The following is a 56,440-nucleotide window of genomic DNA, read 5'->3' on the forward strand; positions in this document are numbered from 1 at the left end:
TAACGGGCTTCTCCCCTGCGGCCTGGTGTATCTGGCGCTGGCGGGTGCCTTGGCCATGCCGGGTGTTGGGGGCGCCGCAGCCTACATGGCCCTCTTCGGGTTGGGTACGCTGCCGCTCATGCTAGGCCTCTCGCTCACGGGTCGGCTGGTGCCACTGGCCTGGCGCCGCCGCCTTACCCTGGCCGTGCCCTACCTGGCTACGGCCCTCGCGCTGCTCTTTATTGTACGCGGGCTGGGCCTGGGCATTCCTTATATGAGTCCGCGCCTGAGTCCGCCGGCCGCCTCGCAGAGTGGCCTAGCCCAGCCCCGTAGCGTGCATTACTGTCATTGATTTTCTTCCACATTCGGCCATAGCCCCTACTCCTCTGTTCAGATGAAAACTATCCTTGTTCCCGTCGACCTCACTGCTGCGGCCGAACCAGCCCTGGCCTACGCCAACAAGCTAGCAGTGCGCTGGCCCGCCGAAGTGGTCCTACTCTACAGCCACCCCGGCCCGGCCCTCACGCCCGAAGAAGTGGCGGAGTTTGAGTACCGGCTCGAAACGCTGGCCGAGCGCCTGCGCTACCAGCAGTTGGTGCGCCAAGATGCCCGCCGCATCCGCTACCACTACCAGGTAGTAGCCGGCTGCCTCCACGACCACGTGCAGTCCATCGTGGCCCGCTACGGCGCCGACCTGGTAGTGATGGGCCTGGAGCACACCGATTGCGGCAAGCCCGCCAACAACGGCGACCATGCCGCCCGCATCACGGAGCTGGTATCGTGCCCGGTGCTGGTGGTGCCGCCCGGCCGCCGGCCCCTGCCTTCCCGCTTGGTATACGCCACCGATTTTGGCCGGCTGCCCCTGGCTACCCTCCCGCGCTTGTCGGCGCTGGCTGGTGCGTTTCCGGGCATGCTGGAGCTAGTGCAGGTGTACTCGCCCCAGCAGCGCGGCAACCTCACGTACCTGAAACGAGCCGTAGCCGCCAGCAAATCACAGCTGTCCTGGCCTACCATCACCACGAAACTGGTGGAAGATGACGACCCTATCGAGGGCATCAGCGACTATTGCGCCCGCACCCAGGCCCAACTGCTCGTCCTAACACCCTCGCGCGAAGGGGAGCTTATGCGCTTTTTCGATAAGTGCTACGCCCTCACCCAAGCCTATCACCTGCAGATTCCAGTCTTGGTACTAGGCCACCCAGCCCAAGTGGTAGCCGCCGTTTGCTGCGAGCGTTGCGCCAAGGAGCTGCAGCTACAAACCATAGCTGACTCTCTGAAAGTAACTAGCTTGGTTTAAAGCTAAAGCTCCCCTCCTCATCTGAGGAGGGGTTGGGAGTAGTTGAGGTGGCCTAGAACGTCTATTAAAATTTGAGCTAGTTATCGTTCAACGGCTGTTCAACCACCCCCAGCCCCTCCTTATCTGATGAGGGGAGTACTGTTCTAATACTAGTTTCCAAACTCCCTAAAAGCGGGTAGCGTGTACCTTTAGACCAAATCAGGTCTGAAAGCACACGTTGCCCGCTTTTGATGCGTATAGGCCACTTTACTTTCCTCACTCCCGCCCTCATGAAGAAAATCGGCCTGCTTTCTGACACGCACAGCTACCTCGACGACCGTATTCTGCACCACCTGCAGGGTTGCGACGAAATCTGGCACGCCGGTGACTTCGGCACGGCAGCGGTGGCGGAAGAGCTGGCCACGGTGGCCCCACTGCGGGGCGTCTACGGCAACATCGACGGCCGCGACGTGCGCCTCACGCAGCCCTTGGTGCAGCATTTCGAGATAGAAGGCTTATGGGTACTCATGACCCACATTGGCGGCTACCCAGGCCACTACAGCCCCGCCGGCCGCGCGCTGGTGCAGGAGCACTGCCCTGGCCTGTTTATCAGCGGCCACTCCCACATCCTTAAAGTAATGCCCGACCCGCGCCTCGGCCTTTTGCACCTGAACCCCGGTGCCGCGGGCCGCCACGGCTTTCACAAAGTGCGTACTATGCTGCGATTTGAAGTAGCCGATGGCAAAGTGCAGCAGTTGCAAGCCATTGAATTAGGGCCGCGGGTTGGTTAAGCAAAACGACAACATCTGCCGAGTTGACGATGTAGAGACACATACTTCGCTCTCCTCGTTTAACGACTGGCCTAGAACGACGCGGGATAAATAACATCAGCAACGAGGAGACACAAACATGTGTCTCTACAGCCGGATGGGCTTAAAATCAGCATTGATTACAAGAAAAAAGCGTCTTCCCTTTGCAGGAAAGACGCTTGAAATTTCTGACGGAAACCCACCGACACCGGGGTAGGTGTGCCAGACGCGAAAAACGCGACTAGGCGTTGGCTTCGGTCTTGGCGGCGCTCGTGGTGAAGCGAGCCTTCAGCTCCTCGATGTCTACGTTCTTCAGAACGGGGGTCAGGAGTAGTTGCTTGATGACGCGCTGCTTGTTGTTAGCGCGGGCAATGTTCTTGCGGTGCTTCCGCTTCAGACGGGTAACGCTCATTTTTCCGGGTCGGTTAAAGTCTTTCTGTAAATGAGGGGCAAAAGTAAGTACTAAATTTGACACCGGGAAACCTTTCCCGTAATTCCATTGAACATCTTATGAGCCTCCCCTTGATTGACCTGCGCTCCGACACCGTCACGCGCCCCACTCCTGCCATGCTGGACGCCATGTTCCGCGCCAGCGTCGGCGACGATGTATACGACGAAGACCCCACCGTGCGCGCCCTGGAGCAGGAAGCTGCCGACCGCTTCGGCCTCGAAGCCGGCCTGTTCTGCCCCTCCGGCACCATGACCAACCAAATTGCCATCAAAGCCCACACCGAGCCCCTTTCGGAAGTGGTGTGTGAGCAGACCTCGCACATCTACCTCTGGGAAGTAGGTGGTATTGCCTTCCACTCGGGGGCATCGGTGGCGCTGCTGCCCGGCAACCGCGGCCGCCTCACGGCGGAGCAGGTAGAGGCTGCCATTCGGCCCGTGAACATCCATTACCCCACCACTAGCCTCATCTCCCTCGAAAACACCCACAACCGCGGCGGCGGCAGCTGCTACGAGCTGTCGGAAATTGAGAGCATTGCCGAAGTAGCCCAGCGCCACAACATTCCGCTCCACCTCGATGGGGCCCGCGTGTTCAACGCCTTGGTCGCCACGGGGCAGTCGGCTAAGGAATACGGCCGCCTGTTTGACACCATCTCCGTGTGCCTCTCTAAGGGCCTGGGCGCGCCGGTAGGTTCCGTTCTGCTGGGCAGCAAGCAGTTCATCCAGAAAACCAAGCGCATCCGGAAGGTGATGGGCGGCGGCATGCGACAGGCCGGCTACATCGCGGCAGCAGGCCTATACGCCCTAGAAAACAACGTGGAGCGCCTCGCCGACGACCACGCCCGGGCCCAGCGTCTCGGTGCCACGCTGGCCGCTCAGCCTTACGTAGCTACCGTGCTACCCGTTGAGACCAACCTGGTTATCTTCAAGCTAGCCGACTCCATGCCAGCGGAGCAGTTCCTGGCGAAGCTGGAAGAGCAGGGTATCAAAGCATCCTCCTTCGGCCCCCAGATGATCCGCTTCGTGACCCACCTGGATGTGGACGACGCCATGATTGAGCGGATTGAAACGGCTCTTACTGGCCTACAGGGGTAGGAATACCACTTGCTTTAGTGCCCCGGGTGTAGTCTTTCTTTTGCAATGAGGAGGGGCTGCAGCCGGGGCATTTGCATGCGTTGGCCGCAACGCTGAAGCTTGATTTCGGCTTATAGTAGTGTTTGTTCGTACAGTTTTAGCAACGTTCTTTCTCCGCTCACCAACTCGTTGCCGATGCAGCTATACAATACATTCGCCATTCTGCTTGTCCTGGCCGCCGCCTTTGGCTATATCAATCACCGTTTTCTGCGGTTACCTAGTACCATAGGGCTAATGATATTGGCCCTGGTCTCCTCGCTAATTACAGTAGGGCTAGGCCACATGGGGGTAGAATGGGTGCTTGCGGCCAGCCAGCTGGTGCGCAGTATTGATTTCCACACCGTGCTTATGCAGGTGATGCTAAGCTTTCTGTTGTTTGCGGGTGCTATCCACGTTGATGTTCGCGCTCTGGGAGCCCAGCGCTTACCCGTTGCGGCCCTGGCTTCCGTTGGTACGCTCCTCTCTACGGTGATAGTAGCCAGCATCATGTACTTCATTCTGCCGCTGTTTGGGCTGCCCATTGACTATATCTATTGTCTGCTGTTTGGGGCACTTATCTCTCCCACCGATCCCATTGCCGTGCTCGGCATTCTGAAAGAAGCCCGCATCGATAAGTCATTAGAAATCAATATTGTTGGAGAGTCCCTGTTCAATGATGGCATTGCGGTAGTAGTGTTCGTGAGCTTATTCCAGATTGCTCGTTTTGGTGCCGGCGAGGCTACTGCCAGCGTGGTAGGCGAGCTATTTCTGCGCGAAGCTGTAGGCGGCATTCTGCTGGGTGTGGCCATGGGCTACGCCACATTCTGGGCCCTGCGCACCATAGATCATTATCAGGTGGAGGTACTGATTACGTTGGCGCTGGTAATGGGTGGCACGGCCCTGGCTACGGCTCTGCATACCTCAGGCCCCTTGGCCATTGTAGTAGCCGGCCTAATTGTCGGCGACAAGGGCCGCAGCCTAGGCATGTCCGACGTTACTCGCGAGTATCTCGATAAGTTCTGGGAGATTCTGGATGAGATATTGAATGCCGTGTTATTTGTGCTGATTGGCCTAGAAATGCTGATTCTAGATATCAACCGCACTATTCTGGTAGTGGGAGCCGTGGCTATTATAGTAGTACTGTTGGCCCGGGTGGTTTCCGTTTCGCTGCCCTTAAGCATGCTGCGAAGTCGTTTTGCCTTTAACCGCCCAAACCTTCGGGTGCTGACGTGGGGTGGCCTACGCGGTGGTATTTCCGTTGCACTTGCCCTTTCCCTTCCCGAAACCATGCCCCGCGACCTGATTGTGGGCATTACGTATGTGGTGGTGATTTTCAGCATTATTGTGCAAGGCCTTACCATTGGGCCACTAGTGAAAAGGCTCGGCCTCAGCACACCTGCTCCCGAAGGAGAATCTGTTGCCGCCCACCATTAAGCTGCGTTTCTACTGGCCTAGCCGCCTGCTCGTCCACTATGTCTCTTCGCCCTGATTCCGACCAAGCCCTAAGCCACCTCGCACAAGCCGACCCCGTACTGGCCCGCCTGATAGCCCAGGGCCGGCCCATTCAGCCATCTGCCCACGAAGACTTGTATCTGGCGCTGCTGCGTGCCATTGTCAGTCAGCAGATTTCCACTAAGGCCGCGGCTGCCATCTGGCGCAAGGTGCAGGCCCTGTTCCCGCCCGATGGCTACCCCGAACCGGCGGCCCTGCTCCTGCTCACGGATGAAGATCTGCGCGCCGCTGGCATCTCGCGCCAAAAAGCGGGCTACCTACGTGCTATTGCCGATTTTGCTCAGCGCGACCAACTCGACCACGCCCATCTCAGCCTGCTTGATGCTGATGCATTTACGGCCCATCTCACCCAAATAAAAGGGGTTGGCCGTTGGACTGCTCAAATGTTGCAGATGTTTGCCCTCGATCAACCCGACGTATTTCCGGAAGGAGACTTGGGCATTCAGAATGCCATGAAGCGCCACTATGGCCTAGAGGAAACCGGCCGTGCCCTACTCAAGCGCATGACGACTATTGCCGAAGCTTGGCGCCCATATCGCACAGTAGCCAGCAAGTACCTCTGGCAGTCCTTGGATAATACACCCGCCGAATAACTGCTAAGCGCTAGGCCTGTCTGAGCCGGCCTGGTCTGCCTCTTGGGTGGCTCGCCGCTTCTGATCCAGGTAGGTCACGAACATGGCCACAAAAATGGCCAAGAAGGGCACGCAAAACCCAAATAGCATCCAGCGCCACAGCGAACGGTCGTTCATATGGGCAATGTAGGCCGTGATCAAAGCAGAAAGCAGGCACGGAAACAGCATCCACGCCGCGATGTCGAGAAAATACATGAGTAGTATTTGTGAGATGATTCGGCAGCTATTGGTAGGCCAGTGGTACCTGGTGTAACTGAGCGGCCAACTGCCAGCCACGGGGTTTAAGGTTGGCATAAAACCACTGCGCTCCTTCAACCAGCCAGGTCGTCCGGAAAAGATGAGCCGTCACCACACTGTAGTCGTCAATTCCGAATTGGGCGCCACAGCAGGCGCAGCAAGTATAGTCGGGCGAGTGTCCATCCTCCCCCCAAGGCGAGACGTCATAGTCTAGCCCACATACTCGGCAATACCATATCTCCATCCTCCAGACTAGTCTTAAACTGTTTTGCTAGGCCTCTTACCGTACTTTGCCCCGCTTTACCAGGTAAGCATACAACACCTTATCAAAAGGCTCCCGAATATCTACGGGTACGAAGTCAATCTTGTACTGCCCGCACCGCAAGGCCAGTTCCTGCTCGTAGGCCTGCATGGCAGTGCGGTACTGCTCGCGCACTTGGCCGGGCTGCAGCTTAACGGTCTGGCCGGTTTCCACATCCTCAAATATGTAGGGCCGGTCCTGAAAACCGAAATCTGACTCCGTAGCCCGATCCATGACGTGGAATAGCAATACCTCGTGGTGCTGATGGCGCAGGTGCTGCAGGGCGGCCAGAGCTTCCGTCTGTTCCTCGGGTGCCCGGCCCAGCATATCCGAAAACAGCACAACCAAGGAGCGCTTCGGGATTTGCTGGGCAATTTGATGAATTACGGCAGCTACATCCGTTTGGGTGCGGCGGGTAGGAGCGGGCCGCTCCAGCAGCTGTTGCAGCGTGAGCAGCAGCGTGTGGCGGTGAGTGCTAGTAGAGCGCACCGGCGTCTGCAGCTCCACCTGCTCAGCAAAGGTGACGAGGCCTACCGCATCGCGCTGTTTCTGCAGCAGCGTGGTAATGGCGGCGGCGCACAGCACCGAGAACCGGAGCTTGTCGTGGCTGGGCGCAGGGTAATACATACTGGGGCTCACATCGAGCAGCAGGTGGCAGCGCAGGTTAGTTTCTTCCTCGTAGCGCTTCACAAACAGCTTGTCGGTGCGGGCCAGCACTTTCCAGTCAAGGTGGCGGGTACTTTCGCCGGGATTGTAGAGGCGGTGCTCCGAGAATTCTACCGAAAACCCGTGGTACGGCGACTGATGCAAGCCCGTGATAAACCCTTCTACCAGCTGTCGGGCCAGAAATTCAAGGTTCTCGAAGGAGCGTACTGCGGCAAGGTCGAGCGGTTGGGCCATAAGCGGACGAAAGCAGGATGAAGAAGGCAAGGTACAACGCCTGCCGTACTCCCTTTAATAAGCCGAAAAGTAATCGGAGAGTTCTATTATTTGATATAGACAAAACTTAATGCGTTTAGTCAAATTCCTTTTATTATTGCCAAAACTGGTTTGTTTTGTTTTTTTGGCTCTCCTTATATTGTAAAAGGCCTTATCTGCATATTTCCAGCCGGTTGTCGTAAAAAGCTGGTCTTTAAATTTTTATATATGACACTAAGCCACTATTTTGCGCTGTACTTTGAAAATCTTGGAATAACAAAAATTTACTGAAGGCCCTGTGGAAGATCGTCACGACCAGGAAGAAATTTACTCCCAACGCATTAAAGCCGGTAAGCGCACGTATTTTTTCGATGTGAAAGCTACCCGCGGTCAGGATTACTACCTGACCATTACCGAAAGCAAGCGTCGTCTGCGCGACGACGATACCTTCTCATACGAGAAGCACAAAATTTTCCTCTACAAGGAAGATTTCCTAAAGTTTGTTGATGCCCTACAGGATGCCGTTGACTTCGTACGCGAAGAGCTGCTGACCCCCGAGGAAGTTGCCGAGCTTGACCGCCCACGCCCCGCATACGACGGCGAAGGCTTTTCAGCAAACCGTACTGAAGACACCTATTAATCACTTTAACTGGAAGCCTACAGAAACACTCTCTACTAGAACGATTTTTACGCTTCCCATCTACGGCGCGTCTGACTCAGCTCAGGCGCGCCGTTTTGGCTTTTAGCTACTGCTAGGCCTATTCAGGCTGTCAGTATTGTGGTAGTAAATATAGGCCAGTTACTGCGCTTATACTGATGCGTTGGGGTACGGGTATGCCCCTCGCAACGTACTTGCTAGGCCAGCACCAGTAAAACGTAGCCCTCCCGGCTATGGCCCTGTTCAGTAAGCTAAGGAGTAGCTCTTATGTGCTAGGCCAGTTCAGGCCGTGCTTTCCCCAAAAAAGCCCCGTACCTTTGCGGCACGAATGGCGGCCTTAGACCTCATTCACTCATTCTCTTAGTCACTCAATCACCTCCTATATGGGTCTCCGCTGCGGTATCGTCGGCCTGCCTAACGTCGGCAAATCCACGCTGTTCAACGCTCTTTCTAATGCCAAGGCCGAGTCGGCCAACTACCCGTTCTGCACCATTGAGCCGAACGTGGGCGTAATTACCGTGCCCGATGAGCGCCTTCAGATTCTGGAGCAGCTGGTGAACCCCAAGCGGGTGCTGCCCACCATTATTGAGTTCGTGGACATTGCTGGCCTGGTGAAAGGTGCGAGCAAGGGCGAAGGCCTTGGCAATAAATTCCTGGCCAACATCCGTGAGGTAGATGCCATCATCCACGTGACCCGTTGCTTCGACGACCCCAACATCGTGCACGTAGCTGGCGGCGTTGACCCCGTCTTCGACAAAGACGTAATCGACACGGAACTGCAAATCAAAGACCTGGAGAGCATCGATAAGAAGCTGGCCAAGTCGGAGCGCTCGGCTAAGGGCGGCGATGCCCAGGCTAAGAAGGAAGTTGCAGCCCTGCAAAAGTTCAAAGCTGCCCTCGAAGGCGGCCAGAACGCCCGTGCCGTGGAAGCCACCCCTGAGGAGCTGGAAGCCGTGGCTGATCTGCAGCTGCTCACCATCAAGCCGGTTATTTACGTGGCTAACGTAGATGAGGCCAGCGCCACCACCGGCAACGCCCACACCCAGGCCCTACAGGCCCACGTGGCTCAGGAAGGCGCCGAGGTAGTGCTGGTATCGGCCGCCATTGAGTCGCAGATTGCCGAGATGGAAGACCCCGAGGAAAAAGAGATGTTCCTGGCTGAATATGGCCTCAAGGAGTCGGGCCTGAACCGCCTGATCCGCGCCTCTTACTCCCTGCTCAACCTGATTACCTACTTCACGGCGGGCGTACAGGAAGTACGCGCCTGGACCATCCACAAGGGCGACAAAGCCCCCGCTGCCGCTGGTGTTATCCACTCCGACTTCGAGAAGGGCTTCATCCGGGCTGAGGTAATTAAGCTGGCCGACTACCAGGAGTACAAGACCGAGGTAAAGATCAAGGAAGCCGGTAAAATGGCCGTGGAAGGCAAAGACTACGTGGTGCAGGACGGCGACATCATGCACTTCCGCTTCAACGTCTAGTCAGGGAATTTTCGAATTAAGCTGATTGGTTCTGAAACCTGCTTACAGCATACGCACCCATGGACGTAAAAGACAGCAACGGTAACCTGCTCAACGAGGGCGACTCGGTTACCATCAACAAAGATCTGAAGGTGAAAGGCATGGCGCAGGCGCTCAAGCGCGGTACTGTGGTCAAGAACATCCGCCTCACCAACAGCCCTGCCGAGATTGAAGGCAAGGCTGGAGGTAGCGTGCTGGTTATCAAAACCGAGTTCATAAAGAAGGCCTAGGCCACTTCCATAGCAGTCTTTAACTTAAAACGCCCCGGCCGAATCATGCGGCCGGGGCGTTTTTGGTATTGCTCAAACACAAGTACTCTACTTCTCGCGGAACATATTCACAAAAAAGCTAGACCTCACAAGAACTGAGGTCTAGCTTTCGATTATTCGCAGATACCTACGGGCTACTTCCCTACCACCTTGAATAGCTGACCAGCGGTCAGTCTATCGGTGGTTTTCATACCGTTGAGGATGGCCATTTCTTCATAACGTTTCGAGGAAACACCATTGGCAGCAAGCGCCGAGGCAAGCGTTTGTCCGCCTTTAGCTGTTTTGATGCGGACGCGCTCCGGCTGACGGTTGATCTTGCTGGCATCAGTGAGGCGGCGGAAGCCTTGGGCTACATTCTGGAAGGTGCCACCGTAGGTATTCAGGGTGCCGGGGCCGCAGAGGCCTACGAGAGCGTAAAGCGTCTGGCCATCCTGAATAACATAGGAAAGCGTGCTGGCCGTCACGCCCTGCTGACCAGTTTGCTGATCTTGGCCTACTTGGTCGCCCTGAATGACTACAGCCGGAAAGCTGTTCACGGTAGTTTTCTGGGCCTGGGCGTTCTGCAGCTTTAGCTGTTGCGCCAAGGCCTGGGCCGTTTCATCCAGCGACTTATTGCCGGCGGGCAACAGGATCATCACGGCTTTGCCGTTGGGCTCCGCCATCTGGAACTGGCTGGGCGAGTTCTGCGACTTCCAGCCCTGAGGTATTGGAAATTGGAATTTTAAATCAGGGTGATAGAACACGCTGTTTTCCACGTAGCCTTCCCGGGGGTTGTCGCCGTAGGGCAAGCCTTCAATCATGCGCAGGTATTGGTCGCGGTTGACGGCCAGTTGACGGCCAGCCTGCTGCTCGGCCGTAACGGCCAGCTTCTTCACCCGGGTGTAGCGGTCGGCGGAGTTGGGGTGAGTAGACAAGAACGTAGGCACGGGGTCGGCCCCGCTGCTTTGCTCAGTGCGCTGCAGAGTGAGAAAGAAATCGGCCATGGAGGCCGGGTCGTAGCCAATTTTGCTGGAGTACTTCACGCCCAGGTTGTCCGCCTCGTTTTCGGCGTCGCGGCCGTACTTGAGCAGGCCTAGGCCTACCCCTTGCTGCACCGCGCCCCCCACCGACTGCATCACGCGCGGGGCAATAACGGAGCCCAGAATCAGCCCGATGCCCGCAATAGTGGAGCGCGTCTGCTGCTTCTGTCCGTGGCGGGCCGTAATGTGTCCGATTTCGTGCCCCAGTACGCCGCTGAACTGCGCTTCATTATTGAAGTGAGCCATAATGCCACGCGTGAAGTACACGTGCCCGTCGGGGGTGGCGAAGGCATTGATAATGGGCGAGTCAACAATAGTGAAGCCCTTCACGTCGGCTGGCCGGTCTGAGATTCGGCCCATCTGCATGCCCTTGCTATCAATATAGCTTTGAAGCTTGGCGTTGTCGAGTAGGCCAAATTGCGCAATAACGGAAGGGTCGGGCTGCGCTCCTTGGACGGGCAGAGCCGGCCGGGATGCAGGAGTAGGCCCCGCGGGCACAGAGCCGCCAAGGGGCAACAGTAGCACCAGCATGGCGCCAGCACGCGCAGAAGCGGAAAGGGAGAGAGTGGGTTTCATGGGAGAGAGCTAGGAGTTTTACTATAGGTGCAATAAGCCTGCAACGCAGCTCATCAGCCTGAAGGTTACGGCGGAATACAATTCTTAAGGCGAAAGGCGTGCCATAATAGCTTCCTACACCTAACAAGTACCACTCGCTCGCGACCTTTAGGCCATGTTTCCTATTCTTTTTCGGCCTTACTCTGCGCTTCCTGTTCCTGTTCTTCTACTGGCGTGAGCCGACCATGGTAGCGGTCTACCCAGTTCATGACTGGGGTAGCCAGGGTGCCGTGCAGCACAATAGAAAAAAGCACGGTGAAGCCTGTTATTGCCCATAACTCCCGGCCATCTGTAAAGTGATGCTCGTTGAGGGCGTAGGCCAGGTAAAAGAACGAGCCAATCCCCCGGATGCCAAACAAGGAAATAGCTAGTCGCTCGGGCCAACTGGTACGGCTGCCCGACAACGTGAGCAGGGCTGCGAAGGGCCGGAGCACGAGCACCAAGAATAGGCCTAGCGCTACCCCCGTCCAGGTCAGAGGCTCTAGCAACCCGCGCACCAGCGCACCACCAAACAGAATCAGAATTATCACAATCAGCAGGCGCTCCAGCTGATCGGTAAACTCGTGCATCTCGGTGTGGTACTCGTGGCTGCGCTCGTGGCGGCGCAGCGTAACGGCAGCTACAAAAACTGCCAAGAAGCCATAGCCGTGCAACAATTCCGTTACGCCGTACGCCGTGAGCGTGACGGCCAGGGCCACAAACCCGTAGGCCTCTGGGTTGATGCTCACCCGGTGAGGCAAATCAAAAATCAGAAACGAGAGGCTGCGCCCGGCAAGCCAACCCGCCGCAATGCCCATGGCTATGCGATAGAGCACGTCCATCCAGGCCCAGTCCAGCAGGCGGTCGGCGAGCGGCAGCGCCACGACGGGCACCAATACGAGCGCCAAGTGCACGAAAGGAAAGGCTAGGCCATCGTTGAGGCCCGCTTCACCGGTGAGGGCAAAGCGCACGTTGTCTTCGCGGCCCTCGCCGGGGTTGCCCACTTGCACATCGCCGGCCAGTACGGGGTCGGTGGGGGCCAGTACCGCCGCCAGTAGCAACGCCGATGCCGGCAGCATTCCGGCCACGCGCCACGACACGGCCGCAAACACGGCAATGACGATAATCATAAGCACCAGCACTAACAGCAGCGGAATCCGCCAGCGCACGAGTGAGAACTTGCGGTCAATCTTCAGACCGGTACCCGTCAGGGCCACCGTGACGCACAGCTCCGTAAGGTGCATCACGAAGCCCGTGTGCTCAACTGGGTCGGGGCTAGGTAGCTCCAAGGGGAGCCAGTACACCAGTGCCCCAAGACCAACGAACAGAATAGGGTATGATAGCGGAAACTTCTTCAACAAGGATGGCAGCCAGGCGACGCCCAGAATGGCGATGCCCAGCACGACCAAGGCTAGATTATAATGCGGCATTGGGGGAAAGCAGAGGCGTGCGTGTTCTCGGGCTTACGCAACCTCTAGGCTATTGACTGAGCTGAGCGCAAATTCTGACCAGCAGCCTTCATTCAACTCACACCTGCTAGGCCAGTCTATTGCGCCTGAATTTCTCCTCAGCTTATTCTTTTCAGTATGTCAGTTCGCCGTGTGTGGCTCAGTTTCGGGTCTTTGCTTGTGCTAGGAGCCGCCTGCAGCCGGCAGCCTACCGCCGATAACCCCAGCCGCTTTGTGGCCTCGCCACCCACTATTGACGGCCGCGCCTCGGAGTGGACCGACTCCCTGCAGTATACCTCCGCTAGCAAGCTGCAATACCAAGTGCTGAATGATGCCCGCGCCGTGTACGTGCGCCTGCGGGTAGCCGACCCAGCTACCCAGGCCAAGATTATCCTGCAGGGGCTTACAGTATGGCTCGACACTACTGGACGCAATCAGCAGCAGTTTGGCGTGCACTATCCCCTGGGTGGTGGCATGGGCAGAATGATGGCCATGCCGGGCACCCGCCCCGCAGCCGCGCCTACTCCCTCCGACCGCCAAGCTCGCCTAGGCCAGGCACTGGCCAGTATGACGGAGATGGAGCTGCTCAATTACAAAGGCAACCGGGAGCCCACCCTTACCGATGCGCAGTCGCAGTTGGGGGTACACGTAGCCGCCGCGTTCAACCCAGAGGGTACGCTAGTCTACGAGCTTATGGTACCCATGCGCCTGCTCTACCGTAAGCTACCCAACCTTGCCAGCGGCCAAAAAGCCGTGGTAGGCCTGACTCTGGCGGGCACCAAATGGACCGCCCCAGGTGGCAGTAGCGGCGGTATGAACGGAGGGGGCATGCGTGGTGGCGGCATGCGCAGCGGCGGCATGGGCGGAAATAGCAGCGGTATGCGCGGCGGAGGTGGTATGCGAGGGGGCAGCGGGGGCCGGACCGGAGGCGGGTCGCAGACGGGCGCCCCTATCTCGCTTAAAACTGCCGTGCAGCTCGCTAAGCCTTAGTCTTCGGCCCAAAACACTAGTTCATAAACAAAGCGGCTGCCTGAGTAGGCAGCCGCTTTGTATGAATAGGCCTAGGGCTGGCGGCTATTTACGTCTACCATCTGGTAGCCAATAAGCAAATCGGTGCGGGTGCCGGGTGGGCGATAGTACACCAGCAGGTCGTAGCGGTTTTCCGTTTCTTGGTGGCTTCCCTCCCAGTACACGCTGTTGGGCCCTTGGGCAGTTTGCACGGCGTAGATGTAGTTGTAGTAGCCCTGTTTAAGCAGCGCGTGGCCCGTGTATTCCTGCGCTTCGGCATCATACGTGAGTTTGAACTCATCCTTGTACTGCCAATCGGTGAGGGCCCCTAGCACGTACACCGGGCCCGGCGCAGGTTGCTCAGCCCGTAGGTGAAATCCTACGTTAAGGTAGTCGCCGTTGGTGGCGCCGTTGCCGAACTCGCGGCTCTCAATTACGCGCTGGCCGTTAATGTCGTCGTACTGAGAGTAGCGCTGGCCGTTGCGGGTGGTTTCGGGCAGCAGCTCCGCCGTGCGCGGGGTCGTGTTCGGATCTATATGCGCCACGCCCACACCTTGCGAGCGGAACGTTCGTAGGTCGAAGAAGCGGAACTCGCTCAGGCCGGGGAAAGTATTTTCGAAGTTGAAATACTGGTAGTCGAGTTGGCGCTCTGCCTCCCGCACAAACGTGGGGCGCAGGTTGTACTTGGCATTGTCCCAGCGGTAGTTCTGGCGCAGCACCACCTTCACTTCCTGCGAGGGATTGATGATCTGCATGTTGTAGCGAATCCCGAAATCAAGCTGCTGCAAGGTGTAGCGCTCCTGCCCCGCCACCGGAATGCCCTGCTTCAGGAATACCTGCACGCCGCCCTCATCATACACTAAGATCCGGCGCGAGATGAGTGGCGTACCCCCGGGGCTGGTAACCACCCAGAGGTAATTGCCAGACAGCTTCACCCGCGGCATTTGCAGCCGGTAGTGATAGTAGGGCACTTTAGTGGTGTTAGAAACGCGGTAGTCGGTGATATTCTGCTCGTTGATTTCGCTGAGGAATTGCGTATCAGTGAGCACCGAGGGCTGCCAGTTTATATCGCAGTGCACCAGCTTGGCCGTGAGGCGGCCGCCCTGACTGCCCAGCACGTCGAACTCCAATGTCACCGGCTGCCCCTGGCCTAGCGAAATCACCGGCGGATTAAACACCTCATTCACCTGCCCCGTGGGCACGTAGCACAGCACCGTCCGCACGTTAGGGTCGTAGATGGCATCCTCGTAGCGCAGGGTCTTGTCGGCGTAGTACTCGGTATTTGCCTTCTGCCCTGGCGTAGCTGGCCTACGGGCGGCGTTGGGGTCGGTGATGGGCGTACCCAGAGGCACGCAGGCAGCAGCGAGAAGCAGGAGTGGGAAGAAAGGAAGTAGGCGCATACTGCGAATGTACGCCGCGATGGTTACCTAGGCTACACTTACCACACTACTACCCTTGCGTAACCCAGCGCGTATAGTCAAACACTAAGGCAGCCCTAGGCCAGTATTGGCCCTTAGGCGGCTAACTCTGTTACCGTAAACCTAAACAGGCCTCCCTACCGGTTTAAACTGTGTTCTGCTTCTGCTTGCCTTTTCCCTAGTGATGTAATGGACGCAGAAGTTGACTTATCTGGCTTACACATCAACGAATTGCATTCATAGAAATGGCTGAAACCAACAAAGCAATTTTAGAGAAGGCAAATGCGGCTATTATGTCCGGCAACAATGAGGGTTTCCTGTCTCACTGCACCGAAGATACCAAATGGGTATTTGTGGGCGATATAACTCTAGACGGGAAGGAAGCTGTTCGACAATGGATGGCAACCGCTTACGTGGAGCCCCCCAAGTTCATGGTGGAGCACTTGATTGCGGAAGATGACTTCGTTACCGCTATCGGCAAAATCGACTTGAAGGACGACAACGGGGAGACGGCCAGCCATCTGTACTGCGACGTATGGCGATTTCGCGACGGTAAAATGGCCGAGTTGAAAGCCTTCGTCATCAAAGCCTAGCCTACTAGGCTATGGCCGGTTTACACAAAAACAAAACTCCCCGCCCGAAGCAAATTGCCTCTGAGCGGGGAGTTTTGTGTAACCAGAAACTGAGGTTTACATCTCAGCTAGCATTTCCCAACGGTCGTTGAGCTGGGCTAACTCCTTCTTCACTTGCTCAAATTTGATAGTGGCGTCTTTCAGTTGAGCGGTATTGTTGTAAGTGGCTGGGTCGGCAAGTTGCGCCTCGTACTGGGCTAGCTCCTTTTCCAGGGTCCCAATACGAGCTTCTACCTCCTCCAGCTCCTTCTTTTGCTTGGAGCTGCTCGGGCCGCTGGTAGTCTTAACCGGCTCGGTTTTGGGCAGCGGCTTAGGGGCCGACGGCGATGGGAGGCCTGCTTTCTTGGCGTTTTTCTCGCGGTCTTCCTGCCACTGCTCGTACTCGGCGTAGGTGCCGGGGTACTCCTTCAGCTGGTAGTCCTCGATATACCAGATCTTGTTGGCCACATTCTCCACGAAAAAACGGTCGTGGCTAATCACGATGTAGGTTCCCTGATACTGATCCAAGGCCTGAATCAGAATGTTCACCGACTGCATGTCCAAGTGGTTGGTCGGTTCGTCGAGGAGCAGGAAGTTGGCTTCCGAAATCAGGGTTTTGGCCAGGGCCACGCGGCTTTTCTCGCCCCCAGAAAGCACCTTGATCTTCTTATACACCTCGTCGCCGGTGAACAGGAAGGAGCCTAGCACCGTGCGTAATTCCATTTCGGTGCGCTTTGAGCCGGCCTCTACCATTTCCTGCAGAATCTCGTTCTCAATGCGCAGGCTTTCCAGCTGGTGCTGGGCGTAGAACGACATGATGACGTTGTGGCCTAGCTGGTGATTTCCCGAAGTAGGCGCTTCGGTACCCGCCACCAAACGCATTAGCGTAGACTTACCCTTACCGTTGGCACCAATGAGGGCGATTTTGTCGCCGCGCTCAATGTGCACGTGAGTATCGCGGAAGATAAGTTTCTCGCCGTACTTCTTGCCCACGTGTTCCATGCGCAGAATGTGGCGGCCCGGCGTCACGGTGAAGTTAAACTTGATGTTCACCTTGGCGTCGTCGGCGGCTACGTCTTCAATGCGCTCCAGCTTATCCAGGGCCTTTACGCGGCTTTGGGCCTGCTTGGCTTTAGAAGCCTTGGCCTTAAAGCGCTCAATGAAACGCTCAGCCTGCCGAATCTGGGCCTGCTGGTTTTCGAAAGCACCTTTCTGAATGGCGTTGCGCTCCTCTTTCTCTTCGAGGTAGAAGCTGTAGTTACCGGCGTAGGGCACCAGCTTACCGCCCGTTACCTCCACGGTGGTGTTGGTGGTGCGGTCCAGGAACTCCCGGTCGTGCGATACAATAATTACGGCACCTTCGTAGCCGGCCAGGTAGTTTTCAATCCACTTAATGGAGGGCAAGTCCAAGTGGTTGGTTGGTTCGTCGAGGAGGAGGAGCGAGGGTTGCTGAAGCAGAATCTTAGCCAGCATCACGCGCATGCGCCAGCCACCCGAGAACAGCTTCAGGGGGCGCTGCAGCTCCTCAGTGGTAAAGCCTAGGCCTTCCAGAATTTCTTCGGTACGGGCCTGCATGGTGTAGCCGCCCAGCGCCTCAAAGCGCTCCTGCAGATCGGCCAGCTTCTCCACCAGGTCGTCGGTGTAGTTGGTCTCGAACTCCAGCAACACCTCGTCAATCTTCTTCTGAATCTCTAGCGCCTCTCCGAAAGCCTGCATGGCCACCACCAGAATGGGCTCGTGAGAATCATAAGAAAGCAAATCCTGGTTCAGGAAACCCAGGCTCACATCTTTGCTCATGGAGATGCTGCCGCCGTCGGGCTTGTACTCCCCCACCAGAATGCGCAGCAGCGTAGATTTGCCCCGGCCATTCAGCCCAATGAGGCCAATCTTATCCTTGGGCTTAATATGCAGGTTGGCCTTGTCGTAGAGCGTACGGGAGCCGAAATGAAAGTCGAGGTCAGTAATGGAAATCATCCTACTTTGCGAGCTATGAAGCCGCAAAGGTACGATCTATCTTGTTGAAGCTGGATCAGAAGTTAACACAACTGTTGTATATGTATAGTATAGACAAAAAAGATAAGCTGCTTCTTATACTTGATTTAGATGAGACGCTAATTCACGCATCGAGCACGGAGCTTGACCGACCAGCTGATTTTCGCCTATTCGACTATCATATCTACAAACGGCCGCATTTAAAAGAATTTCTGACTAGTTGCAGTAGGCATTTCAGGCTCGCAATATGGTCGTCCGCCTCCGACGATTATGTAGCTGAAGTGACCAAACAGATTGTTCCCGCGTCTATACCCCTCGATTTTGTTTGGGGCAGGAGCCGCTGTACCTATTGCTTCCACAACGCTGCTTTCGAGGAGTCAGGGCACACCAATTATCACAGTCATTACGACTACGTTAAGGTGCTAAAGAAGCTACGACGGCACGGTTATGATTTGAATAAGGTGCTGATAGTTGATGATACTCCGGCCAAATCCAAACGGAATTTTGGCAATGCCATTTATCCTAAAGAGTACAAAGGGCAATCATACGACTCTGAGTTAGCGCTGCTTTCTGACTATCTGATTCAGCTTAAAGACGCTGAAAATGTCCGATCAATTGAGAAAAGAGGCTGGAGGAACCATATGAACTGTAGTAGTGAGACAGACTTGTAGTATAGCCCTCTATACCCCCTCAAACACCTCCGTCCACTCAATTTGCAGTTCCGGCAGGGTAGCCACCGGAATCAAGCCGGGCGTATAAAATTCGCCGCGCAGTTGGTAGCTGCCCGCTTCATCCAATAGATATACTACCACGTTTTTCTGCTCGGGCGTTACCATCCAATATTCCTGCACACCCACTTCTTCGTAAAGGTCGAATTTCTCCTTAGTGTCGCGGGAGACATTACCGGGCGAGAGAATTTCAATGATCCAATCGGGGGCGCCGAGACAGCCTCGCTCATCGAGCTTCTGTGGGTCGCAGATGACACAGATATCGGGCTGTACTACGGTTTCGATGCTGGCGTCACCGTTAGGTGTAGCCCGGCTCAAGCGGACATCAAAGGGCGCTATATAGGTGCGACATTGTTTGCCACGTAGGTAGGAAGCTATTGGGGTACTAATATTCCGCGAAATGTCCTGATGAGCACGTTTGGGCGCGGGGCTCATCAGTCGCACTTTACCTCGGATGAGTTCTACCCAATCCGTTAACTGCCAGGTTAGATAGTCGGCGTAGGTATAGCGGCGGGTCAAGTCAAGCTGGGAAAGTTGCGTTACAGAGGCCATAATCGAAACGTTGCTGATGAATCGTAAAGATATACGTTGCATGGCGTTACCTGACAGGTGAATAGTCGACAAAGGCTGCTTTCCCAAAGCAAGAGAGCCCGCACACTATGTGCGGGCTCTCTTGCTTTCGTAGGCTTATGAATCCCTCCTACCCCACAAAGGGCGCTTTAAACTGCGGGGCCACGCGCTTCTTTGAGGCTTGCTCGTAAGCGTAGGCCACCGTCAGCAGTTCGGCCTCTTTGTAGGCGCCTCCCACGAAGGACAGGCCTACGGGCAAACCGTACACTTGGCCCATGGGCACCGTAATGTGGGGGTAGCCGGCCATGGCCGCGGGTGAAGAGAAACCGGGGCCGCCGCCCGAGTCGCCGTTAATGAGGTCGATGCAGCGGGCCGGGGCGTTGGTGATGGCCACGATGGCATCGAGCTTGTTGTCGCTGATAACTTTGTCGATGGCTTGGCGGGCCCCCGTCTGCGACTTGCGTTTGGCCGCTTGGTACTTCGCGCTTTCTAGGCCTTCTAGCTTGTTGGAGTCTTCCAGAATTTCCTGCTGGAAGAACGGCATGGCCTTGGCCTTGTTCTGGGTGTTGAAGCTGATAACGTCGGAGAGAGTTTTCACCTGCGCGTTGGCCGTAGAGAGGTACTTGTTTACCCCATCCTTGAACTCGTAGAGCAGCACATCGTACTCAGCCTGGCCTAGGGGGTCGGTGTTCTTCTCCACTTCTACTTCTACCACGTTGGCACCCTGGGCTTTTAGCAGTTCTACGGCAGCTTGCAGCAGCGGAATGGCATCGGAAGAACCCTTCAGGTGGCCTTTTTCTACGCCCAGGCGCTTGCCTTTAAGGCCGTTGGGGTCCAGAAATTTGGTGTAGTCGGGTTGGGTTTTGCCGTTGCTTTCCTTGGTTACGGCATCGGCGGCATCTACACCAGTCAAGGCTCCTAGCAGAATGGCCGCATCGTGGACGGTGCGGGTCATGGGGCCGGCGGTGTCCTGGGTGGCGGAAATAGGGATGATGCCCGCGCGGCTCCAGAGGCCTACGGTAGGCTTAATGCCCACTAGGCCACTGCACGAGGCCGGCGACACAATAGAGCCATCCGTTTCGGTGCCAATGGCCAGGGCGCAGAGGTTGGCAGAAGCAGCAGCTCCCGAGCCGGCGCTGGAGCCGCTGGGCGTGCGGTCCAGAATGAAGGGGTTTTTGGTTTGACCGCCTCTGCTGCTCCAGCCGCTGGTGCTGCGCGTAGAGCGGAAGTTGGCCCACTCGCTGAGGTTGGTTTTGCCCAGCACTACGGCGCCGGCCTCGCGTAGTTTCTTCACAATAAACGCATCCTGCGCGGCTTTGTGCCCGGCCAAGGCCAGGGAGCCCGCGGTGGTTTGCTGCTTATCGGCGGTATCAATATTGTCTTTGATGAGCACGGGGATGCCATGCAGGGGGCCGCGCACTTTACCATCTTTACGCTCCTTGTCCAGCGCATCGGCAATGGTGAGGGCATCGGGGTTTACCTCAATGACGGAGTTGAGCTTGGGGCCAGCTTTGTCGATGGCGTCAATACGCTTGAGGTAGAGTTCCGCGATAGAGCGAGCCGTGAGGGTGCCGCTGCTCATTTTCTGTTGCAGGTCCTGGACGGTGGCCTCATTCAGCTCAAAAGTATCGGAGGAGGTGCCTTCCGGGGTGCCATCAGCCGTGGCGGCCTGGCCTTCATCAGGGGCAGTGGAGCAGGCGCTAAAGGAAAAGGTAGAGAGAGCCAGGCCCGCGAGGGAGCCATTACGCAGGAAAATTCGGCGGTTCATAGGGGAGTAAAGTTTACGCCTTCAAGATAGCGCCCAGCAGCACGCTGTCGTGCCACCTCCCCCGAAAATCTTGGTACTGCGTGGCGGCCTTCTCATCAGAGTAGAAGCAGCCTATTGAATACCAGCCCAATAGACGTATAAAATCTGGGGCATTGCTGCACTTGCTGCCGAGCTAAGCGTATGAGTAACTGCCTATTTAGCTACACCCTTCCTTACCTATGCGCGTTCCTTTCCACCCTGCATTCCGCCCCCACCGCACGCGGGCGCTGTTGCTGCTGGCCTTGAGTGGCAGCCTTTTGTTTTCCGCCACTAGCTGCTCCGACGATAACGACAACGATTCTAGCCCGAGTCTGCCCGAAACGGTGGCTTTCACCCAGGCCAACCTTTACCCCGAGGGGGTGCAGTACGACGCCAAAAACAGCCGCTACCTGGTGAGCTCCCAAACTGCCGGCACGGTAGGCCAGGTCAAGGACGATGGCACCTACACAGCCTTTGCGGAGAATGCAGTCTTGGTTTCAACCATCGGAATGAACCTCGACGAGAGCCGCAACCGGCTGCTGGTAGCCGTATCTGACCCTGGCTATAACAAGGAGCGAACTTCAGCAGCCACGCTACGGAAGCTGGCCCGGCTGGCTATCTTCAACCGCGACAACGGCCAACTCCAAAGCACTGTTGATTTAGGAAGCCTCCGCCCGACCCTCAATCATTTCGCCAATGATATTGCCGTAGATGGCCAGGGCAACGCCTACGTTACCGACAGCTTCTCCCCTATTATTTACAAGGTTGATGCCCAGGGTACGGCCGGCGTGTTTCTGGAGAATGCGCAACTAGCCGCACCCGCGGGCATGTTTGGGCTCAACGGCATTGTATTTCACCCCGATGGCTACTTGCTGGTAGCCAAGTCTGATGAGGGAGCTATTTTTAAAGTGCCCCTTAATAACCCGGCTGCCTTCACTAAAGTGGCCATTAGCCAAGACCTGAAAGGAGCCGACGGCATGCTACTCCAGGACAATAATACCTTGCAGGTGGTAACGAATGCGCAAGCCAAAGTGTACCGCCTAACCACTACAAACGCCTGGGGAGCAGCCACGGTGACCGGCACGTTTTCTACGCCGCCGCAGTACCCCACCACGCTGGCCCGCCGCGAAGGCGCCGACAGTTACGTACTCTACTCGAACTTAAATGCCCTGCAAGCCAGCCAAAACCCACCCGTATCGGTGTTTACCATTGCGCGGGTGCGCTTCTAGGTGGCCTAGCCCGAAAGCAACAAGCCCCTCCTCCTGCCACAGGCAAGAGGAGGGGCTTGTTGCTTTTTGAATAGTGGCCTAGACGGCGCCCTGTTTGCTGGCCAGCTGCTGGCGGAGGGCTTGCACTTCGCGCTCCAGCTCCAGGTTGCGGAAGGTTACTTTCACTTCCAGGTCGGCGTAGGCCTGTTCCAGATCCTGCTCGCGCTTGCGGAGGGCCAGCTCCGTCATTTTTTGCTCGTGAATGTCGGTGCAGGTGCCGTACCACTGCGAGATCTGGCCGTTATCGTCGTACTGGGGCTGCGCCTGGCCTAGAAACCAACGGTAGTCGTCATTCTTCGATTTGAAGCGGTACTCAATCTCGTAGAACTCACCGGTAGCCAAGGAACGGCCCCACACCTCCCGGGCCCGAGCGCGGTCGTCGGGGTGGAGCAGGTTGTTCCACATGTCGGGGCCCACACTATCGGCAAGGGCATAGCCCGTGTAATCCGTCCAGCGCTGGTTGAAGTAGGTGTGCGAGCCGGTGGGGTCGGTGAACCACACCAGTTGAGGAATCATGTCGGCTAGAAAGCGGAAATCGTTGTTGGTCGTTTCGACGGCTTGCTCCATTGAAAGAAGGCAACAATTAGTAGGATGGCTGCGAAAGCAGCAGCTCCATCCCCGATTGGAAGTACAGATTTAGCTGGCTGCGCTGCCCATCAACGGAGCGGCGCAGGCGCGTAACGAGTGCCCGGGTTTTCTCGGCGGCCAGTTGCAGTTCCAAGTAAGGCCGGTTCAGAAGCGCGTCGCGCTCCACCGTCCAGCTACCCTGGTCCTGCAGCTCCGGCGTCTGGATCTCCATGAGACCCGGCTGGAGCCGAAAGAGCGTAGCCTGCGCTAAGGCCGTGGAAGGATCGGTGTGGTTCAGCACCCGATCAGCCACAGTCCACTCGCCCGTCAGATACTCATCGGGGAGCTGTTGCAGATTGACGTCGAAAAGTAGTTCGGACATATAAAGGAGAATGTTCCAGCAGCAGCAAACAACCGGCAGAAGTAGCCAAAGTTTCGTGCTGAGGTACCTACGCCGGTTGATGCTTAACCAGAGCAGGCAACCTTGGAAGGTATAATAATACGAAATAGTTCAGCTTGCTCTGCGCTGAATCTGCATGCGTCTGATACAAAGGCCTTCACACAAGAGAGTCTCTTGGCTTGCCTCCTCTCTAGAGCCCACCGGTGCAGAATGACGCAGGCGAGCTAGCTGGTGAAACGCCGACCCGTGTGTTAGCCGCGAGAACGGGCACTTAGGTCGCGGCACTGGAGCTCGGCATCAAGCAAGGATGGCGCTACCAGCAAGCTTACATCCGAACGGCCAACCTTTAGGGAGTCCGGCGGGTGGCAAACTACCAGGGTAATGTTTTGCTGCTGCAGCCAGGAGGCATAGTGCCGCAGCACGGCCAGCACGGTGGCACTGAGTTGCTGCACCTGGCTGCAATCCACCCAGATGCTAGACTTCCCACTGGCGCAGGCCTGCTGCAAGGCTTCAGTAAGCAGTAGCACTGTCAGGGAATGATCATCCGAGTCAGTGAGGATAAGTAAACAGCTGTTTGGTAGATTTTCTCGATATACCCGCATAGTTGGCAACTCAACCGCCCAATAATCTCTTCCAACATTTTTGCCCAAGCACACTACTCAGACTCCCCTACTCAAGCGGTTAGATGCCCGCCCTCACTAAGCTTATTCTTCGCTTTCCTGACCCGGCGCCCCGGGCCAAAAGACCGCGCCTCACTCAACAATGCATCGGGGCAAATGAGGCCTACCACCTGGCATTCCTCTCTCCACCCCATCTATCTTACTGTACTCCCATCCATTCCTGCTATAGTACAGTCAATGAATAAGGCAAAGCTACAACCTCTACCTTATATATCAGCTTTTTAAAATACGTATTCTGCCGTAAAAAGCCACATATTTCTTACGTAGTAACCGCAGCTGCTACGCCCGAGCTGCTAGGCCACTGGCAACTGAATATTGACAATTGTGCCATGCCCCGGCCGCGACTCCAGCCGGAACTCCCCATTGAAGAGCTCTACCCGGTTGCGAATGCTGCTCAGGCCAATGCCTTTTACTTCGGATAAGAGGGCGCTGTCAAAGCCCACGCCATCGTCTTCCACACTCAGGTATAGGTGGTTATCCTCCTTCTCCAGGTAGATGAATACCTCGCCCGCCTTCGCGTGCTTCATGATGTTGTTGAGCAGCTCCTGCACAATTCGGTACACGGCAATCTGCAGGTTTTTGGGCAGGTTGCGAGGCACCCGGGACTGCAGGCGAATGGGCGGCCGCGGAATGCGCTTAACCAGCTCTTTCACGGCTGTTTCCAGCCCAAAGTCTTCTATCACGCCGGGTGTGAGCTCAAAAGATATACCCCGGGTGGCCCGGATGGCTTCTTCCAGCAGGCCAAAGCTGGGGCTGGTGCGGGGCAGGTCGGCGGTGTGCTCCAGATGCAGCTTTATGGCGTACAGCAACTGGCCTACGCCATTGTGCAGAGACTCGGCAATGCGGCGGCGCTCATCTTCCTGGGCCGTTAGAATGGCCTCTAGTACGGCTTTTTGCTGGCGCAGCTTCAGGCGGGTGGTTTCAGCTAATAGCTCTTCCCGCTCCGTTACATCGCGCATAATGAGCAGAGCGCCAATATTTTCCTCGCGCCGGGTGAGAGGCACCAGGTACAAGTCGAAGTAACCACCCATGGGCGTCATGTCCTTCATGGCCAGGCGCGTAACGGACTCTCCGGTCAGGGCTTGCGCAATGAGCTCCCGGAACTCGGTGTGAGCGTAGCCAAGGGGTGTCTCCCAAATGTAGTGGCCTAGCGCCTGAAGCGGAGCCACCCCGGTTTGCAAAGTGGCGGTGCGGTTCCAGGCCGTTACGGTGCCGCTCTGGTCGAGGGCGGCAATGGCATCTACGCTACTATCGAGCAGGCGCTCCGTAAACTCTTTCTCCGAGCGCAGCTGAACCTTGATCTGCTCTGAGCCCGTCACGTCGAGCGCGAAAAGGATGGCCTGCTGCCTCTGCTCATCAAAGAAGCCGTAGTTCTGGTAGTACAGGCTTTCCCCGTGAAAAATGCCGGTTGTGATAAAGCTCACGCTTTGCCCACTCAGCAAGGGCCTAACCTGCACCATGGCATCGGGGTACACATCGGCTATGTTTTGGCCCACTAGCTCATTATCTCCCACATCCATGCGGCGCAGGCCGTGGCCTACCATTTCCAGAATCTCGCCTTGGGAGGTGAGGCGCCCCAGAACCACGGGCGTGTTGCTGAGAATGTGCTCCAGCAACCGGTTTTTGTAGTTGAGCTCTTCCTGCTCCAGGCGTTGCGTGGTTACGTCGCGGATGAGGCCGGTGAGGCGGCGCGGCTCACCAGGCAGCACTTGCCCGCTGGCTGCCACGTACCGGATGCTGCCATCGGGCCATACTACCCGGTGCTCCAGCTCAAAGGGCTGGTGCTCTTGCACGGCCCGTTGCAAAATGGCCGTAGCCCGGGCCAGGTCTTCGGGATGAATGGCATTGGCCATTCTACTGAAGGGTACCGGGTTGGCATCAAACGAGTGCCCAATAATTTGCTGGGCGCGCTGGTCCCAGTACAGCTCATTAGAGCCTAGCTGCCACACCCACACGCCCATGCCCGAGCCCACCAGCGCTAAGCGCAGCCGCTCCTCACTAGCCATGAGGCGCTGCTCGTCGCGCTTGCGCTCCGTAATGTCGCGCCAGGTTACGTGCATTACCGTGGTGCCATCTACTACCAGCGGCGTGGTCATAATCTCCAGCCACATGCCTTCGCCATTCAGCCGGAGCCGCCACCACTCAAAGCGGTGGTTCCCTTTCTGCCTGGCCTGGGCCATGTGCTGCTGAATAAGGTCGGAGGAGCGTTGCCCATTAGGCTGAAACTCGGGCGTCAGTTCCTGAATTTTTTTGCCCAGCAACTGGCTTTTGTCAACGGCCCCAATCATGCGCATGGCGGCATCGTTGCAGTCAATGTACTTGCCGTTCTCCACCAGCAGCATGGCATCGGAGCTTTGCTCAAACAGTGTCCGGAAGCGCAGTTCACTGGCCCGTAAGGCTTCATTGGCATTGTACTGGGGGGTTATATCAATGACCACCAAGCGGCAGAGCGTCTCGCCTAGGCCATTCTGAAAAGCCAGGCCTTCCAGGCGCGCGTTAAACTGGCTGCCATCGTCGCGGCGCATTTCCAGGGAGCACGACTGGCGCTGGTCCAGCGTCAGTACCTTGTCCAGAAAATCACCGAACTGGTTGCGCTGCTCCAGGTTCACAAACAAGCCAAGGCGCCGGCCTAGCAGCTGGCTCCGGGTAAGCCCCAGGAGCTGGCTGAGGTGCAGGTTGAGCTGCTTGATTTCGCCGCTGCTCGTGATGGTGCAGTAGCCCACCGGCGCAAAGTCGTAGAGGTCAACGTACTGGCTGCGCAGCATTTCGCTCTCGGCCTGGGCCTGCAGCAGCTCTTCGTACTGCATGCCCAGCTCAATCTGATGGATCTGCAGCTCCTGCACCAGCCGCCTCACCTCATCCGGCGACTTATCGTCCATGCTCTGCGAAACCAGGCGGGCGCGCTCTGCATGGGCCCGCAGTCTTAGCATCGCGGCACCTGCTGCGTCGTGGTCTGGAGAAGGAGAATTAGCATCCATACGATCTTTCCTATCTAAACTAGAGGGTCCGCCCGTGGCAGCTTAGTACACGTATGCTACGCACTGGCACTAGGGGAGTTGCTGCTCCCCTACAGCACTTCCACGCTCAGTAGGATGCGGTCGGTTTTGCTGCCCTGGCTGGATATGCGCCGCCCGTAGAGCCGGACGCGCTGGTGGCCTATCTCCGGAAAATCAGCTTCCATTTCTAAGTTATCGAACTCGCGGGCCTCGTTGTTGAGGAGCTTTAGCAAGCGGCGGTGCAGGTCGGGCTGGCTCCAGGCCCCTCCGCCAAACGTATTTATCGACTCTCCTTTTATCGTCTCCCCATCTACCCGGAACAGGGTGGAAAACGCCTTGCTCACGGTGAGCACCCGCAGGTCACGGTCGAGGGCCAGCAGGGGCTCGCGCACGGTTTCAATAATGCTTTCGGCAAAGCGGGCACTCTCCTGCAGCTCCTGCTCCAGGCGCTTCATGCCGGTTACCTCGGTAAAGGTGATAACGGCCCCGCTGATGTAGTTATCGAGGGTGCGGTAGGGCAATATGCGCATCACGTACCATTCCCCGTTTTTGGTCTGAATGCTAGATTCCAGCGTCAGGAGGCGGTTGAGCACCAGCTGCACATCATCGGCCAGGGTAGTGTGCTGCAGGTTGTTGGCGAAGTGCATGATGGGGCGCCCTACATCAGTAGGTAGCAGGTTGATGATGCGCGCCACGGGGGGCGTGAAGCGCTTAATCACCATTTCATTGTCCAGGAAGATGATGGCCAGCTCCGTAGAGTCCAGCAGGTTCTTCATGTCGTTGGCGGCCTGCGAGAGCTCATCGGTTTTGCTGAGGTACTGCATGTTCAAGGTCATCAGCTCCTCGTTGAGGCTCTGCATTTCTTCCTTGTTGGTCATGGCCTCCTCGTTGGTGCTTTGCAGCTCCTCGTTGGCGCTTTGCAGCTCCTCGTTGGTGCTCTTGAGCTCCTCCACGCTGCTCTCCATTTCCTCAATGGTGGTTTGCAGGCGGTACTTGGTATACTTAAGCTCTTTTTCCAGGGCCACCACCACGGCATCGCGGCCATCGGGCTCCTGGTCACTCATCTTTTTGCGGCGTGGGTTGCGCTTGGGCTGAGACAGGTCTTCAAACACCACCATCAGCAGCCCGGCCAGCGTATCGGGCTCCGCGAGGTACTTCACCGTGAGGCGGAGCATCTCGTAGCCGGTTTCGGTTTTCAGGCGCACCTCTTCCAGCACCGCATCCTGCCGAGACTGGGTGGCGCGGTGCACGGCCCCGCTAATCTCAAAGTTGAGCTCCTCGCGGGCCATGTCGAAGAGGTTCATGCCGCTCAGGCCGGGGGCGGGCTCCAAGTATTTGCCCGTGCGCCCGTTCACAAACAGAATGTCGCCTTTGCCATTAATTACCACGGCCGGCGGGGCATAGTAGCGCAATAATACTTTCTGTACCAGGGTAGCAAAGGCTCCACTTTCGCGGCGGGGAGTAGAGGCGTTCATAATTCCTACGGGATGGGCCGGCGCGGCCGGGTGGCGAGTAAGAGAAAAGGGGAAATTTGCCAGCCGGGTAAGGGAAGCAACCGACTCAGAGCGCCGGGAAATTTTCCACTTAATATCAAGGGGAATAAACAGATCCTGGAAGCCCGTCACGTTCTCAGAAGGGCCCAGGAACAACAGCCCACCAGGATTGAGCGAGTAATGGAAGATGGGCAGCAGGTTGCGCTGCAAATCACTAGACAGGTAAATAAGCAGGTTGCGGCAGCAGAGCAGATCCAGCTTGGTGAAGGGGGCATCCTTGCTCAGGTTGTGCAGGGCAACCACCACTACATCGCGCACCTCTTTCCGGATCTGGTACCCGCCATCTACCTTATGAAAGAAGCGCCGCAGCCGCTCGGGGCTCACGTCGCCGGCAATGTTCTCGGGATAGAGGCCTAGCCGGGCATAGTCAATGCCTTCGGGGTTGATGTCGGTGGCGAAAATCTGGATTTTGAGGTACTTGTGCGGGTCTACGTGGTCGAGGCACTCCTGGAGCAGCATGGCCAGGGAGTAGGCCTCTTCGCCGGTAGAGGCGCCTGGGGCCCATACTCGCACGGTGCTATCGGCGGGCTTCTTGATGAGCACCGGAATCAGCTGGCTGCGCAGGCTCTCGTAGGCCTCTTGGTCGCGGAAGAACTTCGTAACGCCAATCAGCAACTCCTTAAACAGCAGATCTACCTCCTGGGGGTGCTCTTGCAGGTAGCGCACGTAGTGGGTGAACTCCTTGATTTGGTGGGAGTTCATGCGGCGCTCAATGCGCCGAAACAGCGTATTGCGCTTGTAGTAGGTAAAGTCGTGGCCGGTTTGGCCCCGAATGAGCATAAATATTTTCTGGAGGGCATGCGCCGGCTTCGACTTCGACTCGGGGGACAGCTCGCGCGGGGGGCGCGTAACCAGGGGGCGCTCAATATACTCCAGCAGCTTGGTGGGCATGTCTTCGGGAGGCAGCACAAAGTCTACGAACTCGGTGGCTATGGCCGAGCGGGGCATGGAGTCGAAGAGGGCCGTATCGGGCTGCTGCACCATCACCATCCCAAAGTTTTCCATCACCATCTTCAGGCCAATGGTGCCATCGGAGCCCAGGCCCGAGAGGATAATGCACACGGCCCGGTCTTGGGCATCTTTGGCCAGGCTCTGGAAGAAAAAGTCGATGGGCAGGCGGCTGCTTTGGGGCTGCGTGGGCGCTAAGAGCAGCAGATTGCCGTGCAGCAGGCTCAGCTCGTGGCTCGGCGGAATCACGTACACGTGGTCGGGGCGCACGCGCATGCCATCGGTGGCCTCTTGCACCAGCAGGGGCGTAAAGCTTTGCAGCACCTTAGCCAGCTCACTCTGCTGGGGCCCCAGGTGCGTAACTACCACAAAGGCCGCCCCCGTGCGGGAGGGCAGGTTAACAAAAAACAATTCTAGTGCCTCCAACGAGCCGGCCGACCCGCCAAGCCCCACAATGGGGAATCTTTCAGTGGGCGCTTTGTGAGTTGACACGGCAGTTTCTTCAATTAAAACAGGGCCAACGACGGCGGGAGTGTCCGCAGCTGACGTGGGTTGCTCTTCTAGCACAGGCAAAAGGAGATAAAAGCGAGGGGCAGCCATGCCCCTGAGAGCATGGGCAATAGCGAAAACAAGAATAGAAGGAATTTAACAGCAAATCTGCTACTGTTGAGCTCCAGGGCACATTTCTGTGCTAAATTTACATAAAACAATCGGCGCTTGCGGGGCAGGTATGGTGAGACCGGACAGTAACCTCCCTCACCCATGCCTCGTTTGCCAAGGTAGCCGTAGAACCTAGTTGTTCTGCGGATAAAAATCAGCCTGAGCACAGGCTGCGCTAATGTTGCGGCCGGCAGGTCTGATCTGCTCTTTTACTCCACAACCTGTGAATCCTCCCCCTTACTTAATCGTTATTGGCACCTCCGCGGGAGGTATGCCTGCTCTCAGTGAATTAGTCAGTCAATTGCCGGCGTCTATTCCGGCCGCGGTTCTGGTAGTACAGCACCTAGCCCCCGAGTCGTCGGGGGAGGCACTGATTAATCGGCTCTCTCGTAATTCTCAGATGAAATGCCAGCTAGCCGTTGATCAAACGGTTATTGAAGCGGGCAACCTGTACCTGGCCCCCCCCGACCGCCACTTGCTGTTGCGTGTGAACCGCCTGCTGGTGACCAAAGGCCCGCGGGAAAACGGGTTCCGCCCCGCCGCCGACACGTTATTTCGCTCGGCTGCGGTCAGCTTTGGGTCCAGCGTAATTGGCATAGTACTTACCGGCATGCTGCACGATGGTACCGCCGGCCTCGACTTTATTAAGCGCTGCGGTGGCCTAGCCGTGGTGCAGGACCCGCACGATGCTGAATACTCCAGCATGCCCGAAAGCGCTCTGCGCAACGTGGACATCGATTACACAGTGCCCCTAGCTCGCATGGGAGCGTTGTTAATTGAGCTTACTCATCATCCGCTTCCACCTCAAAACCTGGCGGACATTCCACTTGATCTTAAAACGGAAGCTGCTATAGCGGAACGCGTCGTGGGAACAACAGACGAAGTACAGGATATTGGGCACCAGGTGCCCTTAACGTGCCCAGATTGTGGCGGTGCCTTGTGGCAGCTCGACCAAGGTAACGTGTTGCGCTTCCGGTGCCACACCGGCCACGCTTTCACGGCAGAGGCGCTGCTGGATAAGGAGCAGAACTCGCTGGAGGAAACCCTGTGGGTTGCCATCCGGATGATGGAGGAGCGCAAGATTCTGCTGACCAGCATGGCGTCGCGCGGCAGTGGCCTCTGGAGCGTGCAGCAGGAAGAGCGCATTGAAGAACTCAAGAGCCACATCAACCGCTTGCGTGAATTCCTGCTCAATGGTTCGTCAAACACGAAGGGAAAGATAGCAAATACGGACCGGTTGGAAGGTCAGGCATAAGTACGCAGAAGCTGATCCGTATAAGCCCCCTGAGGTCATCCGTAAAAGGTACCAAATACTCGATAAACAAGGGTTTTTGCCAGACAAAGAGCAACTCAAAGCAGGCTAAGCACCGTTGAAGAGGCTGAGTATCATTCACCATCTCAACCTGCTTATCATGGCTCAGTCCCAGAAAAACCAGAACGCCTCCAACAACGGTCAGACCAGCAACACCAGCAAGCGCGGCTTCGCCAGCATGGATCCCGAGCTGCAGCGCCGCATCGCTAGCGAAGGCGGCCGCGCCTCGCACCAGAGTGGCCGTGGGCACCGCTTCACGTCGGAAGAAGCCCGCGCTGCCGGCCGCAAAGGCGGACAGGCTAGCCGTAACAACAGCAACAACAACGCGCAGGCCCGCTAAGCGCAGCCCTCGGCTGTGCTGAATGTGGCCAAGGCAGAAGAACAGCCCTTCGTTTGGCCATCAGGCATACATAAAGGCCTCGGGATTCCCGGGGCCTTTGTTGGCTGTTCCTTCCCCTTACTGCCTTCGTCATGTCAAGCATTCGTTTTTCCCTGCACAAGAGCCCGAATGACTCTTTGCAACACTTACTCCTGCTGGTGCGGCAGCGCCCGGTTATGCATTGGGTGCTCCCGGCTACGGCCGGCCGCAGCATGAGTGGCCTACTAGAGCGCGGCTTACTGCTGGAAGCTTCTGAGGTAATTGCCTTACCCGAGCTGATAGCCCAGGGCCGCTGCCAACTGGCCTACGATACCACCCCCTCTACCTGCGGTAGCTTGCGGGCCGCACTGGCCAAAGGACGCCTGCTGGTCACGCTTTCGGGCCCCGAGGTACAAGGCACCTATTCCCTCATTCGCCTCCACGAAACCAGCCCGGCCTGGCTGCTGAGCCCGGCCACCTACGTGCCCGGCCAACGCCCGCAGGCTGGTGCTGCCAGCTCTAGCTTCTCGGCGGCCTCGCTCCGCTCTCAAACTGCCGGCCTGGCCTAGGCCACCTGCTGGCCACGCGCCCCTTGCCCAAGGCCGCCCGGTTTGTTGCAGCTTGCTCAGCTTCTACCTAGCGGCAGCTTACCGTACTCAGCCCGCCGTGGGCACTCCCCTTTTTCCAACCAATTCATTCTAAGCCCTGCTAGCTTGCCCCTACACGAAGCAGTTTGCGGCCTGTTGGCGTAAGCTGTGCGAGCACAAAGCCCCGCACCTCTGTTGCACCGCCCGGCACAGGCACGCTGCTTATTGGGTCACTTGCTGGAGGTAAAAAGGCCCCGCCCGAAACCAAGTTTCGGGCGGGGCCTTTTCTATACCTGCCGCTGGCGAGGGAAGTGGCCTAGGCCACTCGGCTACGTGAGCAGCCCTTGCCGCACGGCGTAGCTGATGAGGGCCGCCGTGTTTTTCGCCTGGGTTTTCTCAATGATATTCTGGCGGTGGGTTTCAATGGTACGCTTGCTGGTAAACAGCTTCTCGGCTATTTCAGCATTGGTCAGGCCCTCCGCAATTAGCTGCAGCACCTCCGTTTCGCGCTTCGATAGGCCGTCGGTTTTCTTCGCGGTGGCCGTTACATCGGGGGCGGGGGCCTGCATGAGTTTCTGCAGAAACTTCACTCCTAGCTCTGAGCACAGGAACTGCCGCCCGCGCGCTACCGTCCGGATGGCGTACACAATTTCTAGCTTACCGGCATTTTTTAGCACATAGCCCAAGGCTCCGGCTTCAAACATGCGGTTGATATATTCTTCATGGTCGAGCATGGATAGGGCTAGCACGTGCACCTGCGGATACTCCTCGCGTATCCGGCGGGTGGCTTCCATACCATCCATTACGGGCATGTTCATATCCATCAGCACCACGTCGGCGGAAGAGCTTTCGAGTAGCTTTAGCAACTCTTCACCATTGCTCGCTTCTCCAACCACCGTAATGTCCTCTTGGCCGGAGAGCAGGGCGCGGATACCATCCCGAATGATGGTGTGGTCGTCTACTAGAATAATCCGAATCATGGAGAGAGCAAAATAGAGTCTAGACCTTCTTACGCAAAAGACAGGCCTTAACTAGCAAATGTTCGTTAATCGCATTAAAACCGGTATTTTCCAGCAACGGTTTCCGTATATATACTTATGGCTGGCACCTGAAAATACGGATTAACCCGGTCATTGACTTTCGCTCAATTTTTTAGCTAGTGGGCGGGGCACCCCGGCGCTGTTAAGCATGCCACTTACCAGGCCCTGCCGCCAGAGCGTAAACACCGAGAAGCGTAGCTCTCGGCTAGAAGTCATCTGACCGGTTTTCACGGCCTCGCCCGGCTTGCGGGGGTTGTTGTCGCGCAGGAACACGCCATTGACCACCGATGTCTCCAGGCGCTTGAGCAGGCCGGGGCGCTCCTTTTGGTTCAGGAGCTGTAGCTTCAGATCGGAGTAGCGGGCCCACATGGTACCCTGGGCGCCGGCCTTGTTCAGCTGCATGGCAAACCTGATTTGCTCCACGTTGCCGCTCTTAATGGCAATGCCGCGCGTGGGTACAATCATGGGATTGAGAATGGCCAAGGGTGCCTGCTGAAACGTGCCCCGCAAGGTGTGGGCCCCGGTGCGGTCTAACACATTGGCCCGGAGCGCCAGCGTGGCGTAGCAGCGGTTTTCTACCCAGCCGCTGGCCTCACCAGTAAGCGGCGAGGCGGGCCCCATACGCCGTGGGTTGTTGGAAACGTTGCGCAGGGTGATGGCCAGCCGGTTGATGGACATGGTACCCGGCACTGGGTCGCGCGGGGCCCGGTAGGCCATCTGAATGGTAGCCTGCTGGAAGCGCACCAGCCGCACATCAAACTTGAAGGGCACCTGGCCTAGGGCCTCCGGCGTCACCACGGACAACTCGGGGTTGCTGGGAAACCGGCCGTCGCTGTTGGTGTAGAGCTGTACCCGCGGCACCGTAAGGCTGGTGGCCTGCACCACCCGGTCTTGCTCAGCCGCTAAGTAGTTCACTCCCGCCATCCGCAACTCGGGCATCCGCAGCATCAGGTGGGCGGCCTGGTGCCCCTTGCTCCGGGCCAGCGCAACCACCGACAGTGTAGGTAGCAGCCTCAGGCCCGCAATGCGCAGCGTGCCGGGGCGCGTATCGGCCTGCAGCTGCTGCCAGGAAAGGTTGAAGTAGGGAGCATCCAGCAGAAGCGTGGCGCGCCCCGTCCGGACTGACTAGGCCTCGGCGTAGTAGATGGCAGTACGGGCAGCCTCGCGGGGCAGCACCTGAATATTGGTAGCCACGGCCCGCATACCCCCTGCCGCCGGCGCCTGCTTAATACCGGCTATGCGCAACGTGCCACCCGATACTTCCAGGCGTTTGAGGCGGCACTCCTGCAGGTAGGGAGCCAGCAGCACATGCAAGGAAGGGGGTTTTACAGTTGGCACCGTGAGGGCCAGCCGGGACGCGGTGAGCCGCAGGGTATCGGCGCGCAGATGCTTACGGGCCAGCTGCGCCGCGTTTAGCCCCGTCAGGAGTAGCCGGGGCAACACCAGACTGATGCGGGTGGTTTTCTCACGCTGGTTGTTGATGGGCCGGTTGGGATGCACCACAAGTGAGTCTATCGTCAGCCGCTGTTGCGATGAGGCAAACGCTCCGCGCAGCAGCTTCACGTGGTGGCCCGGCACTTGCACCGCCAGCCCCTGCAGCATTCCGGCTACGGCAGCCGCATACCCAATGCGTTGCGCATCGGCGGCGCCAGCTGCGCTCAGCAGCACATCTTGGGCCGAGAGCCGCCCCTGCCCCAGCCGGATGATGGGTTGCTTGGCCGGACCATACGTAGCGCGCACGTGGCGCAGCTGCACCTGGCCTAGGCGCACGCCCTCAACGGGTAGTTGCTCATGCAGGGCCTTTCCCCCACCCGTCTTGGGCAGGGCCGCCAGCTGCAGAGCTACCGAATCGAGCACGAGGCTATCCAGAGGTACCACGCCACGCCGGAGCAACGCCAGCAGGCCTACGCCCGCCACATCGAGCCGGCCTACCGCCAGGCGCACCCGCGGCAGTTGGGCCGAGTCGGGGCTGGGCGTAACGGCGGTGCGCATCCTAATATGGCGCAGGGTTAGTGTGCGGCTCCTGAGGCTCGTGTGCAGCTCCCCAATGCGCAGTTGGTAGCGGCCATGGCTAGCGGTGGTCACCTGCTGCTCCAGCTTGCGCCGCAGCCAAGGATCGAGGAACTGAAGCGCAATAGTTACTCCTACGGCCAGCAGCCCTAGCACAGCCAGCACCCACCACCCCCAGTGCGTTTTGTGAGGTGACGAGGAGGGCAAGACGGGTTCGGAGGAGAGAGTGGTTGGAAACACGGGCGAGAATTAGCTACCTCATACGTAAAGTCTCTTCCTCCGATTATCCATTGGGGCCAGGTCCCACGTTTAGGATAAAAAAAGCGGCCAGCAGGCAGCAGACCAGAAAAACTCATTTATTTGTCGGCCCTAAGGTGGGCCTCTCTCTCCCATTCTACGCTCCGAAAGCGGTACTTGCCAACCCAGTAGGTCCGTTTCCAGTTAACCAGCTATGCTTGCTATAACTTCCCTGCTTAACCCGCAAAGTGCGGCCCGCATCAACCGGATTATCAAGAGCCTGGAAACGGAGTTTGGGTTGGATGACGTACAGGCAACCCCCGATCCGCACCTCACCTACCAGCTGGCCGGCGTGCGGAAGCTGTCGTCGCTGAAGCAGGTACTGCGCGACGTGGCCCGCCATACCAAGCCGTTTACGGCCCACACCACTGGCCTAGGCCTGTTTCCGGGGCCCAACCCAGTTATCTACATTCCGGTGCTGCGCTCCGATGCCCTCAACCGCCTGCACCATCGCATCCGGACCGTTACTGCCCCCTTGTGCCTACGCACCGATAAATTCAGCGGGCCCGATTGCTGGCTGCCTCACATTTCGCTGGCCCTGCACGATACCACGCCCGAGCTGCTGGGCCCGGTACTGCAGTACCTCAACCAGCAAACGTTTAACATGGAGCTGCTCATCAACAACATCACTATCCTGCGCCAGCAAGACGAGCTGTTTGTGCAGGAGAAGTGCTTTTTCTTTGAGGGGCACAAGCACGAAACCTCGCCCGATTTGTTTGAGCAGACGGCCTAGGCCACTCCTGAGCGGGCCGCGCTACACAGGAAATTTGCCGCACCTTGTGTCACTTTTCCGCCCGCGCCCCCGACCTTTACCGCCTCCAACACATCCCTTTCTTGTATGAACGCATACTCTATTGTTCTGGCTCTGCACTCCTGGACGCGCTGGCTGGTGCTAATTTTCGGACTCATTGCTCTATTCCGGGCGTTTTCGGGCTGGCAAGGCCGCCGGCAGTGGGCGGGCGCTGATAATGGTATGGGAGCTGCCTTCGTGGGCTCCATGCACTTGCAACTGCTGCTAGGCCTCATCCTGTACTTCGGCCTGAGCCCCTATGGGGTGAAAGCCTTTGAAACCGCTGGTGGTGCCGTTATGAAAGATGCCGGCAGCCGGTTTTTCGCCGTTGAGCACTTGGTGGGCATGATTCTGGCCGTGGTAGCCGCTCAAGTAGGCCGCACCCTGTCCAAGAAAGCCACCGACCCCGTGCTGAAGCACAAGAAAGCCTTTACCTGGTTTCTGATTGCGTTGGTGCTGGTGCTGCTAATGATTCCGTGGGGCATCTGGAACCCCGCTCGCCCGGCATTTCGCCTCTAGTTTCTACAACATAAAAAAAGCCGCCTCCAGGCATCTGGAGGCGGCTTTTTTGTTGCTATAGCTTTACAGTTAGTAAAAGCGCTACCTTAAGTGGCGTATTGCGTATATCCGCGTACTCAAGCTCAACTGCTTTAGGCTTGCCTATGCAATTCTTCACTAACTCCACACCCAGGGCTCGGATCTCCTGCCCGGAGTTTGCCTCTCTGATTGACTCGCATTTGCGGGAGCTGGAGAATCGCCCCGAAACCAGTCATAACCATCGGGCGCTACTGGCAGTGCTACGCCAGCAGCTTCTGGAGCAGCAAACCGTGCCTGGCATTGCCCCCACAAGTGGCCTAGCGCACTAGAGCGAGTACCCACCCGAGGCTTCTAGACGCTGCGCATTTACCCAACGCGCGGCCTCTGAGCAAAGAAAGGCTACTACGCCCCCAATATCCTCGGGCTCGCCAATGCGGCCCAGCGCCGTTTGCCCCGACATGTAGGCCTCTAGCTGCGGGTGCTGCTCCCGGACGGCCTTAGTGAAGTCGGTTTTGATGATGCCCGGAGCTACCAGGTTGGCCCGAATGCCGCGGCTGCCCAACTCCTTGGCCAAGTACTTGGTGAATACCTCAACGGCCCCCTTCATGGAGGCATACGCCGCGTAGCCGGGAGTAGTAAAGCGGGTGAGCCCCGTAGACAAATTCACGATTCCGCCGCCATCAGCCAGCAGGGGCAGCAGCGTTTGGGTCAGGAAGAATACACCTTTGAAATGCACGTTCAGCAGACGGTCGAAGCTTTCTTCAGTGGTTTGGGCAAACGGAGCGGCCGCGTCAATACCGGCGTTGTTGATCAGAAAATCGAAGTTGCTGCGGCCCCACTGCCCCTGCAGCTGCTGGCCCAGCGCTTCGGCAAACCCGGCGAAGGTGGCCGCCTGGCTGGCATCTAGCTGCAACGCCGCGGCCTTGCGCCCCAGCGCCTCTACCTGGCCTACTACGGCTTGAGCTTCTTCTTGACGGCTGTGGTAGGTCAGGACGATATCATGGCCGGCCTGGGCCAGCTGCAGGGCCATGTCTTTACCCAAGCCGCGGCTGCCGCCAGTTATCAGGGCTATCTTATTTGTGCTCATCTTCTATGGGGTTAATGTGAAACTACAAAGATCGAGCACCTGCCCTAGGCCACTCTGGTGACTGTTACAGATTAAATGGTGAGCATTTCCGATTTCACCTCCCGCAGCTTAGCCCAGGTCAGCTCGCGGTACTGCTTTGGCGTTTGGCCCGAGAAGCGCTTGAAAAACTTCGTGAAGTTGGAAGGGTCGTAGGTAAGGCGGGCGGCTATTTCGGCAACGGGCTCGTTGGTATCACGCAGCAGGCGCTGAGATATGGCCAGTATGCGGGCTTCGAACAGAGCACAGGGTGAGTGGCCCGTGGTAAGCTTTATGGTGTTGCTAAGGTGAGTAGGATGCACGTGCAGCCGATCTGCTAACTCCCTAATTTCCAGCATTTCCGTGACTAGGCCAGCTTCCACCTCGGCCAAGTGGTTATCCAGCTCGCGCAGATAATCAGCCGTAATTTCGTGCTGTCGGGCAAGTATCTTTTTAGGAATGGGGGTAGCCATAGGTAGTGCGTTTTAGCAATAGACGAATACCCAAGCAGCGTACTTTAGGTATGCAGGAAACCCGTGCCTAGGCACAAGTTAGTACCCGTACCAAAAGTTACCACGCTAACATACCATTGCCCTGCTAGAGCATACCAGCAGGGTAATGTGAGAGGCTACTACTAAGCGGCTGAAGCTATCTGGGTTCTGATTCCGCCGCAGGGCTGCGCACGGCGCTCAGGCGGTAATCAATTTTAGGCAGCTTGGTGGTGGCCCGCTTGCTACTGTGGGCGGGGCGGGTGAAGTAATAGGAACCGCCGAAGCAGCAAATAACCAGTAGGCTCGTGCGGGCCCAAGCGAGTAACGTGTTGATATACATAGTAACCTCTTTCTGGGTGGGCTTAGTGCTTACGCCGGCCGTCTAAGGCCTGCAGAGTAAAGAATACATCCTGCTGCTGGCTTGGCGCCTGCAGGAACATTGACTGTTGCTTGTAGCCCCCGTAGCCGCAGCTAAGCCCAATAGGGCCGGCGTCGGGGAGCACAATGTTGAAGTTGCCGGCTGCATTGGTAACGGTTACCTGTTTTGTGGTGCCACTAATCCAGATGGTAGCTCCGGCCAGAGGCATACCATTTCTGCCCTTCACGCCGCCCCGGAGGGTTACGGGGTAGTCAACGGGCGTAGCCTCACTGGTTGGCATTACTACCGCGGGCCGCACGGGCGCCAAGCTGCGGGTTACTTTGTGCGAGGCGGCCACCTTCCGGGAGCTTGGCTTACTTGTGCCAGTTGGCCGCTTAACGGGGTCGGGAGCCGCTACCGCCGCCACCGTAGAAACTATAACCAACGCACAAACGCGCAAAAAACGAAAAACTAAAGACATATCGGGAAGCAAAAGCCAGAGGCAAGGGGAGAAAACAGATGGTACAAAGCGGCTACTTTTCGCTACCGGCCAAGAGGTGGGCTACGGGCTGGCGCTCCTCTAGCCAGCGAAAAGTGCTGTACTGTCCAGGAGTCAGGATGCGAAACATGGCGGCATCGTACTGCTGCATTACCTGTGCCACTGGTAGTAGGGTGCCTTGCATCCCCTGCTCGGGAGCAGCAGGGTCAAGCTGTTGCAGCTTTTGGTAGGTTACCACCCGTACTTCAGCGGCTTGCTTCTTGGTAAGCCGCAGCACATCCGTGAAATAGCACGTCAGCTGTAAGGCCCGGTCTTTTACCTGTTGCTCATGCGCTGGCACTGTAGTCTGCTGCTCAGCAGTAGCAACCGAAGGCTGTTGCGGAGCTGCCTGAGCAGCGGTTGCAAGCAGAACAAGCGCAACGAAAGTGAGACGTACTTTTTTCATGAGAACAGGTGTGTTTGAGGTGAGGGGAAGAGCGAGATTCTGTTTCAAACCTATCCTGTGCTCCTGAACCATGCTGGATTACTAGCCCAATAGCCGCTTAATAGCTGTGAGCAGTACAGTTTTCTCTGTGAAAGTCCACATCATGCCTCTCCGATAAGCGCAACCTTTGTATGAGATTAATCATATATCAACCAAACCCCATTTTCCCATTTTGAGTCTTTTTTATCTAATCAGCTGATTTGTAGCAAATACCTACTTCTCGCAAAGAAACTTACACTGCATACCTACTATCTTAGCTCAACAATACGCTACCTACCTATTGCATGCCGCTCTCCCCGCTCACTTGTGTCATAGTTGATGACAACGAGATTAACCGCTTAACTCTCGAACACCTCGTTGATCTTACGCCCGATTTGCAGTTAGCCGCCTCTCTAGCAGGAGGTATTGAAGCCCTGAACTATTTCCGGCAGGGCGGCCAGGCTGATATCCTGTTCCTGGATATTGAAATGCCACTGCTCTCAGGGCTTGATTTGCCGCGCCTGTTGCCAACACCGGCGCCGGCCATCATCATGGTTACCACGCACCGCGACTTTGCGGTGGATGCTTTTGCGCTTCATGCCCTAGATTACTTGGTGAAGCCCGTGGTACTAGACCGCTTTAACCAAGCCGTAGCGCGCGTACGGGAACAGCGCCAGCCCCCTCTCCCCCAAGTCAGCAGCCCGCCTCCCGCAGTACCCGCCCCAGAGCCTGATACCAACTTATTCGTGAAAGTGGGTACCCGCATGTTACGGGTAGATTTCAGTGAAGTGCTGTACATCGAGGCCTTGTCTACCTATTCAGTACTGGTAACCAAAGCCCAGAAGCATATTGTGTATCTAACCCTGAAGGCCTTACAAGAGCGTTTGCCGTTTGCTCATTTTGTGCGGGTACACCGCAGCTACATTGTAAATACTGCGCTCATTGATGCCGTGCAGGATAACACGCTGAAGCTTGGCACCCATGAAGTGCCCGTAGGCAAATCGTATCAGGAAGAGTTTTTCCGTGGTCTGCGCGGCTTATAAAGCGGGCTGGCAAACCTCCTGATAAGCCAACGGCGGCGCGACGATAGTACGTCTCGCCGCCGTTGTTTACCGGAATGGCTCTTTGCCTTGCAGAACTCTGCCTGAGTTTACCGCTGCGGTTCCTCCTTGGGCAATTCTGCGGGCAGCTCCTCCAAGGCGCGTTGCACTTGGCGCACTACTAGGGCTACCGCTTGCTGAATGGCCGGTAACTCGTTGGCGGAGCTGACGTGTGCACGCTCTAGCTGCTGTACGGCCTCAGCAACGTCTACTATGCCAAGGGCATCGAGGCTGGGTTTGATGTGGTGCGCCACTCCGGCCACCTGCTTCCAGTCGGCGGCGGCGGCGGCAGTTTCTAGCTTGAGCACGCTTTGGGGCATGTTGGTCAGGAAGGAGCGGATAATTTTGCTCACGAACGAGGCGTGCCCCTGCGCCATGTCGTGCAATTTGGCCAGGTTGTAACTCTTGATGGAAGCAGGCGTGCTAACGGGGCGCAACAGCCACTCCAGTTCCCGATACAAGGCTGCTTCTTCAAAAGGTTTGGTGAGGCAGGCATCCATGCCAGCGGCCAAGTACCGCTCATTATCGGCCCGGAAGGCGTTGGCCGTGAGAGCCAGAATGGGCACGTTGGCCTTTGCCGCATCAGGCAGCTTCCGAATGATGGCGGTAGCCTCTAGGCCACTCATGCCGGGCATTTGAATATCCATCAGCACCACATCGTAGGTGTGCGCGCTGTAGAGGGCCAGCCCATCGGGGCCGTTTTCGGCTTCATCCACCATCATGCCCCACTCCTCCAGCAGCAGCCGGGCCACGTGGCGGTTAATCTCGTTGTCTTCTACCAGCAGCACACGGCGCCCCTGCAAGGCTCCCGCATCAAAGGGGGTGGGAGTGGCAGCGGCGGCAACAGCCGTCGTGCGGGGCAGGGTAAGCTCGAAGGAGAACCGACTGCCCTGGCCTACCACGCTTTCTAGCCGGAGCTTGCCCCCGAGCTGTTCTACCAGTGCCTTGGAAATGCTCAGGCCTAGGCCAGTGCCGCCAAAGCGCCGGGTGGTATCGGCGTAGGCCTGGGTGAAGCCCTCAAAAATGCGGGCCTGCAGTGCGGGCGCAATACCAATGCCGGTATCCGTGATGCTTATCTCCACGGTAAGCGTCTCCTCTGTTTCAGCCACCTGCCGGCTAATGACCACGATGCGCCCACCGGCTGGCGTGAATTTCACGGCGTTGCCTAACAGGTTGATCAGGATCTGATTGATACGGTACGGGTCGCCGAGTACCCACGGGTGGGGGCAAGAGTTACGCAGCGGGGTTCCCTCCACCTGTATTCCTTTATCGATGGCCTGCAGCACCAGCGGCTGCAGCGCCTGCCCCATAGAATCGCAGAGGTTAAAGGGTGTCTGCTCAAACTCCAGCTTGCCGGACGTGATTTTGGCCATGTCCAGCACATCGTTAATGATGCTGAGCAGGTGCTGGCCGGAGCTACGAATAATGCGCAGAAACTCTTGCTGACGAGCATCCAGCGGGGTTTTGCTGAGCTGCGTGGCCATACCCATCACGCCGTTCATGGGCGTTCTGATTTCGTGGCTCATGTTGGCCAGGAAGTTTTCCCGGGCCCGCACAGCGGCTTCTGCCTCCTCCTTGGCCCGCTTCAGCTCCTGCTCGGCCTGAATGCGGTCAGTAATATCCTGGCCAAACCCGATGACGTAGGCGGCCCTAGCTCCTTCTTCCTTTACCAGATAGTTCTGGTAGAGAATGTAGCGCAGCTCATTGTTGCCGATCTGCATTTCCACCACGCCCCTATTTTCGCCGTTGCGGGCAATAGCGGCGAGGTAGTGGCCTAGATTTTCTTGCTGAGAAGGCATTAGGGCCTCCTGAAGGTTGCGCCCCGGCAATGAGTCGGCCGGCAGGCCCATGAACTGCGCTACGGCCGGGTTTACCGAGAGCACCTTCCCGCTCAGATCGTGGGTGCAAATAAGGGCCTGCGAGTACTGCATCAGGTCGCGGTACTGCTTGGTACTGCGTTCCAGTGTCTGCTGCGCGTTTTTGAGGGCGGTAATATCGGTGCTCACCACCAGCACGTGCAGGCTGCCATCGGGCAGGCGCAGAGGGCGTTTCATGGTCTGATACCAGAGTACCTCGCCGCTGTAGAGCGAAACCGATGACTCGTAGCTGTACTGCTCGCCGGTAGCCAGCACGTGAGCATCTGTTTCGGCGTAACGTGCCATTTCCCGCGCCTGCACACTATTGGGGTCAAGCTGGAAGCCATCCTGCAGGTGAGCCGATAAGCTCCGTAGCACTTGGGTGGCCCGGTTTTGAAACAGCACATTGCCTTCCGCGTCGCGCACCAGAATAACGCTGGGGCTGGTGTCGAGCACTAGCTGGATAAACTGCTGTTGCTCCTGCAGCTCGCGGCGGGTAGTTTCTTCGCGGGTGGTGTTGGTTAAAATCAGTAGGCGGCTCTCGTCGCGGAGTGCTACTAAGCGGGCGTTATGGTAAGTAACGGTTCCATCGGGGTGAGAAAGCTCAAACGTCTGCTCCTGCACGTCTGGTTGGGGTGGGCTGCTTACCAGCTGCATCAGCCGGTGAGCCACCGCTGTTGGCAGCAGGTCGGTTAGGGCCGCGCCCTCCAGCACTTGGCCTGGACGGCCCAGGGGTGTGCTACCAGACTTCGCCTCCAGCACGCGCCCCGCTGAGTTGAGCACCACAATGGTATCGGGCAAGGCGGAAAACAGGGCCCGCATTTTGGCTTCATTGGCACTTGTACGGATTTCTGCCTCCCGGCGCAGCGTGATGTCGGAGCCATACCCAATCACTAACTCCAGCGCCCCGGCCTCGTCAAAAACGGGCTGATAGTGCCGGAGGGCATAATGCTTGTTGCCATTCGGGAGCTCTACTTCTTCCTCCCACACCGTCATGCGACACTCCTGCACGGTCTGGGCAAACTGCTTCTGCCGGTTTTCGGCAATGGCAGCCGGCAGCCCTTGAGTGGCCGCAAATGCTGCTACGCCCTGGCCTAGAAGCTGCTCCCGAGCGGCCGGACTAGGCAGCGCGTAGGCATTGAGGTAGCGGTAGCGCTGTTCCAGATCAAAGACGGCAATCTGGCTGGGCATCCGGTCGAGGATGGTTTCGTAGAAGGCCCGTTGCTCCGCGAGCTGCTGCTCTACCTGCACCCGCGCCGTGATGTTGACCAGGTACAGGTTCACGTATCCTTCGGCGGGGAAGGGCACAACAAACGCGGTGTGCTGTTGCCGGGCGGCCGAAATATCTACCTCGGCCACCGTTCCGGCGGCCAACGCATCGGCAGCCATCTGATGAATTTGGGCAAACATCTGCTGCCGTTCGGCTTCGGGCAGCGGCTCGTAGAGCTGGCGGGCGGCAGGGTTGGCGAAAAACAGTTCACCATCTAGCCCCAGCCGGAAAATGGGGTTGATATTTTCACTCGGGATGCTAGCCACGCGCCGTAGCTCCTGCATTGCATGGTGCTGCTCGGTAATATCACGCAGGCAAATGTGCAGGTTAGCCAGCGCAGGCCCCTGCTGTGCTCCCGGAATAACATCCTGCGACAGCACCGCGCCACTCCGCAACATAACCGTTTCATTGTACTGGGGCAGCCCCTGTATCATGCGCTGCTCAAACCCTTCTGGCTGGCTTACACGCACCACCAGCTCAGCTAGGAGCTCAGTTGCCGGGTGGCCTAGCCACTGGTGCGCAGGCAAAGGCAGCCCATAAAGTGCGCAAAACTGCTCATTGAGCACTGCCACGGTACCATCGGCGGCGGTCAGTAACCAGCCCGTTTGCCCTTGGCTGGTTAGCTGGCCTAGCTGCCTGGTGAGGGTATCATTGGTGGCCGTAGCGGACTGTAACGCCCGCTCTAACTCCGCAATCCGCTGGTGAGCTTGCTGGGTATCCAAGGGCATTTGGGGCGGTAAGGCCATGTGAGTGACTGAGTGGAACCCGAAAATACGACGCAATCAGCGAAGTGGCAGCAGGAAAGGCGATAAAGTCGAGCTTGCCCTGAATTGTATTCGCCCAAACTCATACTTAGAAGCTGCATGGGCATACTTACTCACTGAATAGCCCTAGGCCACTCTGGGCTTAACGGGCAGGGTGGGCAGGTCTGCAACAGGCCGCGCCCTTAAGAGGACGAGTGGCCTAGGGCGTACCCGCCGTCGTTTGAATTACGTAACTTAGCCCCATGAGCAAGCTGCAAACCCTCGAAGACTTCTACCGGAATAAAATCAACTGGATGCCCGAAAACCTGAAGCAGGACATTGGGCATTTCAACGTATTCCGGCTCGATGATTTTGTGGGCCCAAAGGCATGCCACTTGCCCTACAGCCGCAAGGACTTCTATAAAATCACGCTGGTTTCGGGAAACAGCAATTACCACTACGCTGACAAAACCCTGGAAATACGGGGGCACGCGCTGCTTTTCGCCAACCCCATGGTGCCTTACGACTGGGAGCCTCTTGATGACCATATTACGGGCTACTTCTGCATTTTCACGGAGGCCTTTCTGCAGCGACACCTGGCCGGCGCCCTGGAGCTGCCCATGTTCAAACCTGGCGGGCAGCCCCTCTATACCCTTAGCGATGAACAGCTTCCGGCCATCAGGCAGCTGTTTGAGAAGATGTTTGCGGAGATAGAGTCAGACTATGCTTTCAAGTATGACCTGCTGCGCAACTACGTTTTTGAGTTGGTACACAGTGCTTTGAAGCTGCAGCCGGCTACCTCCCTGTATCAGGAAGCCAACGCAGCCACCCGCATTGCTTCGCTTTTTACGGAGCTACTAGAACGTCAATTCCCAATTGAAACGCCCGGCCAGCAGGTGCGGCTGCGCAATGCCAATGCCTTTGCCGCCCAGCTGGCCGTGCACGTAAATCACCTAAACCGTGCTCTGAAGGAGGTAACCGGCAAAACCACCACTCAGCTCATTGCCGAGCGGCTGGTGCAGGAGGCACACGCCCTACTCAAGCACACGGCCTGGAACGTATCGGAAATCAGCTACTGCTTGGGCTTCGAGGAGCCCGCTCACTTCAATAACTTCTTTAAGAAACGGGCGGGCGCCACGCCTACTTCCGTGCGCGTTGTTTGATTTTCGCAAGCATCGGTTTGATTACGGCAAGCGCATAGGCCTAGTGCTGCTCTAGTTTTGCACTGTACAAACAGAGCAAGCAATGAGCAACTCCCCCATTTGGTTTGTTACCGGTGCCTCGCAGGGCCTAGGCCTCTCGCTGGTTCGGCAACTTCTGCAGGCGGGCCACCGCGTGGCCGCCACTTCCCGCCACCTTGCCAGCCTCACGCAGGCGCTCGGCGAAGCTTCCGCTGCTTTCATGCCCCTGCAAACCGACCTAACCAATGAGGCCAGTGTGCAACAGGCCGTTGCCCAAGCCTTAGCTACGTTCGGCAGCCTTGATGTGGTGGTGAACAACGCCGGTTATGGCATTGGTGGCAGCATTGAGGAACTGACGGACGCGGAAACCCGGCGAGCCTTCGATGTGAATGTGTTTGGTGGCCTGAACGTGATTCGACAAGTGCTGCCCCACATGCGGGCGGCTCGGAAGGGGCACATCATCAATATCTCGTCTATTGCGGGCATTTCGGGGGCCACTGGCTGGGCCGTTTACGCGGCTACCAAGTTTGCCGTGGAGGGCTTCTCAGAGGTGCTGGCCCACGATGTAGCTGCCTTGGGTATTAAGGTAACTGTAGTGGCACCGGGCGCTTTCCGCACCAACTTCCTTACCCAAGAGTCCTTGGTGATGGCTGAGCAGCCTATCGACGCTTACCAAGAAGTGCGCGCCTCCCACGAGAAATACCGGCTGATGAACGGAGCTCAGATGGGCGACCCCGAGAAAGCGGCCGCGGCCATCATCAACATCACCACCGAGCCCAACCCTCCGCTGCACCTGCTGCTAGGCCAAGATGCCTACAACCGCGCCATGCGCAAGCTGGAATCCTTCCGGCAAGAAATCGACGCCTGGGAGCCCCTGACGACTTCCACTGGCTTTGAGAGCTGAGGGCGCGGGCTCCTCACCTTTTACCCACTACTCCTATGCTCTATGAATTTGCCCGCGTGGCTTTAAGTACTTCCTTTTCCCATCACCTAGAAACTCAATCTCATGAAAAGCAACAAGATCTGGTTTGTGACCGGCGCCTCGAAGGGCCTCGGCCTAACCCTGGTACTAAAACTCCTGGCCCAAGGCTATGCGGTAGCGGCCACCTCCCGCAACCTGGCGGAACTGCAGCAAGCCGTGCCGCATAATAACGGCCGCTTCCTGCCCCTGCACATGGACCTCAGCAGCGAGGAAAGCGTGCGGCAGGCCATTGCTACCACCGTCAGCACGCTTGGCGGGCTGGATGTAGTGGTGAACAACGCGGGCTATGGCCTGGTAGGTGGCCTAGAGGAAATCACGGACCAGGAGGCCCGGCAGAATTTTGAGGTGAACGTGTTTGGGCTGCTGAACGTGATTCGGCAGGCCACCCCTCACCTGCGGGAGCAACGCTCAGGCCATGTATTTAACATCTCCTCCGTGGGTGGTTACATGGGTGGTTTCCCGGGCTGGGGAATCTACTGCGCCACCAAGTTTGCGGTGGCAGGCCTCACCGAGTCATTCGGGGCCGAGATGCGCGAGTTTGGCGTGCATGCCACGGTGGTATACCCCGGCTACTTCCGCACCGAGTTTCTTACCGCTAGCTCCCTGAGCACTCCCAAGCAGCCCATTGAGGCCTACCAGGCCATCCGTGATTCGCAAGCGCAGCACGAGCAAGACATCAACGGCAACCAGCCCGGCGACCCCGAAAAAGCGGCAGAGGTGCTGATTCAGGCCAGCGAAACGGCCACTCCTCCCCTCCACCTATTCCTGGGCGAGGATGCGTACCAATTAGCAGAGCAAAAGATCCAGACCGTGCAAGCCGATCTACAGGCCTGGCAGGCTGCCGCCACGGCTACAGCCTTCTCTGCTTAGCTTCTACCCCCCTCAAAACCTTTAAAAAGGCCCGCAGAATAGCTGCGGGCCTTTTTTGTTCGTATTCTTAATATTAACCTCCTTCTTTTGTAGTTCGTTAGCGCCTTGGGCTATTGCTCCGGTTTCTGTCTCTTGCCGCCGCCCAGGGCATTTTTGGGGAGGTGAGAACCGTAGTTGTGGCCTAGCATCACCTCATATTTTACTTGTCTGCTTTTGCGAATAGCTGCTTTACTCCTTCTGCTCCTCCTGCTTTCTACTAGTGCCTTTTGCCAAGGCCAGTACCGCCGAGCCGTTGCCAAGTCGGGCGATGGAGTGCAAACGCTGTTGCAGCGTTATGGCCTGAACTCCAAGCCTTACGTGCAGCAATTCAAGCAGCTGAATCGCAAAAACCTCACCGCTAAGGGTGGCCTAGTAGTTGGGCGAAAGTACTTGCTGCCTAATCGTAGCACGAAGCGCCCAACCGTAGCCGCTAAGGCCAAGACGTCGCACGGCATAAGCACAACACCTCTGCTGCCCTCGGCGCTCTTTGGACCAGCTTACTCGCCGGTGCCCGTCCGCGACCGGGCCCTGCGCGGGGCCGTCTACTACCTCTCCCCCGGCCACGGCGGCCCCGACCCTGGCGCCATCGGCACATACGGGGGCACCAAACTGGCTGAGGATGAGTATGCCTACGACGTGACCATTCGGCTGGCTCGGGTGCTGATGGAGCATGGCGCCACCGTGTACATGATGGTGCAGGACCCCAACGACGGCATTCGCGACGAGGCTATCCTGAAAATGGACCACGACGAGATTGGTTACCCTAACCAGGTAATTCCGCTCAGCCAAGTATACCGCCTGCGTAAGCGCATTGCCGAGGTTAATCGCCTGCATGCACGCCACAAAGGGGCCTACCAGCGCCTTATTGCGTTGCACGTGGATAGCCGCAGCGCTGGCCAAAACATCGACGTGTTCTTCTACCATCATCCTGGCAATGCTTCAGGACTGCGGCTAGCCAAAAATATCCATAAGGTGTTCACGGCCCGCTACAAGCGGGCTCAACCTAATCGGCCGTATTCTGGCAACGTTTCGCAACGTGGCACTTTGTTCGAGGTGCGGAATAGTCACGCCCCGGCTGTGTTCATGGAGCTGGGTAACATTCGTAACCAGAAAGACCAGCGCCGTTTTGTGGTAGCCGACAACCGGCAGGCTCTGGCCAACTGGATTTATGAAGGCCTACTGGCAGACTATACGGGTCGGTAAAAGCTACTTGCCAACAGAGGGCTGTTGACAATTAGCAGTACTATTCTGCTACTTATCAAGCGCCAATCCGCAATCAGGGGTTCATCAGCAGGTAAAGCAGATTGTGGTACAGAATACCCTGCTCACCGTCGTGGATGCCGTCTAGGCCTGCATCTTCCATTAGCGCTTCTACCTCTTCATAATCCCGCAGAAAATCTATCTCCACTTCTTCGGAGTTGGGTACGCGGGTGTGCGCTAGGTAGCGCCGCTTTTTCTCTAAGGTGATGTATAGTTTCTGGTGCTTAGTTTCAGCGATGAGCAAAGCCTCGCAGGGTTGCGTGTTGCGCCCATCCGCCGACCGAATGTGGATGGTGGTCTTTTCAGACTCGGGCGTGTGAAGCAGAAAGCTGGTAATATCGAGACTCATGGCGGAAGGAGGAAAGACCGGGGCGAAGGTACGCTGTGAACTTTTCGGGGCTCAACCTATGGCTGAATACCTCAGGAATTTAAGTACTCTCAGGCCGCAGTTCTACTACTATAATTAATGCGTTATGCCAATAGGCTACATCTTAATTGAGCCAGACATTTACCAGGCCCTGAATTGGGATAAAGATCTTATAACAAAGGCTCTGGAAATTGTTCGCCAGTCCTTTGCGAGTATAGTCCCAGAAAGCACTACAGGAGTTGAGTGCGACTTACTAGCTGTTACTAGTCCGCATCATTTTCTATCCGGGCCTCACTATCCTGCCATTGGTATTCACTCTGCAGACCAAGCTGCTGAAGCAGCTATCAATTTTTCCGCTATTCTCTTTGGCATCAGACAGAATATAAAAGCGAAGTCCTTTATGCTTATAATTTGTCCCATTTAGCTTGGCTTAAGCAATACTTGGAAGCACGGTTGCGTGAGCGAATGCAAACGTCATATGGGTGTAGTAACCAGAGTTTACAAAGTAGACTGCCTCAATGGATGCTGACCGCAAAGAATAGGGCCTCAGTAATCAAGAAAATCGGAGACCTAGAGAAAAAATAAGTTGGCTTCTTGACCTATACTAAAGAAATAAAAGCCCGTCGCTAATATTCAGTGACGGGCTTTTTGCTTGCTATTTCTAGAATAAGTGCCTTTATTCAAAAAAATCTACGTTGATCTATATGGAAGCTACCTCTACCCTCGCTATTGACCTCGCTCTAGCCCAATCCAGCCACGGGGCAGCGGGGAGCCACGCCCCCGAGCATGGCCCCGCCACCTGCCTGAACTGCGGCACCCTAGTGCCCGAGCGGTTCTGTGGGCACTGCGGGCAAGACGCTCACCATACCCACCGCCTCACGATGGCCTACATGCTTCACGAAGTTCCGCACAGCATCTGGCACGTAGACAAAGGTATTTTTTACTCCATCTGGAGCATTTTTACCCGCCCTGGCTCCACCATCCGCAGTTATCTGGCTGGGCAGCGCAAGTACCACTTCCCGCCGCTATCATTGCTGCTGCTGGTGACTGGTATCTACGCTTTTATTTCCTCAACACTACACATTGATCTGCTGCCGCCGCGCGACCCGGCCATCCCCGAGGCCATATGGCAGGCACAAAAGGCTGGCGTTGAATTCGTGGCCAAATACATGAGTTGGGTGTATGTAGGACTGGTGCCGGTGATAGCCGCGTTTGCGCGGCTTTTTTTGCGCCGTGGGGGCTACAACTATGCGGAGTGTCTTGTTATTGCGGCATTCATCACGGCGGTTTGCAACTCTATAACTCTGTTCTCCCTACCCGTCTCCTATTTTTACTCCGGCACTATATACATCACAAAAGTGGGGTATACAGTGTCGCTGATAAGCTTGAGCTACGCCACCTGGGCCTACGGTTCCATGCTGGCGCATACGGGCCTGAGCTTGGCAGGTCGTCTGATACGAGGTTTTTTTCCGTTTGTGCTGGGCATCATCGTACCATCCATGCTCGTGGGCATGATTGGGGCAGGGTTGAAATTGAGCACAATTAAAAAAGAGATGGAGCAGCAGCAACGGCTCCAACAGCATATTAAATCGGCTCCCGCACCGGCCCATTAAGTGGCAAACAAAGAATAGTCTTGTTCCTGACTATTCACTCAGAAGGCAGTTGATTACACGTAAAAAGCCCGCCGCTGATAGTCAGCGGCGGGCTTTTTAATGGGGCGATAAGCGGCAATTATTGTCCCAGAACCATGGCAAACACCAGCGGCGCTACAATGGTAGCATCCGACTCGATGATGTACTTAGGCGTGTCCTGGCCTAGCTTGCCCCAGGTGATTTTCTCGTTTGGCACGGCACCGGAATACGAGCCATACGAGGTAGTCGAGTCCGAAATCTGGCAGAAGTAGCCCCACAGCGGCACCGAAGTGCGCTGCAGATCCTGGTGCAGCATGGGCACAACGCAGATGGGGAAGTCGCCGGCAATGCCGCCGCCTATCTGGAAGAAGCCTACTTTGCTCTCCTCGGTAGCCTGGTTGGTGTACCAGTCGGCCAAATAAATCATGTATTCGATGCCAGTACGCACGGTGTGTACGTTCTTGATGTCACCGCTGATAACGTGGCCGGCGAAGATGTTGCCGAGCGTCGAGTCTTCCCAACCGGGGCAGATGATGGGCAGGTTTTTCTCAGCGGCAGCCAGCATCCAGCTATCCTTGGGGTCAATCTGGTAGTACTGCTCCAGCTCGCCCGACTTCAGGATCTGATAGAAGAACTCGTGGGGGAAATACCGCTCACCAGCTTTGTCCGCCTGCTCCCAGAACTTCAGTACCGAGTGCTCCAGGCGGCGCATGGCCTCCTCTTCCGGAATGCAGGTGTCGGTTACGCGGTTCATGTGGCGCTCCAGCAGGGCCTGCTCGTCGGCAGCCGTGAGGTCGCGGTAATTGGGTACCCGCTCGTAGAAGTCGTGGGCTACCAGGTTGAAGATATCCTCTTCCAGGTTGGCACCGGTGCAGCTGATGATTTGCACCTTGTCCTGGCGGATCAACTCGGCCAGCTGGATGCCCATTTCGGCGGTGCTCATGGCGCCAGCCAGGGTAATCATCATCTTGCCACCTTCAGCCAGGTGCTTGTTGTAGCCTTCGGCGGCATCAATCAGAGCAGCGGCGTTGAAGTGGCGGTAGTGGTGCTTGAGGAAGTTCGTTACGTTCATTGAGTCGTGTGTTCTGTACTTGTGGGTGTGCGGTTTACAATCAAATATTAGCTCGGAATCGTTCAATCAGGTTGCCCTATATCGTAGATTCTGAATAGCGTGCTATTGCGGCTGGGTTGCTCACAAAAACAGGCCTAGGATTGAAGCTGAGCAGCAGCGCTTTGCTTCAAGATATACTCCAACAGCTGCTCGGGGTTCAAGTCAACGCCGCTCAGGTTGATTGAGAGTGGCGTAAACCCCAGCGCCTCATTGGCACCCGCCAGCTTGCGCTTTAGAGGTGGCAGACGGTTTAGGTAGGCCTGTTCATCGCGCACCTGTAGGCAGATAAAGTACTCGTGGTTGATTGACCGTACATAGGCATCGGTGATGTCGGTCCATGGGATGAGGCCTACGCCTAGTGTGCGGTCCAAAATGCCTTCGTCAGTAATTTGAAGTCGAGGCCGCGTATCAAAAAACTGCCAAGAGCCAACGGCAGCACCAGTGCCAAAGAATAGAATGGTTACTAATCCTTGGCCCCAGTAGCCCTTGCTCACAATCATGAATACCCCCATGGCTACAAAAGCAAGCGCCCCTACGGTGAGCAGCGCATGTCGCTTGCGCGAGTTGTAGTAAATCAGGTCTTCAGTCATGACGCGCGGGAGATGCCTAGCTGGGCTCTTCAATCATCAGGTTATGGTTGGTGTAGATGCAGATGTCGGCGGCAATGTGCAGGGCATCTTCCACCATCTGGCGGGCCGTGAGGTGGGGCGCGTGCTTCTTCAGGGCCAGCGCGGCAGCTTGGGCGTACATGGCGCCCGAGCCGATGGCAGCCACGTCGAAGTCGGGCTCCAGCACGTCGCCGGTGCCAGCAATGATGAGCAGCTCGTCTTTGTCGGCTACTACCATCATGGCTTCCAGCTTGCGCAGGTACTGGTCTTTGCGCCACTCTTTGGCTAGCTCAATGGCCGCGCGGCGCAGCTGGCCGCCGTAGCCGTTGAGTTTCTCCTCAAACTTATCGAGCAGCATAAACGCATCGGCGGTGGAGCCGGCAAAGCCGGTTACCACTTTGCCATCTTGTAGCTTACGCACTTTGCGCACGTTGCTCTTGGCCACGTGCTTGTCCATGGTGGCTTGGCCATCGGCGCCGAGGGCAATTTCGCCGTTGTGGCGTATGCCTAGCACGGTAGTGGAACGGATTCTCATGGCAGAGTCGGAAATAGTAAAAACAGTTTTTTCGGCAGGGAGGCGCAAAGCTACAGGAATCCGGCGGCAACCGCTACGGGCATTAGAGCTAGAGCTAGTTCCCCCTCTTCAGATGAGGCGGGGCAAAGGGGTGAACTGGCCTAGAACGAATACTCTAAAACGTCATGTCGAGCTTGTCGAGACATCTCGCGTGCTAATGGTGCCACAATAGCTGTCATGCTGAGTGCAGCTGAAACATCTCCCCCGCTTCGTCCTCACGACAGGAGTTAGCTAGAAGTAGAGATGCTTCGACTGCGCTCAGTATGACGTTCAGTGTAACCAACGGTAATCAACCACCCCTAGCCCCTCCTCATCTGAGGAGGGGAAGTAGCTTACTAGCTCTAATTCCTAGTTTTTGTTCACACTCCTATGTCAAGCAGCACTCTAGGCCGCTTACTGCACCGCGTTGCGTGGGTCGGCTACGGGCTTCATCTCGTAGTTGATTGGGGGCTCGGCTCCGGCCAGATGCTGCACGAAGTAGTCCCAGCGGCGGCGCATCATGTAGGGCCCATAGGCGCCGTAACCGTGGCGGGCATTGGGGAACACCACTAGGTCGTAGCTTTTGTTCGCCTTGGTGAGGGCCTCTACTACCAGCCAGGTGTTGTAGGGCGGCACGTTATCATCCATCAGGCCGTGGGCCAGCATCAGCTTGCCCTGCAGATTTTTGGCGAAGGTGGCGTTGGCCTGGTTATCGTAGTTAGTGGTGCCGTCGGGGTTGGTTTTGAGTAAGCCGATGTAGCGCTCCGCCCAGTCGTCCTCGTAGTTGCGGTTCTCGTGGTTGCCTGATTCTGAAATACCCACTTTGAAGAACTCGGGGTAGCGGAACATGGCGGCGGCTGTGGCATAGCCCCCACCCGAGTGCCCCCAGATGCCCGTCCGCTGCACATCTAGGTACGGGTATTTCTGGGCCAACTGCTTGATACCGGATATCTGGTCCGATAATGTATTCTCGGCCATGTTGCCGTAGCAGGCATCGTGGTAGCTCTTGGAACGTAGCGGGTTGCAGCTGCCCTCAATCACCACCACCACAAAGCCCAGCTCAGCCAAGGCCTGATGGTCGTTGCGGGCGGTGCTGAACGACCAGCTGCCCACGCCCCCACCCTGCGGGCCGGGGTAGATGTAGTCGATGATGGGGTACTTTTTATTGGGGTCTAGGCCAGTAGGCGTGAACATCAGGCCGTACAAATCGGTCTGCCCGTCGGCGGCTTTTAGCGTGATGGACGTGGGCGCTTTCCAGCCGGTGGCGGTGAGGCGAGAAATGTCGGTTTTCTCCAGGGTGGAGAGCAGCTTGCCATCAGCGGAGCGCAGCATCGTCTGGCCCGGCTTATCGGGCTGGGAGTAGGTGTCGATGAAGTAGTTGCCCGAGGGCGAGAGGGTAACCTGGTGGTTGCCCAGCTCGGGGGTGAGCAGCTTGAGGTTTTTGCCATCCAGCCCGATGCGGTACAGGTGGGTGAAGTAGGGGTTGCCGGGCTCCCGGCCATCAGCCAGGAAGTATAGCTCGCGCTTCTGCTCATCCACGCGCAGCAGCTTGGTCACTACCCAGTTGCCCTTCGTAATCTGGCGCTTTACCTTGCCGGTGCCGGCATCGTAGAGGTACAGGTGGCCCCAGTTATCGCGCTCCGAGTACCATATAATTTCCTTGCTTTTCGGCAGATAGCGCCAGTTGATAGCGCCCTGGCCCGACTCGTACTGCGTGGCCACGGTTTCCGTAAACACGTCGCGCACGGTGCCGGTGGTGGCGTCGGCAATGCGGAACTTCTCCTCCTTGTGGTCGCGCGAAGTCGAGACGAAGGCCAGTTCCCTGGTGTCAGGGCTCCAGTCCACGTCGTCGAAGGTGCCGCTGCTAGAAATATCGTCGGAGAGCGTGCCTCGGTGCTGGTCGGGCGCCATCTGGAAGCGCACTACTTTGGGGTTGTTTACTTCAATAATTACCCGCTCAATGGTGGCAATGTCCTTGTCGCCGGGCAGCGGGTATTTCCAGGCCTCCAGCCGCGGATGGCCTACGTTGGTAGTCACTAGGTACATGTCGCCTACCTTGCGCTGGTCCTGGCGGAAGGTGGCAATCTTGCGCGAATCGGGCGACCAGCGCAGCACCGGCTTGTCACTGTGGGTCCAGCCGGCGTTGTCGGTAGCGTAGCCGTAGTCCTTGGTGCCGTCGGTGGTGAGCTGAGTGAGCTGGTTGGTGCTGGTATTGCGCACCCACAGGTTGTCGTCCTTGATGAAGGCAGCCAGCTTCCCGTCCGGCGACACAACTTCATTGTCGGCGTTGGGGGCAGAGGCTGCGGGCGCCGTATCAGGAGTCAACCGCCCGCTCAGCAAATCATATTTCCAGGCTTTGCCAGCGGAAGCGAAGGCAATAGACTTTTCATCAGCAGAATACGAGAGCTCCCGAAAAGGCAACCGATTAGCCTCGTAGGTTTTGCCGCTGGCCGAAGATAGCGCAGCGGCCAGCTTAGCGTGGTCGAAAGCCACGGAGCGGGTTTTACGGGCCGGATCTACCAGCACGTACTCGCTGCCGCGGGCCGTAAGCACCCGGTACCAGAACCGGTCGTTGGCCAGCCAATGCGGCGAGCCGGCACTGCCATCTACCAGGGGTTGGGTGTTGTAACTTAGAAATTGCTCAGCCCGGGCGTAATCCTGAGCCGTGAGAACGGGCCGCTGTTGGGCCGAGGCGGTGGCCGGAGCCAACCATACCGCCACCGAAAGGGCCAGTAGATACTTGTGCATAGCGTGTAGAGAAGGGTGGTACAACCGCCTTATTTCGGCGGAGGCGGAAGGTAGCACACATTCTGCTCACAGCCCATTTTGCACATCTTAAGTCGTTATAAACGCACTATACCGGACCAGCTAGGGGTTTGCCCGAGCTAGTCCGGTATATGTGAGTACAACAGTTGCTAGCCGAAGTAACTAGAAGCGGGCCTGCAGCTTGGCAAAGTAGAACCGCCCGTTCGAGCCCATCTGCACCGGGTCCCAGGCCCCACCCGTTTCCGTCAGCTGCGGATTGAACAGCGTGGGATACTTGTTAAACACGTTGGCGCTGCCCACAATAAACTGCAAGTGATTAGTAAGTGCGTAGTTCAGGGTCAG

General features: G+C 57.2%; 54 protein-coding genes (2 of these 54 cut by a window edge). 25 read left to right on the forward strand and 29 right to left on the reverse strand.

Annotated features, from left to right (window positions below):
- The 3 genes from EU557_RS16300 to EU557_RS16310 form a co-directional block, all read left to right on the forward strand.
- Positions 1-331: the end of a sulfite exporter TauE/SafE family protein gene (locus tag EU557_RS16300; protein WP_135531517.1), read on the forward strand. Its footprint begins 404 nt before the window's first position; the window shows 331 of its 735 coding nt (coding positions 405-735); its start codon lies beyond the left edge, outside the window; the stop codon is at positions 329-331.
- A 42-nt stretch (positions 332-373) separates the two neighbouring features.
- A complete protein-coding gene (locus EU557_RS16305; RefSeq protein ID WP_135531518.1) occupies positions 374-1,276 on the forward strand; it encodes a universal stress protein in 903 nt (300 codons plus the stop codon).
- Between the two features lie 269 nt (positions 1,277-1,545).
- Positions 1,546-2,046, forward strand: coding sequence for a metallophosphoesterase family protein (locus EU557_RS16310; protein ID WP_135531519.1), 501 nt, complete (start codon positions 1,546-1,548; stop codon positions 2,044-2,046).
- Between the two features lie 259 nt (positions 2,047-2,305).
- On the opposite strand, the gene EU557_RS25545 is transcribed toward EU557_RS16310, so the two are convergent.
- A complete protein-coding gene (locus EU557_RS25545) occupies positions 2,306-2,476 on the reverse strand; it encodes a hypothetical protein (RefSeq protein WP_167855240.1) in 171 nt (56 codons plus the stop codon).
- Positions 2,477-2,574: 98 nt separating this feature from the next.
- Between EU557_RS25545 and EU557_RS16315 the strand changes: the two genes are divergently transcribed.
- The 3 genes from EU557_RS16315 (at position 2,575) to EU557_RS16325 (ending at position 5,729) form a co-directional block, all read left to right on the forward strand.
- On the forward strand, positions 2,575-3,606 hold the full coding sequence (locus tag EU557_RS16315; RefSeq protein ID WP_135531520.1) for a threonine aldolase family protein: 1,032 nt from the start codon (positions 2,575-2,577) through the stop codon (positions 3,604-3,606).
- 174 nt (positions 3,607-3,780) lie between these two features.
- Positions 3,781-5,058, forward strand: a complete 1,278-nt coding sequence (locus tag EU557_RS16320) for a cation:proton antiporter (RefSeq protein WP_135531521.1) — start codon at positions 3,781-3,783, stop codon at positions 5,056-5,058.
- 38 nt (positions 5,059-5,096) lie between these two features.
- Positions 5,097-5,729, forward strand: a complete 633-nt coding sequence (locus EU557_RS16325) for a DNA-3-methyladenine glycosylase family protein (protein ID WP_135531522.1) — start codon at positions 5,097-5,099, stop codon at positions 5,727-5,729.
- Between the two features lie 3 nt (positions 5,730-5,732).
- Here EU557_RS16325 and EU557_RS16330 read toward each other — a convergent pair whose 3' ends face one another.
- Both EU557_RS16330 and EU557_RS16335 read right to left on the reverse strand, forming a co-directional pair.
- Entirely contained in the window at positions 5,733-5,963 is a 231-nt protein-coding gene (locus EU557_RS16330) for a hypothetical protein (RefSeq protein WP_135531523.1), read from the reverse strand.
- A 322-nt stretch (positions 5,964-6,285) separates the two neighbouring features.
- Positions 6,286-7,206, reverse strand: coding sequence for a DUF58 domain-containing protein (locus EU557_RS16335; RefSeq protein WP_135531524.1), 921 nt, complete (start codon positions 7,204-7,206; stop codon positions 6,286-6,288).
- 316 nt (positions 7,207-7,522) lie between these two features.
- Here EU557_RS16335 and EU557_RS16340 point away from each other — a divergent pair, with 316 nt between their 5' ends.
- The 3 genes from EU557_RS16340 to EU557_RS16350 all read left to right on the forward strand — a co-directional run bounded on the left by EU557_RS16340 (position 7,523) and on the right by EU557_RS16350 (position 9,632).
- Positions 7,523-7,864 carry a DUF3276 family protein gene (locus tag EU557_RS16340; RefSeq protein WP_135531525.1) on the forward strand — a complete coding sequence of 114 codons (342 nt, stop codon included), beginning with the start codon at positions 7,523-7,525 and terminating at the stop codon, positions 7,862-7,864.
- A gap of 401 nt (positions 7,865-8,265) precedes the next feature.
- Positions 8,266-9,363 carry a redox-regulated ATPase YchF gene (gene ychF / locus EU557_RS16345; protein WP_135531526.1) on the forward strand — a complete coding sequence of 366 codons (1,098 nt, stop codon included), beginning with the start codon at positions 8,266-8,268 and terminating at the stop codon, positions 9,361-9,363.
- A gap of 59 nt (positions 9,364-9,422) precedes the next feature.
- The gene (locus EU557_RS16350; protein WP_135531527.1) at positions 9,423-9,632 is read left to right on the forward strand and encodes an alkylphosphonate utilization protein; all 210 of its coding nucleotides are present in this window, start codon (positions 9,423-9,425) and stop codon (positions 9,630-9,632) included.
- Between the two features lie 173 nt (positions 9,633-9,805).
- On the opposite strand, the gene EU557_RS16355 is transcribed toward EU557_RS16350, so the two are convergent.
- Together EU557_RS16355 and EU557_RS16360 are read right to left on the reverse strand one after the other, a co-directional pair.
- Complete coding sequence (locus EU557_RS16355) at positions 9,806-11,266, reverse strand: M48 family metalloprotease (protein ID WP_135531528.1); 1,461 nt, start codon at positions 11,264-11,266, stop codon at positions 9,806-9,808.
- A 161-nt stretch (positions 11,267-11,427) separates the two neighbouring features.
- Positions 11,428-12,714 carry a cation:proton antiporter gene (locus EU557_RS16360; RefSeq protein ID WP_135531529.1) on the reverse strand — a complete coding sequence of 429 codons (1,287 nt, stop codon included), beginning with the start codon at positions 12,712-12,714 and terminating at the stop codon, positions 11,428-11,430.
- 156 nt (positions 12,715-12,870) lie between these two features.
- Between EU557_RS16360 and EU557_RS16365 the strand changes: the two genes are divergently transcribed.
- Entirely contained in the window at positions 12,871-13,722 is an 852-nt protein-coding gene (locus EU557_RS16365) for a hypothetical protein (protein ID WP_135531530.1), read from the forward strand.
- A 71-nt stretch (positions 13,723-13,793) separates the two neighbouring features.
- Here the strand turns inward: EU557_RS16365 and EU557_RS16370 are convergent, their stop codons facing one another.
- Positions 13,794-15,140 carry a type IX secretion system plug protein gene (locus EU557_RS16370; RefSeq protein WP_135531531.1) on the reverse strand — a complete coding sequence of 449 codons (1,347 nt, stop codon included), beginning with the start codon at positions 15,138-15,140 and terminating at the stop codon, positions 13,794-13,796.
- 263 nt (positions 15,141-15,403) lie between these two features.
- Between EU557_RS16370 and EU557_RS16375 the strand changes: the two genes are divergently transcribed.
- The gene (locus EU557_RS16375; protein WP_135531532.1) at positions 15,404-15,751 is read left to right on the forward strand and encodes a nuclear transport factor 2 family protein; all 348 of its coding nucleotides are present in this window, start codon (positions 15,404-15,406) and stop codon (positions 15,749-15,751) included.
- Positions 15,752-15,847: 96 nt separating this feature from the next.
- Here EU557_RS16375 and abc-f read toward each other — a convergent pair whose 3' ends face one another.
- Positions 15,848-17,743, reverse strand: coding sequence for a ribosomal protection-like ABC-F family protein (abc-f, locus tag EU557_RS16380; protein WP_135531533.1), 1,896 nt, complete (start codon positions 17,741-17,743; stop codon positions 15,848-15,850).
- A gap of 80 nt (positions 17,744-17,823) precedes the next feature.
- On the opposite strand from abc-f, the gene EU557_RS16385 reads away from it, so the two are divergent.
- Positions 17,824-18,432 (forward strand): HAD family hydrolase, encoded by a 609-nt coding sequence (locus tag EU557_RS16385; RefSeq protein WP_135531534.1) that lies wholly within the window; start codon positions 17,824-17,826, stop codon positions 18,430-18,432.
- 9 nt (positions 18,433-18,441) lie between these two features.
- On the opposite strand, the gene EU557_RS16390 is transcribed toward EU557_RS16385, so the two are convergent.
- Both EU557_RS16390 and EU557_RS16395 read right to left on the reverse strand, forming a co-directional pair.
- Entirely contained in the window at positions 18,442-19,083 is a 642-nt protein-coding gene (locus EU557_RS16390) for a Uma2 family endonuclease (RefSeq protein WP_245326295.1), read from the reverse strand.
- 106 nt (positions 19,084-19,189) lie between these two features.
- Positions 19,190-20,827, reverse strand: coding sequence for an amidase (locus EU557_RS16395; RefSeq protein ID WP_135531535.1), 1,638 nt, complete (start codon positions 20,825-20,827; stop codon positions 19,190-19,192).
- A gap of 218 nt (positions 20,828-21,045) precedes the next feature.
- Between EU557_RS16395 and EU557_RS16400 the strand changes: the two genes are divergently transcribed.
- Positions 21,046-22,074 carry an SMP-30/gluconolactonase/LRE family protein gene (locus tag EU557_RS16400; protein WP_135531536.1) on the forward strand — a complete coding sequence of 343 codons (1,029 nt, stop codon included), beginning with the start codon at positions 21,046-21,048 and terminating at the stop codon, positions 22,072-22,074.
- Positions 22,075-22,152: 78 nt separating this feature from the next.
- Here EU557_RS16400 and EU557_RS16405 read toward each other — a convergent pair whose 3' ends face one another.
- The 5 genes from EU557_RS16405 to EU557_RS16425 form a co-directional block, all read right to left on the reverse strand.
- A complete protein-coding gene (locus EU557_RS16405; RefSeq protein ID WP_135531537.1) occupies positions 22,153-22,680 on the reverse strand; it encodes a PAS domain-containing protein in 528 nt (175 codons plus the stop codon).
- A gap of 16 nt (positions 22,681-22,696) precedes the next feature.
- A complete protein-coding gene (locus EU557_RS16410; RefSeq protein ID WP_135531538.1) occupies positions 22,697-23,062 on the reverse strand; it encodes a hypothetical protein in 366 nt (121 codons plus the stop codon).
- 269 nt (positions 23,063-23,331) lie between these two features.
- Positions 23,332-23,607, reverse strand: coding sequence for an STAS domain-containing protein (locus EU557_RS16415; RefSeq protein WP_135531539.1), 276 nt, complete (start codon positions 23,605-23,607; stop codon positions 23,332-23,334).
- A gap of 446 nt (positions 23,608-24,053) precedes the next feature.
- Positions 24,054-26,738: a sensor histidine kinase gene (locus EU557_RS16420; RefSeq protein WP_135531540.1), complete on the reverse strand. Its 2,685-nt coding sequence runs from the start codon at positions 26,736-26,738 to the stop codon at positions 24,054-24,056.
- 89 nt (positions 26,739-26,827) lie between these two features.
- Complete coding sequence (locus EU557_RS16425) at positions 26,828-29,749, reverse strand: chemotaxis protein CheB (protein WP_167855241.1); 2,922 nt, start codon at positions 29,747-29,749, stop codon at positions 26,828-26,830.
- Between the two features lie 391 nt (positions 29,750-30,140).
- On the opposite strand from EU557_RS16425, the gene EU557_RS16430 reads away from it, so the two are divergent.
- The 3 genes from EU557_RS16430 to EU557_RS16440 all read left to right on the forward strand — a co-directional run bounded on the left by EU557_RS16430 (position 30,141) and on the right by EU557_RS16440 (position 32,156).
- Entirely contained in the window at positions 30,141-31,172 is a 1,032-nt protein-coding gene (locus tag EU557_RS16430; RefSeq protein ID WP_167855242.1) for a chemotaxis protein CheB, read from the forward strand.
- A gap of 157 nt (positions 31,173-31,329) precedes the next feature.
- Positions 31,330-31,569 (forward strand): KGG domain-containing protein, encoded by a 240-nt coding sequence (locus EU557_RS16435; protein WP_135531543.1) that lies wholly within the window; start codon positions 31,330-31,332, stop codon positions 31,567-31,569.
- Positions 31,570-31,700: 131 nt separating this feature from the next.
- Positions 31,701-32,156 (forward strand): hypothetical protein, encoded by a 456-nt coding sequence (locus EU557_RS16440; protein ID WP_135531544.1) that lies wholly within the window; start codon positions 31,701-31,703, stop codon positions 32,154-32,156.
- A 347-nt stretch (positions 32,157-32,503) separates the two neighbouring features.
- Here EU557_RS16440 and EU557_RS16445 read toward each other — a convergent pair whose 3' ends face one another.
- From EU557_RS16445 to EU557_RS16455, 3 genes are all read right to left on the reverse strand, one after another.
- Complete coding sequence (locus EU557_RS16445) at positions 32,504-33,154, reverse strand: response regulator (RefSeq protein WP_135531545.1); 651 nt, start codon at positions 33,152-33,154, stop codon at positions 32,504-32,506.
- A 150-nt stretch (positions 33,155-33,304) separates the two neighbouring features.
- The gene (locus EU557_RS16450) at positions 33,305-34,207 is read right to left on the reverse strand and encodes a DUF748 domain-containing protein (RefSeq protein ID WP_135531546.1); all 903 of its coding nucleotides are present in this window, start codon (positions 34,205-34,207) and stop codon (positions 33,305-33,307) included.
- Between the two features lie 132 nt (positions 34,208-34,339).
- Complete coding sequence (locus EU557_RS16455; RefSeq protein WP_135531547.1) at positions 34,340-35,464, reverse strand: AsmA family protein; 1,125 nt, start codon at positions 35,462-35,464, stop codon at positions 34,340-34,342.
- A gap of 211 nt (positions 35,465-35,675) precedes the next feature.
- Here EU557_RS16455 and EU557_RS16460 point away from each other — a divergent pair, with 211 nt between their 5' ends.
- From EU557_RS16460 to EU557_RS16470, 3 genes are all read left to right on the forward strand, one after another.
- Complete coding sequence (locus tag EU557_RS16460; protein ID WP_135531548.1) at positions 35,676-36,254, forward strand: 2'-5' RNA ligase family protein; 579 nt, start codon at positions 35,676-35,678, stop codon at positions 36,252-36,254.
- A 105-nt stretch (positions 36,255-36,359) separates the two neighbouring features.
- A complete protein-coding gene (locus EU557_RS16465; RefSeq protein ID WP_135531549.1) occupies positions 36,360-36,830 on the forward strand; it encodes a hypothetical protein in 471 nt (156 codons plus the stop codon).
- A gap of 143 nt (positions 36,831-36,973) precedes the next feature.
- A complete protein-coding gene (locus EU557_RS16470; RefSeq protein ID WP_135531550.1) occupies positions 36,974-37,177 on the forward strand; it encodes a hypothetical protein in 204 nt (67 codons plus the stop codon).
- Here EU557_RS16470 and EU557_RS16475 read toward each other — a convergent pair.
- The 5 genes from EU557_RS16475 to EU557_RS16495 form a co-directional block, all read right to left on the reverse strand.
- A complete protein-coding gene (locus EU557_RS16475) occupies positions 37,174-37,935 on the reverse strand; it encodes an SDR family NAD(P)-dependent oxidoreductase (RefSeq protein WP_135531551.1) in 762 nt (253 codons plus the stop codon). The genes EU557_RS16470 and EU557_RS16475 overlap by 4 nt on opposite strands.
- Before the next feature lie 71 nt (positions 37,936-38,006).
- Positions 38,007-38,423 (reverse strand): helix-turn-helix transcriptional regulator, encoded by a 417-nt coding sequence (locus EU557_RS16480; protein ID WP_135531552.1) that lies wholly within the window; start codon positions 38,421-38,423, stop codon positions 38,007-38,009.
- A gap of 175 nt (positions 38,424-38,598) precedes the next feature.
- Positions 38,599-38,781, reverse strand: a complete 183-nt coding sequence (locus tag EU557_RS16485; RefSeq protein ID WP_135531553.1) for a hypothetical protein — start codon at positions 38,779-38,781, stop codon at positions 38,599-38,601.
- A 22-nt stretch (positions 38,782-38,803) separates the two neighbouring features.
- A complete protein-coding gene (locus tag EU557_RS16490) occupies positions 38,804-39,280 on the reverse strand; it encodes a carboxypeptidase-like regulatory domain-containing protein (RefSeq protein ID WP_135531554.1) in 477 nt (158 codons plus the stop codon).
- 52 nt (positions 39,281-39,332) lie between these two features.
- Positions 39,333-39,743, reverse strand: coding sequence for a hypothetical protein (locus tag EU557_RS16495; protein ID WP_135531555.1), 411 nt, complete (start codon positions 39,741-39,743; stop codon positions 39,333-39,335).
- Positions 39,744-40,066: 323 nt separating this feature from the next.
- Between EU557_RS16495 and EU557_RS16500 the strand changes: the two genes are divergently transcribed.
- Positions 40,067-40,804 carry a LytR/AlgR family response regulator transcription factor gene (locus tag EU557_RS16500; protein WP_135531556.1) on the forward strand — a complete coding sequence of 246 codons (738 nt, stop codon included), beginning with the start codon at positions 40,067-40,069 and terminating at the stop codon, positions 40,802-40,804.
- Positions 40,805-40,911: 107 nt separating this feature from the next.
- On the opposite strand, the gene EU557_RS16505 is transcribed toward EU557_RS16500, so the two are convergent.
- Positions 40,912-44,733 (reverse strand): PAS domain-containing protein, encoded by a 3,822-nt coding sequence (locus tag EU557_RS16505; protein ID WP_135531557.1) that lies wholly within the window; start codon positions 44,731-44,733, stop codon positions 40,912-40,914.
- A gap of 260 nt (positions 44,734-44,993) precedes the next feature.
- Between EU557_RS16505 and EU557_RS16510 the strand changes: the two genes are divergently transcribed.
- The 4 genes from EU557_RS16510 to EU557_RS16525 all read left to right on the forward strand — a co-directional run bounded on the left by EU557_RS16510 (position 44,994) and on the right by EU557_RS16525 (position 49,005).
- Positions 44,994-45,893, forward strand: coding sequence for a helix-turn-helix domain-containing protein (locus EU557_RS16510; protein WP_135531558.1), 900 nt, complete (start codon positions 44,994-44,996; stop codon positions 45,891-45,893).
- Between the two features lie 82 nt (positions 45,894-45,975).
- Positions 45,976-46,815: an oxidoreductase gene (locus tag EU557_RS16515; protein WP_135531559.1), complete on the forward strand. Its 840-nt coding sequence runs from the start codon at positions 45,976-45,978 to the stop codon at positions 46,813-46,815.
- A gap of 102 nt (positions 46,816-46,917) precedes the next feature.
- Complete coding sequence (locus tag EU557_RS16520; protein WP_135531560.1) at positions 46,918-47,763, forward strand: SDR family NAD(P)-dependent oxidoreductase; 846 nt, start codon at positions 46,918-46,920, stop codon at positions 47,761-47,763.
- Positions 47,764-47,976: 213 nt separating this feature from the next.
- Complete coding sequence (locus EU557_RS16525; protein WP_245326296.1) at positions 47,977-49,005, forward strand: N-acetylmuramoyl-L-alanine amidase family protein; 1,029 nt, start codon at positions 47,977-47,979, stop codon at positions 49,003-49,005.
- A 73-nt stretch (positions 49,006-49,078) separates the two neighbouring features.
- Here EU557_RS16525 and EU557_RS16530 read toward each other — a convergent pair whose 3' ends face one another.
- Positions 49,079-49,411: a hypothetical protein gene (locus EU557_RS16530; protein WP_135531561.1), complete on the reverse strand. Its 333-nt coding sequence runs from the start codon at positions 49,409-49,411 to the stop codon at positions 49,079-49,081.
- Between the two features lie 722 nt (positions 49,412-50,133).
- On the opposite strand from EU557_RS16530, the gene EU557_RS16535 reads away from it, so the two are divergent.
- Positions 50,134-51,042, forward strand: coding sequence for a DUF3667 domain-containing protein (locus tag EU557_RS16535; RefSeq protein WP_135531562.1), 909 nt, complete (start codon positions 50,134-50,136; stop codon positions 51,040-51,042).
- 118 nt (positions 51,043-51,160) lie between these two features.
- Here the strand turns inward: EU557_RS16535 and EU557_RS16540 are convergent, their stop codons facing one another.
- From EU557_RS16540 to EU557_RS16560, 5 genes are all read right to left on the reverse strand, one after another.
- Entirely contained in the window at positions 51,161-52,132 is a 972-nt protein-coding gene (locus tag EU557_RS16540; protein WP_135531563.1) for a deoxyhypusine synthase family protein, read from the reverse strand.
- Positions 52,133-52,266: 134 nt separating this feature from the next.
- A complete protein-coding gene (locus EU557_RS16545; RefSeq protein WP_135531564.1) occupies positions 52,267-52,761 on the reverse strand; it encodes an STM3941 family protein in 495 nt (164 codons plus the stop codon).
- 16 nt (positions 52,762-52,777) lie between these two features.
- Positions 52,778-53,314, reverse strand: a complete 537-nt coding sequence (gene hslV / locus EU557_RS16550; RefSeq protein WP_135531565.1) for an ATP-dependent protease subunit HslV — start codon at positions 53,312-53,314, stop codon at positions 52,778-52,780.
- A gap of 432 nt (positions 53,315-53,746) precedes the next feature.
- Positions 53,747-56,080 (reverse strand): S9 family peptidase, encoded by a 2,334-nt coding sequence (locus EU557_RS16555; protein ID WP_135531566.1) that lies wholly within the window; start codon positions 56,078-56,080, stop codon positions 53,747-53,749.
- Positions 56,081-56,260: 180 nt separating this feature from the next.
- On the reverse strand, positions 56,261-56,440 hold the end of the coding sequence (locus EU557_RS16560; protein ID WP_135531567.1) for a TonB-dependent receptor. Its footprint extends 2,370 nt past the window's final position; only the last 180 of its 2,550 coding nucleotides appear in the window; the start codon falls outside the window, past its right edge — the gene reads right to left on this strand; its stop codon occupies positions 56,261-56,263.

This window comes from Hymenobacter wooponensis, from assembly GCF_004745865.1.
GTDB lineage: Bacteria > Bacteroidota > Bacteroidia > Cytophagales > Hymenobacteraceae > Hymenobacter > Hymenobacter wooponensis.

Excerpts from the sequence above, each read along its gene's own strand:
- EU557_RS16540 (WP_135531563.1), bottom strand. The coding sequence starts at position 52,132 with ATGAACGTAACGAACTTCCTCAAGCACCACTACCGCCACTTCAACGCC.
- EU557_RS16400 (WP_135531536.1), top strand. The coding sequence starts at position 21,046 with ATGCGCGTTCCTTTCCACCCTGCATTCCGCCCCCACCGCACGCGGGCG.
- EU557_RS16530 (WP_135531561.1), bottom strand. The coding sequence starts at position 49,411 with ATGAGTCTCGATATTACCAGCTTTCTGCTTCACACGCCCGAGTCTGAA.
- EU557_RS16460 (WP_135531548.1), top strand. The coding sequence starts at position 35,676 with ATGCTTGCTATAACTTCCCTGCTTAACCCGCAAAGTGCGGCCCGCATC.
- EU557_RS16480 (WP_135531552.1), bottom strand. The coding sequence starts at position 38,423 with ATGGCTACCCCCATTCCTAAAAAGATACTTGCCCGACAGCACGAAATT.
- EU557_RS16420 (WP_135531540.1), bottom strand. The coding sequence starts at position 26,738 with ATGGATGCTAATTCTCCTTCTCCAGACCACGACGCAGCAGGTGCCGCG.
- EU557_RS16545 (WP_135531564.1), bottom strand. The coding sequence starts at position 52,761 with ATGACTGAAGACCTGATTTACTACAACTCGCGCAAGCGACATGCGCTG.
- EU557_RS16495 (WP_135531555.1), bottom strand. The coding sequence starts at position 39,743 with ATGAAAAAAGTACGTCTCACTTTCGTTGCGCTTGTTCTGCTTGCAACC.
- EU557_RS16515 (WP_135531559.1), top strand. The coding sequence starts at position 45,976 with ATGAGCAACTCCCCCATTTGGTTTGTTACCGGTGCCTCGCAGGGCCTA.
- EU557_RS16375 (WP_135531532.1), top strand. The coding sequence starts at position 15,404 with ATGGCTGAAACCAACAAAGCAATTTTAGAGAAGGCAAATGCGGCTATT.
- EU557_RS16510 (WP_135531558.1), top strand. The coding sequence starts at position 44,994 with ATGAGCAAGCTGCAAACCCTCGAAGACTTCTACCGGAATAAAATCAAC.
- EU557_RS16470 (WP_135531550.1), top strand. The coding sequence starts at position 36,974 with ATGCAATTCTTCACTAACTCCACACCCAGGGCTCGGATCTCCTGCCCG.
- EU557_RS16355 (WP_135531528.1), bottom strand. The coding sequence starts at position 11,266 with ATGAAACCCACTCTCTCCCTTTCCGCTTCTGCGCGTGCTGGCGCCATG.
- EU557_RS16305 (WP_135531518.1), top strand. The coding sequence starts at position 374 with ATGAAAACTATCCTTGTTCCCGTCGACCTCACTGCTGCGGCCGAACCA.
- EU557_RS25545 (WP_167855240.1), bottom strand. The coding sequence starts at position 2,476 with ATGAGCGTTACCCGTCTGAAGCGGAAGCACCGCAAGAACATTGCCCGC.
- EU557_RS16365 (WP_135531530.1), top strand. The coding sequence starts at position 12,871 with ATGTCAGTTCGCCGTGTGTGGCTCAGTTTCGGGTCTTTGCTTGTGCTA.
- EU557_RS16505 (WP_135531557.1), bottom strand. The coding sequence starts at position 44,733 with ATGGCCTTACCGCCCCAAATGCCCTTGGATACCCAGCAAGCTCACCAG.
- EU557_RS16445 (WP_135531545.1), bottom strand. The coding sequence starts at position 33,154 with ATGATTCGGATTATTCTAGTAGACGACCACACCATCATTCGGGATGGT.
- EU557_RS16320 (WP_135531521.1), top strand. The coding sequence starts at position 3,781 with ATGCAGCTATACAATACATTCGCCATTCTGCTTGTCCTGGCCGCCGCC.
- EU557_RS16310 (WP_135531519.1), top strand. The coding sequence starts at position 1,546 with ATGAAGAAAATCGGCCTGCTTTCTGACACGCACAGCTACCTCGACGAC.
- EU557_RS16350 (WP_135531527.1), top strand. The coding sequence starts at position 9,423 with ATGGACGTAAAAGACAGCAACGGTAACCTGCTCAACGAGGGCGACTCG.
- EU557_RS16395 (WP_135531535.1), bottom strand. The coding sequence starts at position 20,827 with ATGAACCGCCGAATTTTCCTGCGTAATGGCTCCCTCGCGGGCCTGGCT.
- EU557_RS16490 (WP_135531554.1), bottom strand. The coding sequence starts at position 39,280 with ATGTCTTTAGTTTTTCGTTTTTTGCGCGTTTGTGCGTTGGTTATAGTT.
- EU557_RS16330 (WP_135531523.1), bottom strand. The coding sequence starts at position 5,963 with ATGTATTTTCTCGACATCGCGGCGTGGATGCTGTTTCCGTGCCTGCTT.
- EU557_RS16465 (WP_135531549.1), top strand. The coding sequence starts at position 36,360 with ATGAACGCATACTCTATTGTTCTGGCTCTGCACTCCTGGACGCGCTGG.
- EU557_RS16335 (WP_135531524.1), bottom strand. The coding sequence starts at position 7,206 with ATGGCCCAACCGCTCGACCTTGCCGCAGTACGCTCCTTCGAGAACCTT.
- EU557_RS16410 (WP_135531538.1), bottom strand. The coding sequence starts at position 23,062 with ATGTCCGAACTACTTTTCGACGTCAATCTGCAACAGCTCCCCGATGAG.
- hslV (WP_135531565.1), bottom strand. The coding sequence starts at position 53,314 with ATGAGAATCCGTTCCACTACCGTGCTAGGCATACGCCACAACGGCGAA.
- EU557_RS16405 (WP_135531537.1), bottom strand. The coding sequence starts at position 22,680 with ATGGAGCAAGCCGTCGAAACGACCAACAACGATTTCCGCTTTCTAGCC.
- EU557_RS16325 (WP_135531522.1), top strand. The coding sequence starts at position 5,097 with ATGTCTCTTCGCCCTGATTCCGACCAAGCCCTAAGCCACCTCGCACAA.
- EU557_RS16500 (WP_135531556.1), top strand. The coding sequence starts at position 40,067 with ATGCCGCTCTCCCCGCTCACTTGTGTCATAGTTGATGACAACGAGATT.
- EU557_RS16535 (WP_135531562.1), top strand. The coding sequence starts at position 50,134 with ATGGAAGCTACCTCTACCCTCGCTATTGACCTCGCTCTAGCCCAATCC.
- ychF (WP_135531526.1), top strand. The coding sequence starts at position 8,266 with ATGGGTCTCCGCTGCGGTATCGTCGGCCTGCCTAACGTCGGCAAATCC.
- EU557_RS16440 (WP_135531544.1), top strand. The coding sequence starts at position 31,701 with ATGTCAAGCATTCGTTTTTCCCTGCACAAGAGCCCGAATGACTCTTTG.
- EU557_RS16520 (WP_135531560.1), top strand. The coding sequence starts at position 46,918 with ATGAAAAGCAACAAGATCTGGTTTGTGACCGGCGCCTCGAAGGGCCTC.
- EU557_RS16315 (WP_135531520.1), top strand. The coding sequence starts at position 2,575 with ATGAGCCTCCCCTTGATTGACCTGCGCTCCGACACCGTCACGCGCCCC.
- EU557_RS16555 (WP_135531566.1), bottom strand. The coding sequence starts at position 56,080 with ATGCACAAGTATCTACTGGCCCTTTCGGTGGCGGTATGGTTGGCTCCG.
- EU557_RS16360 (WP_135531529.1), bottom strand. The coding sequence starts at position 12,714 with ATGCCGCATTATAATCTAGCCTTGGTCGTGCTGGGCATCGCCATTCTG.
- EU557_RS16475 (WP_135531551.1), bottom strand. The coding sequence starts at position 37,935 with ATGAGCACAAATAAGATAGCCCTGATAACTGGCGGCAGCCGCGGCTTG.
- EU557_RS16370 (WP_135531531.1), bottom strand. The coding sequence starts at position 15,140 with ATGCGCCTACTTCCTTTCTTCCCACTCCTGCTTCTCGCTGCTGCCTGC.
- abc-f (WP_135531533.1), bottom strand. The coding sequence starts at position 17,743 with ATGATTTCCATTACTGACCTCGACTTTCATTTCGGCTCCCGTACGCTC.
- EU557_RS16385 (WP_135531534.1), top strand. The coding sequence starts at position 17,824 with ATGTATAGTATAGACAAAAAAGATAAGCTGCTTCTTATACTTGATTTA.
- EU557_RS16390 (WP_245326295.1), bottom strand. The coding sequence starts at position 19,083 with ATGCAACGTATATCTTTACGATTCATCAGCAACGTTTCGATTATGGCC.
- EU557_RS16485 (WP_135531553.1), bottom strand. The coding sequence starts at position 38,781 with ATGTATATCAACACGTTACTCGCTTGGGCCCGCACGAGCCTACTGGTT.
- EU557_RS16435 (WP_135531543.1), top strand. The coding sequence starts at position 31,330 with ATGGCTCAGTCCCAGAAAAACCAGAACGCCTCCAACAACGGTCAGACC.